Annotated in this window: 54 protein-coding genes and 4 pseudogenes (2 of these 58 only partly in view); 26 read left to right on the forward strand and 32 right to left on the reverse strand. The window is 57.3% G+C overall.

The annotated features are described in order from the left end of the window. From PHA01_RS21270 to PHA01_RS21295, 6 genes are all read right to left on the reverse strand, one after another. On the reverse strand, nt 1-723 hold the 5' portion of the coding sequence (locus PHA01_RS21270; RefSeq protein ID WP_271898351.1) for an ABC transporter ATP-binding protein. 387 nt of this gene lie to the left of the window's left edge; the window shows 723 of its 1,110 coding nt (coding positions 1-723); its start codon is at nt 721-723; the stop codon falls past the left edge of the window. Next, nucleotides 720-923, reverse strand: a complete 204-nt coding sequence (locus tag PHA01_RS21275; RefSeq protein WP_271898352.1) for a hypothetical protein — start codon at nt 921-923, stop codon at nt 720-722. The genes PHA01_RS21270 and PHA01_RS21275 overlap by 4 nt, the downstream gene beginning before the upstream one ends. Beyond that, nucleotides 920-1,879: a carbohydrate ABC transporter permease gene (locus PHA01_RS21280; protein WP_271898353.1), complete on the reverse strand. Its 960-nt coding sequence runs from the start codon at nt 1,877-1,879 to the stop codon at nt 920-922. The genes PHA01_RS21275 and PHA01_RS21280 overlap by 4 nt, the downstream gene beginning before the upstream one ends. Nucleotide 1,880: 1 nt before the next feature. Beyond that, a complete protein-coding gene (locus PHA01_RS21285) occupies nt 1,881-2,786 on the reverse strand; it encodes a carbohydrate ABC transporter permease (RefSeq protein WP_271898354.1) in 906 nt (301 codons plus the stop codon). Nucleotides 2,787-2,940: 154 nt separating this feature from the next. Beyond that, nucleotides 2,941-4,251, reverse strand: coding sequence for an ABC transporter substrate-binding protein (locus PHA01_RS21290; RefSeq protein WP_271898355.1), 1,311 nt, complete (start codon nt 4,249-4,251; stop codon nt 2,941-2,943). Nucleotides 4,252-4,617: 366 nt separating this feature from the next. Beyond that, complete coding sequence (locus PHA01_RS21295; protein WP_271898356.1) at nt 4,618-5,259, reverse strand: TetR/AcrR family transcriptional regulator; 642 nt, start codon at nt 5,257-5,259, stop codon at nt 4,618-4,620. 101 nt (nt 5,260-5,360) lie between these two features. Here PHA01_RS21295 and PHA01_RS21300 point away from each other — a divergent pair, with 101 nt between their 5' ends. Genes PHA01_RS21300 through PHA01_RS21315 form a run of 4 tightly spaced genes read left to right on the forward strand, consistent with a single transcriptional unit; the run spans nt 5,361 to nt 9,074 of the window. Then, the gene (locus PHA01_RS21300; RefSeq protein WP_271898357.1) at nt 5,361-6,557 is read left to right on the forward strand and encodes a Tm-1-like ATP-binding domain-containing protein; all 1,197 of its coding nucleotides are present in this window, start codon (nt 5,361-5,363) and stop codon (nt 6,555-6,557) included. Between the two features lie 12 nt (nt 6,558-6,569). Then, the gene (locus PHA01_RS21305) at nt 6,570-7,412 is read left to right on the forward strand and encodes a phosphoenolpyruvate hydrolase family protein (protein ID WP_271898358.1); all 843 of its coding nucleotides are present in this window, start codon (nt 6,570-6,572) and stop codon (nt 7,410-7,412) included. A 26-nt stretch (nt 7,413-7,438) separates the two neighbouring features. Beyond that, nucleotides 7,439-7,852 (forward strand): cupin domain-containing protein, encoded by a 414-nt coding sequence (locus PHA01_RS21310; RefSeq protein WP_271898359.1) that lies wholly within the window; start codon nt 7,439-7,441, stop codon nt 7,850-7,852. A gap of 34 nt (nt 7,853-7,886) precedes the next feature. Then, complete coding sequence (locus tag PHA01_RS21315) at nt 7,887-9,074, forward strand: M24 family metallopeptidase (RefSeq protein ID WP_271898360.1); 1,188 nt, start codon at nt 7,887-7,889, stop codon at nt 9,072-9,074. Between the two features lie 71 nt (nt 9,075-9,145). Here the strand turns inward: PHA01_RS21315 and PHA01_RS21320 are convergent. From PHA01_RS21320 to PHA01_RS21365, 10 genes and pseudogenes are all read right to left on the reverse strand, one after another. Beyond that, nucleotides 9,146-9,739 (reverse strand): annotated as a pseudogene (locus PHA01_RS21320) (DJ-1/PfpI family protein). A gap of 54 nt (nt 9,740-9,793) precedes the next feature. Continuing rightward, a pseudogene (locus PHA01_RS21325) lies at nt 9,794-9,934 on the reverse strand (FCD domain-containing protein); the annotation flags it as partial. A 747-nt stretch (nt 9,935-10,681) separates the two neighbouring features. Further along, nucleotides 10,682-11,716: an SIS domain-containing protein gene (locus PHA01_RS21330; RefSeq protein WP_334312046.1), complete on the reverse strand. Its 1,035-nt coding sequence runs from the start codon at nt 11,714-11,716 to the stop codon at nt 10,682-10,684. Continuing rightward, nucleotides 11,716-12,681 (reverse strand): eIF2B alpha/beta/delta subunit family protein, encoded by a 966-nt coding sequence (locus tag PHA01_RS21335; protein ID WP_271898361.1) that lies wholly within the window; start codon nt 12,679-12,681, stop codon nt 11,716-11,718. The genes PHA01_RS21330 and PHA01_RS21335 overlap by 1 nt, the downstream gene beginning before the upstream one ends. Next, nucleotides 12,674-13,627, reverse strand: coding sequence for a carbohydrate kinase family protein (locus PHA01_RS21340; protein ID WP_271898362.1), 954 nt, complete (start codon nt 13,625-13,627; stop codon nt 12,674-12,676). Before PHA01_RS21340 ends, PHA01_RS21335 begins: the two co-directional genes overlap by 8 nt. Next, on the reverse strand, nt 13,624-14,601 hold the full coding sequence (locus PHA01_RS21345; protein ID WP_271898364.1) for an ABC transporter permease: 978 nt from the start codon (nt 14,599-14,601) through the stop codon (nt 13,624-13,626). The genes PHA01_RS21340 and PHA01_RS21345 overlap by 4 nt, the downstream gene beginning before the upstream one ends. A gap of 1 nt (nt 14,602) precedes the next feature. Then, the gene (locus PHA01_RS21350; RefSeq protein WP_271898365.1) at nt 14,603-15,580 is read right to left on the reverse strand and encodes an ABC transporter permease; all 978 of its coding nucleotides are present in this window, start codon (nt 15,578-15,580) and stop codon (nt 14,603-14,605) included. A 64-nt stretch (nt 15,581-15,644) separates the two neighbouring features. Then, on the reverse strand, nt 15,645-16,628 hold the full coding sequence (locus tag PHA01_RS21355) for an autoinducer 2 ABC transporter substrate-binding protein (RefSeq protein ID WP_271898366.1): 984 nt from the start codon (nt 16,626-16,628) through the stop codon (nt 15,645-15,647). Nucleotides 16,629-16,683: 55 nt separating this feature from the next. Further along, complete coding sequence (locus tag PHA01_RS21360; protein WP_271898367.1) at nt 16,684-17,433, reverse strand: ATP-binding cassette domain-containing protein; 750 nt, start codon at nt 17,431-17,433, stop codon at nt 16,684-16,686. Between the two features lie 45 nt (nt 17,434-17,478). Beyond that, nucleotides 17,479-18,669, reverse strand: a complete 1,191-nt coding sequence (locus PHA01_RS21365) for a carbohydrate kinase family protein (RefSeq protein WP_271898368.1) — start codon at nt 18,667-18,669, stop codon at nt 17,479-17,481. A gap of 1,044 nt (nt 18,670-19,713) precedes the next feature. On the opposite strand from PHA01_RS21365, the gene PHA01_RS21370 reads away from it, so the two are divergent. The 3 genes from PHA01_RS21370 to PHA01_RS21380 all read left to right on the forward strand — a co-directional run bounded on the left by PHA01_RS21370 (nt 19,714) and on the right by PHA01_RS21380 (nt 22,661). Further along, nucleotides 19,714-20,118 (forward strand): hypothetical protein, encoded by a 405-nt coding sequence (locus PHA01_RS21370; protein ID WP_271898369.1) that lies wholly within the window; start codon nt 19,714-19,716, stop codon nt 20,116-20,118. Beyond that, nucleotides 20,076-20,390 carry a hypothetical protein gene (locus PHA01_RS21375; RefSeq protein ID WP_271898370.1) on the forward strand — a complete coding sequence of 105 codons (315 nt, stop codon included), beginning with the start codon at nt 20,076-20,078 and terminating at the stop codon, nt 20,388-20,390. The genes PHA01_RS21370 and PHA01_RS21375 overlap by 43 nt, the downstream gene beginning before the upstream one ends. A gap of 513 nt (nt 20,391-20,903) precedes the next feature. Then, nucleotides 20,904-22,661, forward strand: coding sequence for a thiamine pyrophosphate-dependent enzyme (locus PHA01_RS21380; RefSeq protein WP_271898371.1), 1,758 nt, complete (start codon nt 20,904-20,906; stop codon nt 22,659-22,661). Nucleotides 22,662-22,991: 330 nt separating this feature from the next. Here the strand turns inward: PHA01_RS21380 and PHA01_RS21385 are convergent. Then, nucleotides 22,992-23,249, reverse strand: a pseudogene (locus PHA01_RS21385) (DUF4142 domain-containing protein); the annotation flags it as partial. Between the two features lie 194 nt (nt 23,250-23,443). Here PHA01_RS21385 and PHA01_RS21390 point away from each other — a divergent pair. Together PHA01_RS21390 and PHA01_RS21395 are read left to right on the forward strand one after the other, a co-directional pair. Continuing rightward, nucleotides 23,444-24,064 carry a hypothetical protein gene (locus tag PHA01_RS21390; protein ID WP_271898372.1) on the forward strand — a complete coding sequence of 207 codons (621 nt, stop codon included), beginning with the start codon at nt 23,444-23,446 and terminating at the stop codon, nt 24,062-24,064. Between the two features lie 792 nt (nt 24,065-24,856). Further along, nucleotides 24,857-25,663 (forward strand): MBL fold metallo-hydrolase, encoded by an 807-nt coding sequence (locus tag PHA01_RS21395; protein ID WP_271898373.1) that lies wholly within the window; start codon nt 24,857-24,859, stop codon nt 25,661-25,663. Nucleotides 25,664-25,973: 310 nt separating this feature from the next. Here PHA01_RS21395 and PHA01_RS21400 read toward each other — a convergent pair whose 3' ends face one another. Then, entirely contained in the window at nt 25,974-26,870 is an 897-nt protein-coding gene (locus PHA01_RS21400; RefSeq protein ID WP_271898374.1) for a LysR family transcriptional regulator, read from the reverse strand. A gap of 116 nt (nt 26,871-26,986) precedes the next feature. Here PHA01_RS21400 and PHA01_RS21405 point away from each other — a divergent pair, with 116 nt between their 5' ends. Next, a complete protein-coding gene (locus PHA01_RS21405) occupies nt 26,987-27,820 on the forward strand; it encodes an alpha/beta fold hydrolase (protein ID WP_417021004.1) in 834 nt (277 codons plus the stop codon). 174 nt (nt 27,821-27,994) lie between these two features. Then, nucleotides 27,995-28,666, forward strand: coding sequence for an FMN-dependent NADH-azoreductase (locus PHA01_RS21410; protein ID WP_271898376.1), 672 nt, complete (start codon nt 27,995-27,997; stop codon nt 28,664-28,666). Nucleotides 28,667-28,777: 111 nt separating this feature from the next. On the opposite strand, the gene PHA01_RS21415 is transcribed toward PHA01_RS21410, so the two are convergent. From PHA01_RS21415 to PHA01_RS21425, 3 genes are all read right to left on the reverse strand, one after another. Then, nucleotides 28,778-29,239 (reverse strand): carboxymuconolactone decarboxylase family protein, encoded by a 462-nt coding sequence (locus PHA01_RS21415; RefSeq protein ID WP_271898377.1) that lies wholly within the window; start codon nt 29,237-29,239, stop codon nt 28,778-28,780. A 28-nt stretch (nt 29,240-29,267) separates the two neighbouring features. Then, nucleotides 29,268-29,765 (reverse strand): RrF2 family transcriptional regulator, encoded by a 498-nt coding sequence (locus PHA01_RS21420; protein WP_271898378.1) that lies wholly within the window; start codon nt 29,763-29,765, stop codon nt 29,268-29,270. A 248-nt stretch (nt 29,766-30,013) separates the two neighbouring features. Beyond that, nucleotides 30,014-30,730 (reverse strand): GntR family transcriptional regulator, encoded by a 717-nt coding sequence (locus PHA01_RS21425; RefSeq protein ID WP_271898379.1) that lies wholly within the window; start codon nt 30,728-30,730, stop codon nt 30,014-30,016. Between the two features lie 181 nt (nt 30,731-30,911). Here PHA01_RS21425 and PHA01_RS21430 point away from each other — a divergent pair, with 181 nt between their 5' ends. The 7 genes from PHA01_RS21430 to PHA01_RS21460 all read left to right on the forward strand — a co-directional run bounded on the left by PHA01_RS21430 (nt 30,912) and on the right by PHA01_RS21460 (nt 39,662). Then, nucleotides 30,912-32,030, forward strand: coding sequence for an aminotransferase class V-fold PLP-dependent enzyme (locus PHA01_RS21430; protein ID WP_271898380.1), 1,119 nt, complete (start codon nt 30,912-30,914; stop codon nt 32,028-32,030). Nucleotides 32,031-32,114: 84 nt separating this feature from the next. Further along, nucleotides 32,115-32,909, forward strand: coding sequence for an ABC transporter substrate-binding protein (locus PHA01_RS21435; protein WP_271898381.1), 795 nt, complete (start codon nt 32,115-32,117; stop codon nt 32,907-32,909). Between the two features lie 83 nt (nt 32,910-32,992). Further along, complete coding sequence (locus PHA01_RS21440) at nt 32,993-33,667, forward strand: amino acid ABC transporter permease (RefSeq protein WP_271898382.1); 675 nt, start codon at nt 32,993-32,995, stop codon at nt 33,665-33,667. 63 nt (nt 33,668-33,730) lie between these two features. Further along, on the forward strand, nt 33,731-35,011 hold the full coding sequence (locus tag PHA01_RS21445) for a cysteine desulfurase-like protein (RefSeq protein ID WP_271898383.1): 1,281 nt from the start codon (nt 33,731-33,733) through the stop codon (nt 35,009-35,011). Between the two features lie 126 nt (nt 35,012-35,137). Next, the gene (locus PHA01_RS21450; RefSeq protein ID WP_271898384.1) at nt 35,138-35,929 is read left to right on the forward strand and encodes a cyclase family protein; all 792 of its coding nucleotides are present in this window, start codon (nt 35,138-35,140) and stop codon (nt 35,927-35,929) included. A 45-nt stretch (nt 35,930-35,974) separates the two neighbouring features. After that, nucleotides 35,975-38,128 carry an indolepyruvate ferredoxin oxidoreductase subunit alpha gene (locus tag PHA01_RS21455; protein ID WP_271898385.1) on the forward strand — a complete coding sequence of 718 codons (2,154 nt, stop codon included), beginning with the start codon at nt 35,975-35,977 and terminating at the stop codon, nt 38,126-38,128. A 1-nt stretch (nt 38,129) separates the two neighbouring features. After that, complete coding sequence (locus tag PHA01_RS21460) at nt 38,130-39,662, forward strand: indolepyruvate oxidoreductase subunit beta family protein (protein WP_271898386.1); 1,533 nt, start codon at nt 38,130-38,132, stop codon at nt 39,660-39,662. On the opposite strand, the gene PHA01_RS21465 is transcribed toward PHA01_RS21460, so the two are convergent. The 7 genes from PHA01_RS21465 to PHA01_RS21495 are packed head-to-tail and all read right to left on the reverse strand — an operon-like array spanning nt 39,659 to nt 47,238. Further along, nucleotides 39,659-40,054, reverse strand: a complete 396-nt coding sequence (locus PHA01_RS21465; RefSeq protein WP_271898387.1) for a RidA family protein — start codon at nt 40,052-40,054, stop codon at nt 39,659-39,661. The two genes, PHA01_RS21460 and PHA01_RS21465, sit on opposite strands and share 4 nt — an antisense overlap. A gap of 23 nt (nt 40,055-40,077) precedes the next feature. Then, on the reverse strand, nt 40,078-41,703 hold the full coding sequence (locus tag PHA01_RS21470) for an AMP-binding protein (protein ID WP_271898388.1): 1,626 nt from the start codon (nt 41,701-41,703) through the stop codon (nt 40,078-40,080). A gap of 17 nt (nt 41,704-41,720) precedes the next feature. Further along, nucleotides 41,721-42,878 (reverse strand): acyl-CoA dehydrogenase family protein, encoded by a 1,158-nt coding sequence (locus PHA01_RS21475; protein ID WP_271898389.1) that lies wholly within the window; start codon nt 42,876-42,878, stop codon nt 41,721-41,723. Between the two features lies 1 nt (nt 42,879). After that, nucleotides 42,880-43,692 carry an enoyl-CoA hydratase family protein gene (locus PHA01_RS21480; RefSeq protein WP_271898390.1) on the reverse strand — a complete coding sequence of 271 codons (813 nt, stop codon included), beginning with the start codon at nt 43,690-43,692 and terminating at the stop codon, nt 42,880-42,882. Further along, on the reverse strand, nt 43,685-44,188 hold the full coding sequence (locus tag PHA01_RS21485; RefSeq protein WP_271898391.1) for a MarR family winged helix-turn-helix transcriptional regulator: 504 nt from the start codon (nt 44,186-44,188) through the stop codon (nt 43,685-43,687). The genes PHA01_RS21480 and PHA01_RS21485 overlap by 8 nt, the downstream gene beginning before the upstream one ends. After that, nucleotides 44,185-44,940 carry an SDR family NAD(P)-dependent oxidoreductase gene (locus tag PHA01_RS21490; protein WP_271898392.1) on the reverse strand — a complete coding sequence of 252 codons (756 nt, stop codon included), beginning with the start codon at nt 44,938-44,940 and terminating at the stop codon, nt 44,185-44,187. Before PHA01_RS21490 ends, PHA01_RS21485 begins: the two co-directional genes overlap by 4 nt. Then, nucleotides 44,941-47,238, reverse strand: a complete 2,298-nt coding sequence (locus PHA01_RS21495; protein ID WP_271898394.1) for a bifunctional salicylyl-CoA 5-hydroxylase/oxidoreductase — start codon at nt 47,236-47,238, stop codon at nt 44,941-44,943. It lies immediately after the preceding gene. A 137-nt stretch (nt 47,239-47,375) separates the two neighbouring features. On the opposite strand from PHA01_RS21495, the gene PHA01_RS21500 reads away from it, so the two are divergent. From PHA01_RS21500 to PHA01_RS21515, 4 genes and pseudogenes are all read left to right on the forward strand, one after another. Further along, nucleotides 47,376-48,140, forward strand: coding sequence for an enoyl-CoA hydratase-related protein (locus tag PHA01_RS21500; protein ID WP_271898395.1), 765 nt, complete (start codon nt 47,376-47,378; stop codon nt 48,138-48,140). Nucleotide 48,141: 1 nt separating this feature from the next. Continuing rightward, nucleotides 48,142-49,290 carry a 3-hydroxyacyl-CoA dehydrogenase NAD-binding domain-containing protein gene (locus PHA01_RS21505; RefSeq protein WP_271898396.1) on the forward strand — a complete coding sequence of 383 codons (1,149 nt, stop codon included), beginning with the start codon at nt 48,142-48,144 and terminating at the stop codon, nt 49,288-49,290. A 46-nt stretch (nt 49,291-49,336) separates the two neighbouring features. Continuing rightward, a pseudogene (locus PHA01_RS21510) lies at nt 49,337-49,554 on the forward strand (ribosome small subunit-dependent GTPase A); the annotation flags it as partial. 339 nt (nt 49,555-49,893) lie between these two features. Continuing rightward, nucleotides 49,894-50,328 carry a GlcG/HbpS family heme-binding protein gene (locus PHA01_RS21515; protein WP_271898397.1) on the forward strand — a complete coding sequence of 145 codons (435 nt, stop codon included), beginning with the start codon at nt 49,894-49,896 and terminating at the stop codon, nt 50,326-50,328. 577 nt (nt 50,329-50,905) lie between these two features. On the opposite strand, the gene PHA01_RS21520 is transcribed toward PHA01_RS21515, so the two are convergent. From PHA01_RS21520 to PHA01_RS21530, 3 genes are all read right to left on the reverse strand, one after another. Continuing rightward, entirely contained in the window at nt 50,906-52,450 is a 1,545-nt protein-coding gene (locus PHA01_RS21520; RefSeq protein ID WP_271898398.1) for a Fic family protein, read from the reverse strand. Between the two features lie 415 nt (nt 52,451-52,865). After that, nucleotides 52,866-53,099, reverse strand: a complete 234-nt coding sequence (locus PHA01_RS21525; RefSeq protein ID WP_271898399.1) for a hypothetical protein — start codon at nt 53,097-53,099, stop codon at nt 52,866-52,868. Nucleotides 53,100-53,258: 159 nt separating this feature from the next. Further along, nucleotides 53,259-53,588 (reverse strand): zinc-binding dehydrogenase, encoded by a 330-nt coding sequence (locus tag PHA01_RS21530; RefSeq protein ID WP_465248741.1) that lies wholly within the window; start codon nt 53,586-53,588, stop codon nt 53,259-53,261. Between PHA01_RS21530 and PHA01_RS29590 the strand changes: the two genes are divergently transcribed. Together PHA01_RS29590 and PHA01_RS29450 are read left to right on the forward strand one after the other, a co-directional pair. Beyond that, entirely contained in the window at nt 53,521-53,769 is a 249-nt protein-coding gene (locus PHA01_RS29590; RefSeq protein ID WP_465248742.1) for a hypothetical protein, read from the forward strand. The two genes, PHA01_RS21530 and PHA01_RS29590, sit on opposite strands and share 68 nt — an antisense overlap. A 26-nt stretch (nt 53,770-53,795) precedes the next feature. Next, nucleotides 53,796-53,960: a hypothetical protein gene (locus PHA01_RS29450; RefSeq protein ID WP_417021005.1), complete on the forward strand. Its 165-nt coding sequence runs from the start codon at nt 53,796-53,798 to the stop codon at nt 53,958-53,960. Here the strand turns inward: PHA01_RS29450 and PHA01_RS21535 are convergent. Further along, a complete protein-coding gene (locus tag PHA01_RS21535; RefSeq protein WP_271898400.1) occupies nt 53,918-54,601 on the reverse strand; it encodes a GntR family transcriptional regulator in 684 nt (227 codons plus the stop codon). The two genes, PHA01_RS29450 and PHA01_RS21535, sit on opposite strands and share 43 nt — an antisense overlap. Nucleotides 54,602-54,782: 181 nt before the next feature. Here PHA01_RS21535 and PHA01_RS21540 point away from each other — a divergent pair, with 181 nt between their 5' ends. Then, on the forward strand, nt 54,783-55,844 hold the full coding sequence (locus PHA01_RS21540) for a 4-hydroxythreonine-4-phosphate dehydrogenase PdxA (RefSeq protein WP_271898401.1): 1,062 nt from the start codon (nt 54,783-54,785) through the stop codon (nt 55,842-55,844). Between the two features lie 68 nt (nt 55,845-55,912). After that, on the forward strand, nt 55,913-56,818 hold the 5' portion of the coding sequence (locus PHA01_RS21545; protein ID WP_271898402.1) for a Bug family tripartite tricarboxylate transporter substrate binding protein. It continues 78 nt past the right edge of the window; only the first 906 of its 984 coding nucleotides appear in the window; it begins with the start codon at nt 55,913-55,915; the stop codon falls past the right edge of the window.

Here is a 56,818-nt window from a genome sequence, read left to right on the forward strand (position 1 = left end):
CATGTTCATCACCGGGCTTCCGACGAACTGGGCGACGAACATGTTGGCGGGGTGCGAGTAGACCTCGTCCGGCGAGCCGACCTGCTGGAGAATGCCCTCATGCATGATGACGATGCGGTCTGCGAGCGACATGGCCTCCACCTGGTCGTGGGTCACGTAGATGGTGGTCGAGCCCTGCTTGATATGCAAACGCTTGATTTCCGCCCGCATCTCTTCGCGTAACTTCGCGTCCAGCGCACCTATTGGCTCGTCCATCAGCATGGCCTTTGGCCGTCGCACGAGCGCACGGCCGATCGCAACACGCTGCATATCGCCGCCCGATAGAGCCGAAGGCTTGCGTGCCAGCAGACCGGTGATGCGCAGCACGCCGGCGATCTCGCGCACCGACGTATCGACATCGTTCCGGCCCATCCGGGTGGCGCGGAGCGGAAAGGCGATATTCTCGTAGACTGTCATATGCGGATAGAGCGAGAAAGATTGGAACACCATGGCTATGTCCCGGTCGGATGCCTTGATATGCTGCACCGGCTGACCGTCGATCAGGATGTCGCCTTCATCGATGGTCTCGAGGCCTGCGACGGCACGCAATGTCGTCGTCTTGCCGCAGCCGGATTGACCAAGCAGCACGATGAATTCGTTGTCGGCGATGGCGAGATTAAGGTCCTTGATGACCTGGACGGCACCGAAATATTTCTGGATGCCGCGAAGTTCGATCTGCGTCATGAATGGCTGCCTTCGTCTGGTTGATCGTCCCGCGGGATCTTGGTCGTCACCATGAAGGCGATCAGTCCGACGAGCGTCATCGTCATGCCGTAGCGGTGGAGAAACAGGTTCCAGGGTTGGCAGAGCGCGATGATGCCGAAGATCATCAGGTACTGCGAACCGGGTTCGAGATATTTCTGATTGAGGGCGCGGAAGCTCATTTGCGGATCGCTCCGAAGCTCATGCCACGCAGGAGGTGGTTCCTGAGCAGGAAGGTGAAGATGGCGACCGGCAAAAGGAACAGGAACGTGCCGGCGGCTATCACCGTCCAGTCCGGCAGGCCGGAGCCGACCTGGCTCGGGATGAAGGGCGGCGCGGTCTGCGCGCGCCGGTTGGTCATGATCAGCGCAAATGCAAATTCGTTCCAGGCCGTGATGAAGCAGAAGACGGCGGTGGCGGCGATGCCGGTGGCGGCTTCCGGGATGACGATCTTGAAGAAGGCCTGCATGCGAGTGTAGCCATCGACGAGTGCCGCCTCTTCATATTCCTTGGGGATTTCGTCGATGAAGCCCTTCATCAGCCAAACTGAAAAGGACAGATTGAAGGCGGTATAGAGGATGATGAGACCCCAATGTGTGTCGTTGAGGCCGACGACGCGATACATGAGGAACATCGGGATCGCCACGACGACGGGCGGCAGCATGCGTGTCGACAGGATGAAGAAGAGAAGGTCCGCCTCTCCCTTCACCCTGAAACGCGAGAAGCCGTAAGCCGTGAAGGTTCCCATGCCAACGGCCAGCACCGTCGACGTGATGGCGACGATCAGCGAGTTCATGAAGCGATTTGGATAGCCGGACGGCTGCACCTCGCCCCGGCCGGAGCGGACGATCTTCTCGCCGCCGTCGAAAACCATGCGCTCCCACCAGGGGGCGGCGGCATATTCTTCCGGGGTCGGCGCTTCGCGCAGTTGCGAGCGCTTGGTGAAGAGCTTCACGAAGGGCGAAATTTCCGGTTCGAAGAGCACGGTCGGCGGAATGGTGGTGGCGAGGTTGCGCGGCTTGAAAGCTGTCGCGGTGATCCAGTAGACTGGCGCCAAGAAGATCAGCGTGATGACCAGCACGGCGGCGATCGCTATCCGGTTTAGCGCGCGTTCAGAGCGGGTTTGGACGGCAGCCATCTCAGCGCTCCTTCACCTTGTTGAGGTATTTGACGTAGATGTTGGTGATGGCGAGCACCATGATGAGCACGATGTAGGCGAGTGCGCAGGAGCGACCCGTCTGCCATTCCTGGAAGGCCATCTTGTAGAGCCGGATCGAGATCACCTCGGTCGTCGGTTGGCTGGTCAGGATGTAGGCGAGGTCGAAGGTCTTGAAGGCTTCCATGGTACGGAAGATGACCGCGATCATCAGGATCGGCGCCACCAGCGGCAGCGTAATGCGGAAGAAGGTGTAGAACGGCCCCGCCCGGTCGATCGCCGCTGCCTCGTAGAGATGCTTTGGCACGGCCGAGAGGCCGGCAAGCGATAGCAGCATCACGAAGGGCGACCACATCCAGATGTCAGTGATTGCGACCGCATAGAGCGCCATGTCCGGATTCGACAGCCACTCGAAGGAGCCGAGACCGAATGTGTAGTTGATGATGCCGAAGGACGGATCGTAGAGCAGCTTCCAGAAGAGGCCGACCACGGCCATCGAGAGCATCATCGGCAGCAGCAGCAGGGTCGTAAGCAGACCCTTCAGCGGAATGTCGCGGTTGAGCAGCATCGCGGTGCCGAAGCCAACGATCACCTGCCCCGTCACAGAGATGATCACATATTTCGCGGTTATGGCGAAGTTCAACCAGATGAAGGGGTCGTTCAGCAGCGCGCGATAGTTCTGCAGGCCGACGAAACTGGCCGGCGCGTTCGACGAGGCACGGAAGTCGGTAAAGGAATAGCCGAGCGAATAGATCAGCGGAAAGATGTTGAAGACGATCAGGAACAGGATCGTCGGAATGATGAACAGATTGCGGATCCGGATGTCGCTCATGCCGCGGGGTGCGGACCGCGATTTCGTATCCAGCGATGTCATGACTGCGGTGGCCAATACTTCTCCTCCTCCGAAAGTTCGGCGCCGGATGCCGCAAGAGCATCACCATGCGCGAAGTTAATGTCGGCGCGCCACGCCCGCTCGAACCGCGCACTTCGGCGCAGAGGTGCAGGATGAAAAGGAAGGGGGCAGGGGCCCCCTCCGCGGGGCGCTACTTGTTGCGTCCGTATTTATCGAAGGTGGCTTTCCAGTCCGCGGCCAGCGAGTCGAGCGCTTCCTTCGCCGTGCCTTGGCCGGCAGTGACGAAGGGATAGATGCGCTGATTCATTTGGATCAGCAGTTCGGCATATTCCGGGGTCGCCCAGAAGTCCTTCACCTTAAACATGGTTTCGTAGAAGGCCTTGTTATAGGGCGTCGCATTCTGGAATTCCGGCGATTCAAGCACCTTGGCGCTTGCCGTGTAGCCCCCGAGTTCGGCCCAGCGCTTCTGGGTCTCGTCCTTGATAAACCATTCGAGGAATTTCATCGCCTCTTCCTGGTTGTCCGAGTAGGAGATGACCGATATGCCCTGGCCGCCAAGCGCTGCGAACTGCTCGCCGCCGGGACCTGCCGGATTGGCAAAGAAGCCGGTAACCTTGGCGTTTGGGTTAGACGCCTCGTTTACCAGTGCCGGGAAGAAGGCGAAGTAGTTCATGCTCATCGCTGCCAGGTTCTCGGTGATGGCCTGGTTGTTCTCGACGAAAAAAGTCTTGGCCCAACCCGGAGGCGTGAAGCCATAAAGCTCGCGATACATCTCGAGCGCCTTGACGTTCTTCTCGGAATTGATGATGCCGTCGACCTTGTAACTCTGATAGTCGCCGAGTTCGCCGCCATAGGAGAACATCGCGTTCTCAACGCCCATGACGAGGCCGTCATAAGAGTTGTCGGTGTATATCGCTATGCCGTAGCGCTTCTCGCCCGGGCGGTGGAAAAACTCGGCGATGTCACGCATCTCGGCCCATGTCTTCGGCGGGGCGAGGTCGTAACCGTATTTGGCCTTGAACGCTGCCATCTCCTTGGGGTCTTCGAACCAGTCCTTGCGGTAGGACCAGCCGACGGCGTCACCTTCGGCCGGGATCGACCAGTACTTTTTCGAGTTCGACGGATACTCCGAGTAGTATTTCACCGTTGCCGGCGCCATGACCTCGTTCAGTTTGTGCTTGTTGAAGAAGTCGGTGAGATCGACGTAATGTCCGGCTTCCGAGGCTGCACCGATCCACTGGCTGTCGCCCACGACCATGTCATAGGCCGAACCTTTGGCATTGAACTCAGTGAAAGCCTTGGTCTGGAAGTCGGCCCACGGCGTGGTCTCGACAGTGACCTTCACGCCGGTTTGAGCCTCATATTCATTCGCGAGCTCCTGAAGGTAATTTGCCGGGTCCCACTCGGCCCAGAAGATCGTCAGTTCCTGGGCCTGTGCGGACGTTCCGCAGGCCCACATCAAGCCGATCCCGGCCAAGAGACCGGTCATAGTTTTGCGCATAACGTTTCCTCCCATTTATGCACGTTTCCCGCTGCATCGCGGGCCTTCCGATCCGGCTTTCCGATCCTCCTGGGTGGTGTTCGTGTGGGGGTTCGCCCCGACCGTTAGCTCCGTTTCAGATCTCAAGCCTGAATTATTTTCCCTGATCTGGTAGTACCAAATTTCCCCATCGTCAAGAGTAACTTCGGCCGGACTTGCGCCAAAACCCGGCTCAATCTTTTCTATATCGCCCAATATAGAGCGTTCCTCGACGCGTTCTTGCCGGATAAGTCTGATCCACCATCCCCGGTCCGGTCGATGAGGCAAAAAGGATATCGGTTAAACTGGTAAAACCAGATATCGCTTCAACATGAGCGGTCGCCGATCTCATGCCTCGCTCTCCGCCTGCCGTATCGCGGCGTCAACGAGCGCCGTCGCCGCCCATTCAGCAACAGACTGCGCGCGGGCTGAGGTCAGTCCCCAGATATCTTTCAACACGATCAGCACCTCGACGCCGAAGACAAGCGAGAGCGCCTGTGCGAGGCGTTCGCGGGATTCGGGCGTCACCGTCCCCTGCAGAGGCGCAGTCGCGCACTTCAGCAGATCGACGCGGTGGCCGCGTGTGAACAGCGGCTCATTGCCGAGCGTGCCGGCCTGGCGCAGCACCCACTGGTCCAGCGAAAGCTTCAGCGCCGCCTTGAAGGTCGCCTCGAACTCGTCGATGCGCGGCATCGCGGTCGCCAGCAGATCGGCAACACGGGTGCGTGCATCGGGGCTGTCGGACGACCAGTCGAGTATAGGCCCCAGGGCCTCTCCCACCACGGCATGCACGAGCGCGGCCTGGCTTGGAAAGTAACGGTAGGCCGTTGCGCGCGAAACTTCGGCAGCCTCGGCAACTTCACTTACCGAGGGAGTAATGCCGGATTGCATGAGCCGTGTTGCGGTATCGAGCATCAGTTTGCGCGTGCGGGCACGCGGGCCCCGCTCGGCGCGACTGGCGGTTTCGTTCTGTTGACGTGAGACAGACATATCTTTATGATACGCTCGTCTCATTAATTTGCAAGGGTCGATGGCCTGGCCCAAACCTTGAGATATCGCTGCGAGGGAATTCACCCGGTCGCGGAGGAGAAATGAAGCGGATTTACGTCGTCGGCACGGCCGATACAAAGGGCGAGGAGCTTGCCTATCTGGCCGCTTGCATCGAGACGGCGGGCGGGAGCGTTGCGCGCGTCGATGTCGGCACACGCGAGCCTGCGACCGAGGTCGATATAAATGCCGAGACGGTTGCGGCCTGCCATCCGGAGGGCGTCGGAGCGGTACTTGCCTGCGACGACCGCGGCGAAGCGGTCGAGGCGATGGGCATTGCGTTCTCTAGCTTCCTCGTTGAGCGCGAGGATATTGCCGGCATCATCGGGATCGGTGGCGGCGGGGGCACTTCGATCATCACCGCGGGCATGCGGCAATTGCGGCTCGGCCTGCCAAAGATCATGGTCTCGACGCTCGCGTCCGGCGACGTCGCTCCCTATGTGGACGTTTCCGACATCGTGATGATGCCGTCCGTGACTGACATGGCGGGTCTGAACCGGCTCAGCCGGGTCATCCTGCACAACGCGGCCCAGGCGATCACGGCCATGACCAGCCGGCCTGCTGAGCTGACGGCATCAAAACCGGCCCTCGGGCTTACCATGTTCGGGGTAACGACGCCTGCCGTAACCGCCATGGTCGAGCGCCTCAGGGCGGACTACGACTGCCTGGTTTTCCACGCCACCGGCACGGGCGGGCGTACAATGGAGAAGCTTGCCGACAGCGGGCTTGTCTCGGGCGTGCTCGACATCACGACGACCGAGGTCTGCGACCTGCTTTTCGGCGGCGTCCTGCCTGCCACCCCGGACCGTCTCGGCGCGATTGCCCGCTCGGGCTTGCCCTATGTCGGCTCCGTCGGCGCGCTCGACATGGTGAACTTCTGGGCGCCGGAGACGATCCCGGAGCGCTATGCTGGCCGGCTATTCTACCGCCACAACCCGAACATCACGCTGATGCGCACGACGTCGGCCGAATGTGCGCAGATTGGGCGCTGGCTTGGCGAGAAGCTCAATCTTTGCCACGGCCCTGTACGCTTCCTCATTCCCGAGAAAGGTGTCTCGGCCCTCGACGTCGAAGGCGGTGCATTCTTCGATCCGCAAGCCGATGTCGCGCTCTTTGCCGCGCTCGAGGCGACGGTGAAGCCGACGGCGGCTCGACGTATCGTCCGCCTGCCGCTCCATATCAACGAGCCGCAATTCGCAGAGGCCGCCGTTGCAGCCTACCGCGACATCGCCAAGCCCTGAAAGACAGAATCGATGCCAGCCATACCTCGCAAAGCCATTCTCGAAAAATTCCACGGCATGATCGCAGCCGGCGTGCCAATTGTCGGCGGCGGCGCCGGCACGGGCATCTCCGCCAAGGCGGAGGAGGCTGGCGGCATCGACCTCATCATTATCTACAATTCGGGGCGCTACCGCATGGCGGGGCGCGGTTCGGCGGCCGGCCTGCTTGCCTATGGCAATGCCAACGAGATCGTCAAGGATATGGCGCTCGAAGTACTGCCCGTTGTGAAAAAGACGCCGGTGCTTGCCGGCGTCAACGGCACGGATCCCTTCGTGCTGATGCCGCATTTCCTCGCAGAACTGAAGGCAATGGGCTTTTCCGGCGTCCAGAACTTTCCCACAATCGGCCTGTTCGACGGCCGGATACGGCAGAGTTTCGAGGAGACCGGCATGGGCTACGCTCTGGAGGTCGAGATGATCGCCATGGCCCACGGGCTGGATCTGCTGACGACGCCCTATGTCTTCAATGACAGCGAGGCGGCCGCCATGACGGGTGCCGGCGCCGACATCGTCGTGGCGCATATGGGGGTGACGACCGGCGGCACGATAGGCGCAACCTCCGGCAAATCGCTTGATGACTGCGTCGATGAGATCACGGCAATCGCCAAGGCGGCGCGCTCTTTGCGCGACGACGTCATCGTCCTTTGCCACGGCGGCCCGATATCCATGCCGGAGGACGCGCGCTACATCCTGGAGCGTTGCCCTGGCTGTCACGGCTTTTACGGCGCAAGCTCGATGGAGCGCCTGCCGGCCGAGGCGGCGATCCGCAAGCAGACGGAAGATTTCAAGGCGCTCGCCATCGGCCCGGCCGGCTGACGAGAGGCACGGGAGGAGACCATCTCATGGCAAAGACCAACTACTTCAACTATCCGCAGGATGTGAGCGCCTTCGGTTTCGACTGGGGCAAACTATCGCTGACGGTGGCGCCGGAGGTCAACGGCGCCGGGCGTTTTTCTGGTGGTGTCGTCGACCTGCCGAGTGGCGAGGGCCATGCCCGCCACAATCACCCGGGTGCGGAGGAAATCATCTTCGTCATCTCCGGCGAGGGCGAACAGATGGTTGAGGACGAGAACGGCAACCCGATCACCACGAAAGTGGGCCCCGGCTGCACCATTTATGTTCCGGAAAGCCGCTTTCATTCGACGAAGAATACTGGCCATGATCCGATGCAGCTCTTCGTCGTCTATTCGCCGGCGGGGCCGGAGCTTGCGCTTCGCGAGTTGCCGGACTTCCGCCTGCTGCCGCCGGGCTCCTGAAGCCGGGGCCACACATTTTCTGGGAGGAAAACCGTTGAACATCAATCCAGGGGAAACAAGGTCCACCGTGCCGCCGTTCGATACGGCCAAGCTCGACGGGCTCATGGAGGGGGCAGGCATTGATGTCATCGTCGCCACCTCCAAGCACAACACGCAATATCTGATGGGCGGCTACAAGTTCATCTTCTTCACCGTCATGGATGCGATCAGCCATAGCCGATACCTGCCAATGGTGATCTACCAGAAGGGCGCGCCGGACCACTCGGCCTATGTGGGCAACCGCATGGAGGGCGCAGAGCACCAGAACAATCCGTTCTGGACGCCCGCCGTGCATACGGCAACCTGGGGCACACTGGATGCCGCCGGGCTCGCCGTCGAGCACCTGAAGAGGATCGGCAAGGCCGGCGGGTGCATCGGCATCGAGCCGGCCTTCCTGCCTTCCGACGCCCGCGATCTTCTTGCCTCGCGGCTGGAGGGCGCGCGGTTCGCCGATGCCACGCATGCTTTGGAGCGGCTGAGGGCCGTCAAGACGCCGGATGAACTGGCAAAGCTGAGGAGCGCCTCCGAACTGATCACCGGCGCGATGCTGGCTACGATCTCGGCGGTCCGCGCGGGCTCGACGAAGAAGCAGATCATCGAGCAACTGCGGCGCGAGGAAACGAACCGCGGCTTGCATTTCGAGTACTGCCTGCTTACGCTGGGATCCAGCCACAACCGCGCAGCCTCGCCTCAGGCCTGGGCCGAGGGCGAGGTGCTTTCGATCGATTCCGGCGGTAACTATCACGGCTATATCGGTGACCTCTGCCGCATGGCTGTGCTCGGTGAGCCGGATGCGGAGCTTGAGGACCTTCTGGCCGAGGTTGCGTCCATCCAGCAGGCGGCTTTCGCCAAGGTGGGGGCAGGGCCTGCGGGCGGTGAAATGATCGAGGCAGCGGAAGCCATGCTCAAGGCCTCGCCGTCGGCGGCTTTCACCGACTTCTTCTGCCACGGCATGGGCCTCATCAGCCACGAAGCGCCGTTTCTAATGACGAACCACCCCGTCGCCTATGAGGGCATCGATGCCCACCGGCCGCTGGAAGCCGGCATGGTGATCTCGGTCGAGACGACGATGCTTCACCCCAAGCGCGGCTTCATCAAGCTGGAGGATACGCTCGCCATCACCGATACCGGCTATGAGATGTTCGGCGACCGCGGCCGCGGCTGGAATCGCGGCGGCCTTTAGTCGATCGACTTTCGGCATATCGAGGACTCGGCGACCTTCGGGGATCGGGTCGCTTGCGCTCATGGCTCGGCTCAGGTGTGGCGGATTTCCGTTCCCAGCACCTTCAAGCATTCGCGGATGAAGGCGGCGAGCGCCGTCCAGCCCTTTGCGGAAACCATCCTGCCATCGACATAGGCCTCGGTCGGAGTGAGGTCGATGTAAGTGCCGCCCGCCAATGTGACTTCGGGTTCGCAGGCCCCAAGTGCACCCACCTTCTTGCCGCGAACGACGCCATCGACCGCGATCAGGATCTGGACCCCGTGACAGATGGTAAAGATCGGCTTCTTCTCGTCGTGGAAATGGCGCACCATCGCCTACACCCGCTTGTCGGTGCGGATATATTCCGGCCCGCGCCCGCCGGCGCAGTAGACGGCATGATATTGATCGAGCTGTATCTCGGCTTCGGAAAATGTCTTGTTGATGGTGACGTTGTGCCCCAGTTTTTCGCTGTAAGTCTGGTCACCCTCGAAATCGTGCAGCGACGTCCTGAGGATGTCGCCGGCCTTTTTGTCGGGGCAGACGACGTGCACCGTATGGCCGACGGCCTCCATGGCCTGCTGGTAGACGAAGATTTCGTACTCCTCGGTGAAATCGCCGGTGAGCATAAGGATGTTCTTGCCTGGCATGGGTTCTCCTCCTCGTTGGCAGGTTGGACAGGCACTCCCTTGCCTGCCGGGTTCTCAGATTTCGTCGAATGCTGACAGCAGCCGGTCGCGCGAAAGTTCGATATGGATGCGCATTGCGTTCGCCGCGGCGTCGGGGTCGCGGGTCGCGAAGGCATCGGGCAGCGTCTGGTGTTCGCCGAGTGCCTCCTCGGTCACGTCACCCAGAAGTGGTGCCGTCTCTTTGTTGCTCCTCCATACTGCTCCGAATCGGCGAGGGTGATGCAGGGCTTCCTTCCGCTGAGTAGCTTGCGTTGCCTCGGTACCTCGACCGAGCGGAAAACCAAACGGTCCCTGATGCTCTCAATTTGTGCTTCGAAAGTCGTATAACGTCTCAACGGGAACTGCACCTTCAGAATGCCGCATGAGTGGCTCTACGGTTCGATTCTGCTAAAGGCGGCATTTTGAACTGAGCTTTCCATGAGCCATGGATAGCACATCTAACCGTCATTGCGGCAACTAAACTGATGGGGCCGGAAGCGGACTGTCCGGTTGTCCGGCGAGAGACTAAGTAAGCCGTCGGTCCGGAGCCAGAACAGCCGTTGATCGAAAGCAGCGCTCCGCCAGCGAGCACGGTGGGCGATCGAGATCGAGGACATAGACCAAGTAGCTCAGTGCTCGCCCAAGCAGTATCCAGAGGAGCTGCTTACAACATCCGTTCGAGATGGCTGAATTCTCCGGCATGAACTGGAGGACGTCCCAGTCCTCAATAAGCTTACCGTTGTCATCGAGCCGGAAAATGTCGATTCCAGCAAAGGCGTGGTTGTTGGGCCATTGCTGGAAACAATGCAAAACGACTAGATCACTCTCTGCAATGGCCTACTTAATTCATTACCCGCTTACCCGGCCACTCTTCGCGGAGCGCCGCACGATCGTCGCCAACTGAGGCGAGTTTCTGTTTAAAAACTAGCAAAGTTCTGCCATGATTTTCGATTGGATAGCGATGTGTCTCTCGCCGTTTGCCCTCCCAGACCGCGGACGATCGAGGTCAAGACCCGAACCATTTGCAAAATTCAAACATAAATACTGAAGAACGAAAGTCACAAGAAGTGTATTCGCGAACGCGCTCGGCGTTATGTCTGAATTTCTTGTCGGGATTATCTGACAATTTGCGAATCCAGCGAAAGCCGCAGCAATTTGTTCACTACGGCGAAAAACAGGTTCCGCGCCCGCAAGCAGTAAAATAGAATCTTCGGGCTCAACCATAAAATTCATTCCGTGAATAAAATTCTCTGTTTCGGCGGCAATCGCGAGGATACCACCAGCTTCGTGGAATTTCGCCGCTGCATAATTTGCGTTGGCCAGGCCGGGACCTGCGCCGAGAAAGAAAAGTTTTCCATCGGGATCAATCTTTCCGCCCACTGCCATCGCGGTTTCGGACGCGTTTCTTAACAAGGCTGGAACAGTCTCAATCAGTGTCAGCATGTTGTTGGCGGGACGGCCCGCCCATGCGGATACAAGCTGGACGAGTGCCAGCAGCGTGACTGTATAATCGAGCGTGTGGGGTGTCTTTCGGGACAGCGGAGAAAAGGGCAGCACAATCGTTTCATCCGCGGCATTGGCGAGGTTGCTTTGCCCGTTGCAAGTCAGCGCAATGACCCGTGCACCGGCCTTGCGCGTAACATTTGCGGCCTCGACTGTTCTTTTGGTGCCACCGGAAATGGAGCTCAAAATGACGGTGTCCGTTGAAACAAATTTCGTGAAGACCGACAATTCCATTGAGGTCCGTGGCTGGACGTTAATTCCAAGCTCGCAGAAAACCGTGCCGAGCGCTGCGGGGGCAAAAGCGGAATCGCCGCAGCCGCCGGCAAAAACCCTGCCAATGGGTGCAGCAATCCGGGCGGCGCGCTCGGTCAGGGGAGCAACGCAGGCCAAAAGGATTTCGCTCTGAGCAGCGATCTCGCGTGCCATCATCTCGTTCATGCTTATAGACTCCGTCATCACGCGTTGAATAAAGTCTGTCCCAGCGCCCAGATCGCCTGCGGGGGCACTGGCCCATACTCGGTCAGTAACGCCGTCGTGAGTTCTGCCGGTATGACTTCAAGCTCGGGGGCCTGTGTATGGGCCCGTTCGAGTCCCTTGATCGATAGCCCTTCATGCAGGGGACTGTCATAATTTCGCAGAGCCGGATCGGGACGGTGACCCTCATAACTGCGCATGTCGAGCTTCAGTAGGTCGGTGCAGCCAAACACCTCTTTGCCCTGCTCCTTGGCAAGCCGGGCGATCATACGGCTGCCGATGGTATTGAGGAAGCTGCCATCGGCACGCAGGGTCTCCACGCCGAAAAGGGCAACATCACACAGTGAGAGTCCATATTCGATCGCAGCGTCGGGGATGTACCGCACAGAAAGACCAGCTGGCAAAAACTCTTCAAGGTATCGCGCGCCGCCCGAGATGCTGCGGCTCTCCGGCACCACGATGATTAACTCGGAGTTGGCCCGAGCAAGCGCAACCACGATTGCAGCAACGGTACTCGAATAGTCGAACGCGATAACGCCGCGCCGCGATGAAAGATGTTTGGCCGCAATCGTCACTAGCTTGCTCTTTCTATCCGTAGCAGCCTTACTCCAGTTTTCGATCCTTTGGCTCAAGGCAGAGGCCTGTTCAGGTTCGTCATCCAGGCCGGCAAGCAGCAGCGCAAGACTATTGCCGATGACGGGTGTATCCAGACCGCGCGTGCGAGCTATGAAATTAGCCACGCGCCGCGCCCGCTCGAGTGCTTCGCGCTTATCGGAATAGGCACCGAGTATGTGCAGCAGTAGTTCGTTGCCCAAGCCCACATGTTTGCTGGCGCCAAGCACGCCTTCGTCGACAATCTGCCAAAGATAGTGCAAAGTTGTGTCATCCGGCACCGAAAAACCGGCCTTGGCAAGCTCTTCTACATGGTCAAAACGTCGATCAGGCATTGATGGTTTCCGTTCTGCTGTCGGAGAGGGATTGAAGGTTGTTGCGCAAGAAAGTCTCAACCGCTTGCCGATGAGGCAGCGCCGCCTGCGCACCGAAATCCAGCGTAGCAAGCGCGGCGGCTGCATTGGCAAACGTGAGAGCGTCCCGTGGGTTGTCATTGGCCCAACGGCTTGCAAGGTAGGCTCCGGCAAAGCAGTCGCCCGCGCCTGTTGTATCAACGGGATCGACCTTGAAGCCCGAGACCTCAATCAGGTCTTTGCCCGAAACTCTGCGACATCCTGCAGCCCCCATGGTTACGATAATCTCTCCGTTTGGTCGTAGCAAATCGGTATTGAGCGTGCTGCCCAGGACTTCGGACGCCACATCAAAAGCCTCGCTGTTCAGGAATAGGGTATCGACGAGGCCAAGCATCCCGGCGAGATGTTCGGGTGCACGACGAATGTCCGGCGGCTCCAGATCGAGTGAGGTCCGGAGTTTATGCTGATTTGCCATTTCCAGCGCATGAAGGGTCAGGTTCGCATTGCCATAGGTCATGTGCACGTGCCGGATGCCCCTGAGTGCGGCAGGCACAATATCGCTCGCCCGCGGCAGATAGGCATCGGTTTCAAGTCGGATCAGAGACTTCTCTCCTGATGGAGACAGCAGGATTACACACATGAATGTCTTGCTACCGGGCCTTATAGCGATAAAACCTGTGTCGACGCCTTCAGCCGCAAGCTGCTTCAAAGCATCTTCGCCGGGGTGATCGTCGCCAACTGCGGCAAGCAGGCGAACCGGCCGCCCAAGTCTGGTCATTGCGACGGCAGCATTTGCGGCCATGCCTCCCGGCTTCTGGCCAAGATGCTTGCCTGCTACTTTCTGGTCGAAGCCCGGAATGACAGGAAGCGCGATGAATAAATCGACGTCGAGATCGCCGATGCACAATATATCCGGGGTATTTGTCAACGCTTAGCGCTCCAGATTTGGCGCCATCCACCGAATGATGCGACAGACGCGATCAGGAGTACACCGATTATACCGAGCTGCCATGCCGCAGAAATATTGGCGAGTTGCAGCCCGATCTGCAGCGTGGTGATGATGAGGATCGCCACCAGCGTACCGGGTATGCCGCCGGTTCCGCCGAAGATATGGGTTCCGCCGAGGACTGCGATCGTCACCGCGGCCAGCTCCATGCCCTTTCCGGCATCGGGCCTTGCGGCAAGAAACCAAGAAAGTGAAATAACGCTGCCGATCGCCGCCAAAACGCCGGAAAGGACGTAAAGTCCGATGCGGAGGCGAACGACATTCAAACCTGAGAGGTGGGCGGCGCGGTCATCATTGCCGCAGGCAACGATATGCCGGCCTATCGTGGTCCGCGTCAGCATGATATGCAAGACTAACGCAACCGGTATCAGAACGAACAGAAATGAATTAGGTATGGACAGCGTGTCGCCCTGTCCGAGCCAGCCAAACGTTTCCGGAAAATTACCGATGGGACGTCCCTCGGTGGTTGCGAGCGCAAGTCCGCCATAGGCGAACATCGTTGCGAGCGTCGCCATTAGCGAGGGAATGCGCAGGACGTTGATAAGCACGCCATTGATCAGGCCGAGCACGCCGCCTAGAAGGATGCCGATAGCGCAAGCTGGCCATACGCCAAGACCAGTCGTCATAATCGCCCCAATACTGACCCCAACCAGCGAGACGATCGAACCGACGGAAAGATCAATACCAGGACCACCGGCAAGAATCACCAGCGTTTGACCAAGACCGAGCAGGCCGAGGATCGGCACGTATTGCAAAAGATAGGGAATGGTACTCGCTTGCAGAAAATAAGGTGAAAGCAGGCTCACAGCAAGAATGGCAATAATCCATAAGCCAATCAGCAGGAGAAGCCGAGCTCTGAGTGGGTCGCTTTGCAGGCGCATCAACAGTACGGACATGTCAGACTCTTGGACTATTACGATTGCGGAGGGCGTCGGCTGTCAATACGACGATCAGAAGACTGCCAATAATCACCGTCTCCCACAGGGAAGAAACGCCGATAAGCACGAGGCCGTTCTGGATGATGCGAATGAAGATGACGCCGAGGAGTGTGCCGAGCAGGCTGCCTACACCGCCACGGATGCTGGTACCGCCCAGTATGGTCGCGGCGATGGCTTCTAGTGCTACCGTGGTTCCGATATTGATTTCGACGTTGCGCAGCCGCGCCACGTAAAGCAGCGCTGCAAATCCGGCAAGAAAACCCAGCAGAGCATAGGTTGCAATTTTCGTGCGACCGACATTGATGCCGACAAGCTTGGCGGACGTTTCATTGCAGCCTATCGCGTAGACGTGACGCCCATAGGGCACTTTGCGCAGCAGAACCCAGCATGCGGTATAGACAACCAGGATGACCAGAGCCGAAGCCGGAATGATCAGGACAGTTCCATTGACGAGCGGTGACAACGTGCCAGGCAGGCCTGAAATCCAGGCGCCGCCGATAACGATGAACATGATCGCCGAAAAAATGTACATCGAACCAAGCGTGGCGATGATTGGCGGCACTTTGAGCTTCGTTGTCAGGAAACCGTTCCACATTCCAAGCAGCGTACCGGTCGTAAGTCCGATCGGTGCAACGATGAAAGAGGAGAGACCGGCCTGATATGATTTACCGATGACGATGGCGGTAACGGCAAGAATTCCGCCGACACTGACATCGATGCCGCCCATGATGATCACTAACGTCATGCCAGCGCTTACAATGGCAAGTTCCAAGGCTGCGCGCAGAGTCTGGATCAGATTGATCGGGGTAAGAAAATACGGCGACGCGAAGCTAAAGCCTGCGCCGACAATCAAAATGGCAATGAAAAGATATAGCTCTCGCGTGGCCGTAGGCGAACTCAGGCGTAAAGTTGGACGTGTGTCGGCGGCGATGGACATCAGTTACACTTTCAATGCGAGGGAAGCCGCCGATCGCGGCTTCCCTCGTTAACGAGAATACTGGTCAGAAATTGAACTGGCCAATATTGTCCTTGGTGAAGACCATTGGAGCGCCCAATAGGAGGATGCTCTGGTCCGGCAGCCATTGAATTTTGGCATCAAGCCCGTCAACTTTCGGTGCCGCCTCGAATTTCTTGCCTTCCGCAACTTCCTTACCAGCCCAGACCGTGAGGTAACCAAGGTCTGACGGGTTCCAAAGGACCGAATACGTCATCGCACCGCTCATGACATAATCCTTGACGGTATTCGGCGAGCAGAAGCCTGTCGTGACGATCGATCCGATCCGACCTGCAGCTTCGACGGCCTGACCGATGCCTGGACAGGTCGTCGACGCGATGCCGATAATCCCCTTCAGATCGGGATTGCGTGTCATTGCGTCAGTTGCGAATTGGAACGCACGGGCAGCCGTCCCGTCGGTATGGTCGACGGAGACGATTTTCAGGTCTGGATAGGTCGACTTGGCCCGCTCTTGAATGGCAGCAATCCAGTTGTTGAGGCTGGCAATTGTCGGAGCGTCGGAGATAACAGCAATCTTACCCTCCTTGCCAACGCGCGCCACCATTTCATCAAGGATCTTATAGCCCAGATCCTTGTCCATGGCCTGCGCCACATAGAAAGCCCGCTTGCTGCCAGCCGCATCGGCGTCGGACGTGATCACATGCACACCCTTTTCGGTGGCGCGTGCAATTGCCGGCTTCAAAGTTTCAACATCGACCGGCGAGACCGCGACGACGTCAAAACCCTGATTGACGAAGCTTTCGAAGATGCGCAGTTGATCGGCGGCGTTGGTCGCCGTCGGTCCCTGCTGCACATAGGTGACGCCGAACTTGTCGGCTGCAGCCTTGGCTCCGGTCTCCATAGCAACATAATAGGGGATGCCCTGGATTTGTGGAACGAAGGCAACCCGGACATCCTTGGCGTACGCCGCGCCATTAAGTGCAGTTGTAGCCAACAAGCCGATTGCTGCGAATTTCAGAAGAGTTCTCATTGAAGTTGTTCCCTTTTGCTTTTGGTTTTAAACAGACTGGTGTTTGAACTGCGCACTAGGAGGCAGCGCGAACCTCATGAGCCCCAGTTATAAGGCCGATGATTTCTTGGGGTGTGGTCCTGCGTGTCTCGCGTACCGCGATGCAGCGGCCATGCCGCATGACGGAAATTCTGTCGGACACTTCAAAAACATCTTGGATATTGTGGGAGATGAGCACCACAGATTTGCCCTGTTCGCGCAGACGGATAACGAAATCCAGCACCTTGCGCACCTCGGCAACTGCCAGCGCGGCCGTTGGCTCATCCATGATTATCATGCGTGCGTCCATATTGAGGGCCCTGGCAATGGCCACACCCTGACGCTGGCCACCCGACATAGATTCCACCCAACTGTCGATACTCGGAACATGCACGTCCAGCTGCTTGAGCAATTCCTCAGTACGCTTGCGCATCGCAGGCAAATCAAGAAAGGGTATGCCTAAGCGCGGGCGCTTTATCTCGCGTCCAAGGAAAATATTGTCGACGACGGTCATTTTCCCGGCGAGGGCCAATTCTTGGTAGATGGTGGCAATTCCGTTTTGCCAGGCATCTTGCGGCGAGCGGAAATGCATTACTTTGCCGAGCATGGTGATCTCACCCTCGTCGGGGAAATGCGCTCCCGACATGGTTTTGATCAATGTCGACTTGCCGGCGCCATTGTCTCCAACTAGGGCCATGACTTCCGAATCGGCGACATGGAAATCAACATGGTCGAGAGCGACGAGCCCTCCAAATCGTTTGACGATGCCGGACAGCTTGAAAACCATATCAACTTTCCTTTTGCGCCTTTAGGAAATCGCTTGGACTGTAAATCATGCAGAGACCTTGAGATTTGACTCCGACAATGCAGACTGAAGCTCCCCGTACGTTGAAACGAGCCCCTGAGCTCCTTCCGCGGTCGTTGTCAAACTTGCCGCAATCGCAGCGTATTGGGCCGACCTTACAAGTGAAGCGCCGTGTAGCCATTGACTGAGGAACACCCCGGCGAAGCTGTCTCCAGCGCCAGTCGCATCCACCATGTTGACCGAAAGCGCGGGGACTTCAATCACTTGGGACGAGCCCTTTGCGAATACGGCCGCGCCAAGCTCACCGAGCGTCAGCACGACCGTGCCCCGCTTATCTAAATTCGCCAGTATTTCCCTCGTTTGTTGCAGCATGGATGCAAGCGGCGTTCTGATCTCGAAGATTTCACGCAACATCACATCATTGATGAAGGTCAGATCGATGCGGGATACAAGCTCTTTGAAGGATGCAGGCGTGCGAACGTTTTGCGGAAGGCCGGTCGAATGGAGACTGACATACCATCCAGCTTCGTGAAAACGATCAATGGAACCGATCATCCGCTCGTAATGATAACCCTCGACGTGGAGGCAAGCGGTGCGCGGTTCTGGCTTCACAGGCAGATTGGCCGTGAGATCGATTTCGCTGAGTTCAAACGGTTCATTAATGATTGTGCGGCTGCCATTCGCCTCGATAATGACAATCGCGCGTGAAAGCCGATTGTTAAACGGTCGGCGAATTGGCAAGGCATGTACTCCGCGACGCGAAAGCTCGGCCAATGCCCAGTCACTGTCCGGGTCATCTCCAACCGCAGTCGCTAATTGGACATCGAGACCATATGGGTTGCCCACTCCAGCGGCCGCTACGGCAACATTTGCAGCAGGACCGCCCAAGGCCTTCTCTATATGTTGCGCGGTAATACGATCGTCGCGATGCGGCAGCACATCGACGCGGCAGAGATAGTCCACACTGATGTAACCCGTTACCAGAAGACGGGGCAAAGACGAGACATTTTCCAAATTTGGGTCGGACGCCAATCCGGGCAGTGATCTGGCGATTGCGCTGGGGCGATAAGTCAGTTCCGCAATTGCTTTGGCTATGCGCGCTTCAGTATCGCTACGGACAACGGCTGTTCGATTGATATAATTTGATACTGTGCCGATCGAAACCCCGGCACACTTGGCAACATCAGCAATTGTTGGGCGTCTGCGGGGGGCCATCATTCCCTACTCGATTGAAGCGCTTCAAAAACTTGAGACGAAACCGCACGAATGTCAATCTTTTTGTAAGATTTTCTAGGAAATGTTGATCCGGGTTTACGCAAAACGGCTCCTCAAACTTGGAGTATTGAAATTCTTTCAATTCCGGGGTCGATAGAAATATGGGATTGCGGAGCCAATAGATGGTGGAGGACCAGTGCCGGAACTTGCGTTCGGCTGATGATCCGACTGAGACCTAAGTTTCGCTACATACGGATGCGGAGACGGAAATGTCGAGAAGAGATCGATTCGCGCTCATGACGCAGGCCTTTACGGATATCGATGACGACGAGTAACCACCAAAAGCTCTGTCAGATCCCGACGCATTAGCCGCCTACACCTTCAGCTAAGGCGACCGACCGCTTTTTAGGATATCGCCAGGGCGGCCCGAGCGGCAGTAATGAAGGCGCAAAGCAGCTGTCGGACCTTCGGCCTTTTTCATTCCTTTTTTGCCAAATCAAGTATTCATTCAACGAGAGAGGGATAGCTAACGGGTCTGCAGTCCACACTCTGTTCGAGAAGTACTTTAGAATAGACGAGACAAAACAGGCTTTTAATCGGGATGTAGACCTTTACGCTACAACCGAAAACGCCTGAAATTCGCCTATTATCGGCATTTTCAAAGGAACTGTTACTGATAACCTCCGATGTTGTGGCGTATGGATCGCGCCAACGCTTGTCAAACGCTATTGATGGTCTGCTTCCATATCGTTGCGAAACCAATCGCCTGAAGGGGGGAACTCTTGGAGCATAGGTCCGTTTCTCATTGGCGCCGCAGTGGACAGTAGCTCGCGGCCCGCATATCTTCCAAAGGGAGGCCGCGATCCAGGTGACCGAATGACGAGCGCCCAGTTCCGAAGAAACGCTTGAGCAGGCAGCCCAGCTGATGGCGGGCTCGACACCGGTGTATTCGCCGGTGGGGCAAGACTTCATCGGAATGATTACCGACCAGTATATCGCGGTACGCGCCCTGGCCGAGGGCAAAGGGCCCGGAAGGTGAGCGATAGCATGTCCTATGACGTCAGATATTGCTTCTCAGATCAGCGATCGACACTGCCCATCGTCGGCGGCGCGGACACGCAGGTGATCGGGCTCGGGCGATCGGCGCGGCACATCTCTTCCAGGAACACGGCGCGCTCGACAAGTTCGCCGACCTCGCGATCCGATGGTTCCTGCAGCACTTCGCTTCACGGAACTGACGCGGCAGCAGTGATGAAAGGAGAGACCGTGGCTGTCAAGATCATTCAATTCCTCGCCATCGTCATCTCGGCGCTTGCGCTCATACCGGCGGGGGCACATCTCGCCGCCTTGCCCAACAAGATCGCGTTGCCACAGGCCGATTACTTCACCGTCCAAGGCATCTATTATGGATGGCCATTCTTAGACTGCTGTGGCCTGCCGGGCTTATCTTAAACGGTTTGCTGGCGATCCTGGCACGCTCGCAAAGTGCGCCATTCTGGTTCGTATTTCTCGCCGCACTCTGTTTCGCGCTCATGCTCGCGATCTTCTATCTTTGGACGCAACCCGCCAACCGGGTCACGCAGAACTGGACGACGGTTCCCGCGAATAGGGAGGCGCTCAGGCAGCAATGGGAATGCTCCCGCGCAGCCAATACGGCGATTGCATTTGCAGCGCTTTGTCTTGCGACGATGTCTGCGCTCTCATGGCGGCCGAACGGTTCGTAGATTCTCAGGATATCGCGCGCAAAAGCCGAGTTCCGGATGTGATCATATGGGTCATCGACTCGTTATATCGCCGGTGAACGCGGTAGCATATACTGTCGGCGCGGCCGTACAGCGCACGACGAGGCGCCAGAGGCCTTCCTCGACATGCTGAAGTTGTGGCGACCAGGCGATGGCAGACGAACCGCGGGTGCCCTCTTTGTTGCTTTGCTCTTAAATAGGGTCTTCTCTATTCGGCGTGTTGAAGTCAAGCGTTGTCACGCTTCCGGCTTCTTCTTTGGCGGCTGACGTCGTTCACGGGGCGTCGCTTCTCTTCGGGATCGGCTCTTGGCCGTCCCAGCATGGATCATAAGAAGGAAGGGGCTCAATCTTCTTCGCGTCCTGGTCGCAATGCGCGATCGGCACAAGACCCCAAAGCGAACTCACCTCATCCAGGAATCCGCGGACAATTCGATAGGGAACCAATTGGCCGCGCAACGGTTTGCGCCATGAGGAGGCTCACCAAAGGAACAGCTCATGGCCAATACAGCAGATATCCTGATCGAAACGCTCCTGAAATGGGATGTCGAGGTCATGTTCGGATTGCCCGGTGACGGTATCAACGGAATAATGGAGTCGCTGCGAAAACGTCAGAAGGAGATTCGTTTCGTACAGGTCAGGCATGAGGCAACTGCCGCATTCATGGCTACAGCATACGGAAAGTGGACGGGGAAGCTCGGTGTATGCCTTGCTACCTCCGGCCCTGGCGGAACAAATCTACTGACCGGGCTCTACGACGCAAAACTCGACCAGGTTGCGGTTCTGGCGATCACGGGAATGCAGTTTCATGACCTGAACGAGACATTCACCCAGCAAGACGTCAATTTGATCAGGGTATTTGATGACGTATCGGTCTATAATGCGCAGGTTTCCGACGCGGCCCATGTTGAAAATGTAACGAGTCTTGCCTGCCGATCCGCGTACTCCAAAAGAGGTGTATCCCATATTTCCATCGCGAACGACGTGCAGGAGCAGAGCGCAGAGGAATCGGCACGCTCGAAACGTAACAAGCCAGGCCATGTCTCGAATGACTGGTTCAGGTCCAATCCTGTGCCAACGGATGATGAAATTGCAAGTGCCAGCGCGATTTTGAATTCTAGTTCGAAGATTGCCATCCTCATCGGCAATGGTGCACGCGGCGCCGCCACAGAGGTAACGAAGATTGCGGAAAAGCTTGGTGCTCCAATCATCAAGGCATTGCTGGGGAAGGATGTCTTGCCTGACGATCATCCCTACACCACCGGAGGTATTGGGATACTGGGGACTGCGGCATCACAAGAGGTTATGGAATCCTGCGATGCCCTTTTGATAGTGGGGTCGAGCTTTCCTTATGTCGAGTACTACCCCAGGCCCGGACAAGCGCGCTGTCTTCAAATCGATGTTGATGGGCAACGGATTGGTCTTCGCTGTCCTGTCGAGGTGGGCTTGGTGGGTGATGCCGCTTCGACCATCCGGTTATTGTTGGAACATCTGAAAGACAGAATTGATATGAGGTTTCTTGATGAGTCCAAGCGTAAAATGCACCGTTGGCGGCAAATGATAGCCGAACTCGAGGCTGATACGTCGCTGCCCATGAAACCTCAAACCGTCGTTGGGGCTCTGGGAAAAATGCTCCCTGAGGATGCCGTTGTGGTTGCCGATTCGGGACAAAACACGGAGTTGGCAGCTCGCCACGTGACGATAAGGGGCGGCCAACGCTTTTCGGTGTCGGGTTCCCTCGCTTCAATGGCTTGCGGTTTGCCCTATGCACTGGCGGCAGGCATTGCATTTCCCGGTCGTCCGGTTTTCGCCATTGTGGGAGATGGCGGCCTGGCAATGCAATTAGGCGAATTTTCTACTGCCGTAAGTTTCGATATCCCATTGAAGGTTCTCGTCATCAAAAATGGTATGCTGAATCAAATCGCGTGGGAACAGATGATGTTCCTCGGAAATCCCCAGTTTGCCTGTGAACTGGCCGAAATCGACTTCGCCAAGGCTGCCGAAGCAATGGGGGGCAAAGGCTATACGATCAAAGACCCGGCGAGGATTCAGGATATCTTATCAGACGCGATGTCTCATTCGCAGCCAACCATAATAGAGGCGGTCGTCGACAAATATGAACCCTTGATGCCCCCGAAGATGCCGAAGGATTATCGCAGAAACTTTGAAAAGGCGCTTGCTGACACGCCCGGAGCCGAGTGCATCAGAAGAAATATCTCACGAAAACCTGTTAAAGGCATGTACAATGGCGGCTAGTAGCCGGTTGTTCGCCTATATTGGCGAGTTTTTCAAACGCCGCTGTTTAAGTGACGAAGAGCGCAGCTTTCTTGAGGCGGTGCAGCCGAACGCGAAAAATCCTTTGCGACTACCGAGAAATCACTTGCACTGCCCGCTGTATCGAAGATGTTATCTGTAGGCACCTTGTGAGGCCTAGGTGACAATGAGTAATGCCCTTGGGCGGCAGTTATGCTGGCACTAGAAGACCATGTTAAAGCGCCAGATCCTAACCGTCATCGACCGCAAAGAATTGGTTATCCGTTGCCAACGGTATGGATTGGCCGAATGGATTGAAGGACGTTCGGCAAGTTATATGTCGAACCCTTCCGCCATTTGCAGATGATGCTCCAGGGCTGGCCGCGTTTTCGCCGCCCAAGCCTTTAACTCAGCGTTTTCGCCTTTGTCGCCATAGCGTTTGAACAGATCGACAGCGTCCTTGTGAGCTGAGACTTGGTCCGAATGATACTGTTCGGTGAAATCGGTGCCTTGCAGGCCGTTCAGCTTGTTAAGCATTTCCTTTTGCGCGTCCGACATCGACGTCGGCGGCATCACCTTGACTTGCCCGCTCAATGAGTTGCTGAGGCGTTGCTGATTAAAGAGAAATCTGCTGGCCTGTCACACCGGTAGTCCTAGCGGTACCATCAAAATGCAAAGAGGCTCCTGCTGCGGATTGATCAGTTCATTCCATAGTCCTTCGAGTTCCAGTCCGTCAAATGCTCGCTAGGACTTTTGCGATAAGCACCGCTATCGCCACGCCGCCAATGAAAATACAAACTTTCATCCAGGCTGGCGTTTTGTACTTAAGCCGTTCTAATTCGCTATTCATGGCAGCGCCTTCCATTTGCCGACTTTACATCAGGGCGGTGCCTGAGGATCCGGTCACCGCCCCGTTTTCGGAGCAACCCTATTTGCTTAAAATTGTTCCTGGAAAAATGGCCATTACCCGCGCGGCGGCAGGCATTTTGCAATGTGCCGGGAACTTTCAAAGATCGCAGCAGTTCGCAAGTCCACGGGGAAAAACACAATCCTTGGAGGAAACAATGTTAGTGAAGTCTCTCGCAGTTGCATTTATCTCGTTGGCGCTGGTTGGCGGGGCGGTCGCACAAACATCAGGCGACGGTTCAAACAGCTCTGGTGCGAGCAACGGCACCGGAAACAACAACAATAATGGCGGCACCAATACCAGTAATGGTACTGGATCGATCTCAAACGATGGAACTGCCAAATCGGGTACTAATAACTCAAGCAGCAATAACACCGGAACCAACGCACAGGGCAAGACAACCACCGGCGGATCAACGGATTGCCCTGACTCGTCCGGCTCGACGAGTGGCAATACCACGTCAACTTCGGGCACGCAGCCCAAAGACTGCCCAAAGTAATAATCAGACTTTAGAAGGCGGGCGCGTTCCGCCTTCTATGTTCGCTCGGATGCTCGCGAGATCCTTGTCCTGTGCGATAAGAACCGCAACACCAACTGAGATCGGAGAAGGGAGGCCTCGGAGGGATTTTTGGCCTTGTAGTAGTGGAAAATGCGCAGCGCGAACGCCGGAGGCTCCACAAGATGATCTGGCAAGGCAAACCGGCGATGATCCAGGCATAGGCTTTGTTGATCGTTGCGAGATCAATCGAGTCGCGTTCCTGTGCTATCGGTACGGCAGAGAATATCCTGCAACCGGTCAATAATGTGCTGTTCGACCTTTGGCCATGCGCCGAGGGCACCGAGAGTAAGCTTTAATGCCAGCGACAATGCCAAGCAAAACTGGATACCGCGATACCATTCTCTTCGACGACGATTCCATCTTTGTCGACGGTTTTGTCCCCTGAGCCAGAATCTCGTTCCTCGTCCTCTCCAAAAGCCTGTACCAGCTCATCCGTCGCGCGCTCCAGGGAAATTGATCCAAGGCCGATCTGATGATTAGCTCTCTTAAAAGGTATGGGCCTCAGTCTGCGCGCTCCGGTGGTCAGCATCTTTGATGCTTTTAATAACGAGCCATCACCTCGGACTCAACAGCAGATAGGGTCGGGACATCGCGCCGGGAGGTGTTACCCACTTCGGCGTCAGCTCCACCATCGCTCTTTACGTCACGACTGTGACAACCGCCGGCGCACCAGTGCGATCTCGACTTTAAGCTGAGGACAGGTATTCTTGTGAGAAGTCGAGGACTTAGAAAATGCCTTTTTTTATTTGCACCGCCTGCGGCCTGCAGTTCGGCAAGACTTCAACACCGCCACAAATATGCCCTGTCTGCGAGGACGAGCGGCAGTTCGTTCCACAATCTGGGCAAGCGTGGACAGACATGGCGGCAATCAGCCGGTCGCACAGCATCGCTTGGAATGAAGAGGCTGAAGAGATACACAGCCTGCGCATCTCGCCAGACTTCGCGATTGGCCAGCGGGCCTTGCTGATCGAAGGCCCGGATGGCAACATTCTTTGGGATTGCCTCAGCCTCGTTGATGAGGCCAGCACAGCCCGCATTGCCGCTTTAGGCGGTCTTATGGCGATTGTCATTTCACACCCGCACTTTTATTCCTCAATGAATGAGTGGAGCAGCGCCTGTGGCAATGTGCCGATCTATGTGCACGCCGATGACGGCGAATGGGTGCAGAGATCCAGTTCTTCGTTGCGCCTATGGTCGGGTGAAAGCCTGCAACTAGGTCGGGCAACCGTAATCCGGTGCGGTGGCCATTTCGCCGGCAGCTCTGTGCTTTACTGTCCCTGGCTGGAAGGTGGCCGAGGCGCTCTTTTCGTGGGCGACACGATGCAAGTTACTCTCGACCGTCGGTATGTAAGTTTCATGCGAAGCTATCCAAACCTGATCCCACTCAATGCCAGAGCCGTGAAGCGGATTTCCAATGCCGTGCGGCCCTTTGAATTCGAAGCTATCTATGGCGGGTTTACCGGCAGAACGATCAAAACGAACGGCTCACGCGTCGTTGCCAGATCAGTCGAAAGATATTTGAGGGCCATCAAAAGCTAGCGAAGGTTCGCGAATTGCTCCCAAACAACCCGGTTTTCTTTTAGGTTAATTGTGAGCTGCCGATATCAGTGGGTCGCGCGTTCTCAACGATTGAGATGTGTCGAATGCTGACTGTGCGCCGCTAAATTACCACAGAAGAAAGTGTACATCGGTGTGCTTCACTGCGAAGGTCTGCAGAACCCTTATGGCCCTCTCCCTGACGGATAATGCTAATCTTCCAACTCCCAAGCGTCGCAGCCCAGCAAGATCCAAGCTGGAAAACGCTTGGATCGCACGCGTGCCTGCAGTTGTCCTCAAATTGCATCTCAACCTAGGTCGAATTTGAGGCATGCGCTGCAATGTACTGCCAAAGCCGGCTAGCCACCGGCCCGTGCGGGCGATCACACCTTCTGGCAACGACGATCTCATTTGTTATTCCAGGAAAGTGGTTGCCTTTGATCGATATCAGTCTTCCTTCGCGAAGGTCCTCTTGGATCATAAAGGCGGGCAGATGACCCCATGCCATTCCGCGCAAGATCACTTCCCGCTTCATGACGTGATCAGCAACTGTGCAACTTGGTGCGCCTTCTACAAGATAATAGCTCGTTTTCGGTATTGCCCGGGCGGTGTCGCGAATGATGCATTGGGTAAGTCCACGCATCTGCTCCGAAGATAGGGAATTTGTCACAGCGAAGGGAAGAAATCCGGCGGCGACCACAGGCAGGAAGTTCACCGTGCCAAGGTCGACCCACTCGATCCTGGTGTCAGTTTTGTCAACCCAGTTTAGGATGAGATCAGCCTCCTCGTTCAGAAGTCTTTCCTGCGGTCCTCCGATTGTTTCAAAATGGAGATCCAACCGCGTCTTTGGATGTTGCGCAAAAAAACCGCTCAGCAAAGCAAGGCCTTGATGCAGCGGAAAAGCGTCTCCCAGCACGACACTGAGGTGTGTTTCCTCGCCAGTCGCAAGCTGGAGCGCATGAAGCCTCAGCGCTTCAGTCTCCGATAGAAGTGACTCGGCCTTTTGATAAAATGAACGCCCGGCCTCCGTCAGTGTCACGCGATAGCCGCTCCGATCAAGCAGCGCCACGCCGATGTTGTCCTCAAGCTTGGATATTGCCGCGAAAACCGCCGCGTGTGACTTGTTTAAAAGTGCCGCGCCGGCCTGAAAGCCACCCTGACGCACGACGGCGGCGAAACACTGAACCTCTTGTAGCGTGAACATGTTCATTGTTGATTGTCATTACAAAGTTTTGCAGATCTTTGCAATTTTTATTGAACATAGCATACCGTATGTTCAAAGCAGTTCGCCAAGCAACGCGGCGGAAGTTAAAGGTGGAGAGCATTATGAACAATGCTGCCGGTCAGTTGGCCGCACACAAACAGCAGACCGCCTCGTTTTTTGCCACAGGCGACGGGGTCCGCACATCCTATAGGGTTGACGGCGAGCCCACCCTACCATCACTCGTTCTGGCGAATTCTATCGGAACCACACTCCATATGTGGGACGGCCAGATCGAAAAACTCGAGAGGCACTTTCGTGTCGTTCGATACGATTTTCGTGGCCACGGTAGCTCTGACGTCCCCGCTGGCGCCTACTCAGATGCCCGTCTAGGCCGCGACGTCATTGAGTTAATGGACCACCTCGGTATCGAGCGGACGCATTTCCTTGGCTTATCGCTTGGTGGTTATGTTGGCCAGTGGCTCGCCATTCATGCGCCGGACCGCATTGATCGGCTCATACTTTCCAACACGTCTGCTCATCTTGGACCAGCCGAATATTGGGATGACGCAATCCGAGCGATTCTCACAGCAGAAGACATGAAGCAAACTGCTGAGAATTTTCTCCGCAATTGGTTTCCTGATGGCATGTTTAAGACCGATCTTCCTACAATTCGGACGTTCCGGGAGATGCTCTTGAAGACTTCCCGGCAAGGCATCGCCGGCAATTGGGCAGCTGTCAGAGATAGCGATATGCGACGAACCATCGCGCTGATCAATGCCCCTACTTTGGCAATCGCCGGGGAATTCGACACCATAACCACGAGAAAGATGGGCGAAGATATCGCTCGGTCGATCCCTGGGGCGCGGTTGAAGATCCTGCCTGCAGTACATCAGCCCAATATCGAGCTTCCGGCAGAGTTCCTCAGGGAAGTGCTCGACTTTCTTTTGAAAACTTGACCCGAGCCACCGGAAACCGTGAGCACTTCTCTTGGCGGCGTAGCCAAACAAAGGGCTGCGTAAGATCTCGGGCCCCACGAGCATTTCGAGAAGAGACCTCCGACATCTGGCCAAGCCGAATCCGCAAAAACCCTTGCGCGACACAGGACGCGCTGACATCACTGGAGAAGCCAAATGACGACTTTACTCCACATCAACGCGAGCGCCCGCACCAGCCGATCGCTAACCCGGCACTTGTCGCAGGCCTTCGTTGACACTTGGCTCTTGTTTCGGCCAAGCGACGAAGTCATCGATCGTGACGTTGGACGCTTTCCACCCCCTCCCATTTCGGAAAATTGGATTAGCGCAGCATTCACCAAGCCAGAAATGCGCACGCCAGAACAAAATCAGATTCTTGCGCTATCAGATGCCCTTGTGAGTGAACTGACAAGGGCGGACATAATCGTCTTTGCAACGCCGATGTACAACTACGGGATGCCATCGGCCTTGAAAGCTTGGGTCGATCAGGTAATTCGTATCGATAAGACTTTCACCTTTGATCTCGCGCGTGGTGATTTTCCGCTAGAACCGATCCTCACTGGAAAGACGCTGGTGCTGCTCTCGGCGAGTGGCGAATTCGGTTTCGAGCCAGGCGGCATTCGGGAGCACATGAACCATCTCGACTCCCATATCCGGGCAATTAAGCATTATCTCGGAGCAGTCGAACTGCACCATGTTGCTATTGAATATCAAGAGTTTGGCGGCGAACTCCATACCGACTCGATTAAAACAGCCCACAAGGCAGCAACACTCCTTGCCAGAAAGCTGGCCGAAGCCGCCAGGTCGTTCCAGAGGCGCTCCGGGTGAGAGCAGCCGATCGTGTGAACGGGTGAGTTGGTTTGATTCCGCACCACGCAGGTAATAGGCTGTTTCATCCGCCGTCTTAAGCCGGCGGATGACATGAACTGATCAATACCCTCATGCTGCCTGAGCTGGCTCATCGATCGGATGCTGGGATCGGAAACCCACACAGAGGCGGTTCCAGATATTGATGACTCCAATTGCGACGGTGAGCTTGGTCATCTCTTCTTCGCTGAAGTGCGCCTTTAGAGCTTGAAATGCATCGTCGGGCGCGCCGGTTTGGGCGAGGTTGGTCACCGCGTCGACCCAGGCAAGCAGAGCGCGTTCCTTATCGTCATAAATCGGCGATTCCTGCCATGCGGATATCAGGTTGATCCACTGTTGCGGCAGCCCGCCGCTGAGAGCTTCCTTACTGTGCATATCGACGCAATAGGAGCAGCCGTTGATAATGGACGCGCGAAGCTTGATGAGATGGATATGGCGCTTTTCAATACCCGAATTCCGGACATAGTTCTCAAGTGCGGCCACAGCCTGGTAGGCGTCGGGAGCGGCTGTATAGAAATTTAATCTCTGTCGCATGTTCAGCCCTTTCTATTTCCATGGAGGGTCAGGTGGGTTTACGTTCGTTGATCTCGAGGAAGGCGCAACTGCGGGCGGCGATTGCGCCGCTCGTGTCGGCCTCCTGGAGGCCATTAATAATCGCGGCGATCGAAACGCGCGCGAGTTCGGCGCGGTAGGCGCGCTCAGCCTTCAGCATCGCTACCGCGATGCCGCAGGGTTTCGTGGGATTTCCCGGTAACGGGTTGGGGCCGCGTTGGCGAATTTCATTGCAGCGAAAGGCAGTTTCGCGGCCCTCGACGGCAAGCACGATGTCCAGAAGCGAAATATCTGCTGTTGACTTTCCAAGGCGATACCCGCCCTTCGGACCAGGCATGGTTTCGACGATGCCGGCACTCGAGAGAGCCTGGAGATGCTTAAGCAAATAGCTGGGCGACACACCGTGGAATTGAGCGAGAGCTGCGGCCGAAAGCATGCCCCTTGGCGTCAAATGCGCCAACATCGTCACGCTGTGGATTGCCTGTTCCACTCCGTCACTGAGTTTCATCGACATCGCTCCTTAGTCGTAGATATTTATTATCCATGATTGGAAATAAGTCAACTTTAGCACTCGCGGGCCGTCGTGCCCTGCCTCCGGCGACTCGACCTGCTTGAATGGGATTGACGACCACTTGTGCTCCTCGAAACGGTTGCTACGGGCCACCGCATCAATCCGAAAGAACCGTAAAATGGTGCATGCCGGGTCAGTTCCCAGTGGAAATCAACAGTTCGCGCTAGCTGTGCTTTCAGTTTACGTCATTCAGGACAAAGTGGCCGCAACACTTCCTGCGTGGCGCTGATATCAGCGATTATTTCTTCACGCACCCGGGCAAAATCCTTGCTTTCAAGCGCTTCGACAATAGCGATATGTCTCCCGGAGGGCTCGGATTCGCCAGCGCGGATCAACGGAGCAACATGCGTGGACAGCATCCGCATATAGGGTCCAAACCGCAGCCATAATGTTTCGATGAGCTGGATCAGAACATCCGATCCCGACGCGCGATAAATGGTGAAGTGGAACTGCTGGTTCTTGGTAATCAGCGTGTAGATATTCTTGTCACGCCCAATTTCCTTCTGTTCCGAGACTATCCCCTTGAGGATTTCGAGGTCCTTCGGCGTCAGTCGCGGCGCTCCCAGCTCTGTCGCCAGCGCTTCGACCACAATCCGGGCTCGGCAAAGATCGTCCAGCCTCGCTGCCGTGACCACGGGCACGCGCGCTGAACCGTTTGAGGCGATCTCAAGCGCATTTTCCGCTGCAAGCCGGCGTAATGCTTCGCGCACGGGCATATTGCTGGTCCCGAATGTTTCGGCGAGACCTGCGATCGTCAAGCTTTGGGCCGGATTGAACTGACCGTTCATCAAGGCCTGGCGCAGCTGTTGATAAACGCCATCCTGAATCGTCGTGCGCGAAGAGACGGGTCCAAAACTCATATCCACCGAGGCATTTTCCTTTTTTGTATCGCTTGCGATCATCTGCCGGCCCTGAGAAAAGCGGAATTCGACTTTCGATGTTAAGTCCAAATAGCCCGAAATTCCTCGAGATTACAATCTCACCTGACGCATAGCTGCAGCTAGACAAATATCCGCACTTTGCTCAATTGACGCATTATAGCATTTGTGATCAAATGATCACAAATATATTCTGAGGCATCGTATGTCGGGCTATTACCTCTACCATTCCATAGGCACTTTTCCCGGAAAGGCCGTGGCTATGAGCGCGGCATTGACTGGTTTTTCTGAAATATGGTCTGCAGAGGATGATGGTCAGTGGCCTGCCGCGATGGCGGCGCGAAAACGCTTCATTGATCTCTGGAGCACGTTGATCGATGCGCCTGCGGGATCATTGACGACAGCCCAAAATGTCACCACCGCGCTTTACAGTCTGGTCGGCAGCCTGCCAGAAGCGAGCCTTGCCGGACGCCGCGTTCTCGTCGCGGCGGACTGCTTTCCAAGTCTGCATTTCATGCTCGCCAAGATCGCGCCCCGCTTCAGCTTCGTGCTTGACACAGTCCCCATGAGGCCCGGTGAGAGATGGGTGCGCGAGGAAGACATGATCGCGCGCTGGCAGGACGATGTCGGCGTCGCGCTGCTGACGTTTGTCACCTCGACTGCCTCACATCGTTCCGATATGGCCAGGCTTGTCGAGCATGGCCATCGTATGGGAACCATCGTTGGTGCCGACATTACTCAGGGCGTAGGCGTCGCGCCGTTCTCGGTTGAACACTCCAACGTGGATTTCGTTGTTTCGACATCGCTGAAATGGCTTTGCGGCACGTCCGGCGCCGGCATTCTTCAGCTGAGGCCGGATCTTCTTTCCAGATGTGAACCGGAACTGCGCGGCTGGTTCAGCCAGGAGAACCCTTTCTCGTGGGATCTCGATCGCTTTGCCTACGCACCCGACGCACGTCGTTTCGATCACGGAACGCCCGCTATTCTTGCTTCCGTCGCCTCCTTGCCAGGCCTCGAATGGGTGATCAGCACCGGCGTAGATGCCATTCGTGCACAAAATTTTGCCTTGACCAGCCGTATCATTGAACGATCGCTGGAAAATGGCTGGGTGCTCGGTTCCCCCTTGGATGAACACGAACGCGGCGGCAGCGTCATGCTTTCGCTACCCGAAAATCTCGATGCCGCGACCGTCGTTTCGGCACTGCGCGAGCAGAAACTCTACTGCGACGCGCGCGGATCGACATTGCGTCTTTCGCCGGGCAGCGTGACGAGCCTTGACGACGTCGATGCACTTTGCGACGCGCTCAAGCAAATGATGGAGTAACTGGCAGGTGCATCTCCTGAGAGGAAGCATGAGATGCGAATATCAAAAATGCCACCGTGAGTGGCTAAAACAGAGGGAAACAGAATGCTGAAACGTTTGAGTTTAATGGGAATTCTGGTCACGTCGGGCCTACTTTTCGCCGCACCGGTCTTTGGCGCCGATACCCTCGTCATCGGGACGTATCCGGCCAATCCCCCTTGGGAATATAAGACTGCCTCGGGCGATTTCGAAGGCTTCGAAGTCGATGTCGTGCGCGAAGTCGCCAAGCGCCTCAAACTGACCCCGGATTTCCAGGACATGGGCTTTCAGGCCTTGTTTGCGGCAACAAGTTCCGGGCGTATCGACTTCGCCATTTCGTCGATCTCGATCACCAATGACCGCCTGAAGAACCAGTCCTTCACCCAGCCCTATTATGACAGCGATGGCACGGTTGTCGGCAAGACTGACTCGTCCATCAAATCGCTGGAAGAGCTCAAGGGCAAGACCATCGGCGTGATCGCCGGTTCGACAGGCGATGCATGGGCCAAGGCAAATTCTGAAAAGCTCGGTGTTGCCGAAGTGAAGAGCTATGCCGCCCAGCAAGATCTGCTGATGGAAGTGCAGAACGGCCGTATCGATGGCGGTGCGGGCGAGTTGGCGGGCTTCCAATATGCCATGACCAAGATGCCTGGTCTCAAGCTTCTGGTTCGCATCCCGACCGGCGAGCGCTTCGCTCTGATGGCCAAGAAGGACAGTCCGCTGGTTGAAAAAGTCAGCGAAACCATTGCTGCAATGAAGACCGATGGCACGATGGCGGCGATCCACAAGAAGTGGTTCAATGTCGATCCGGAGCCGGGCACCAGCACGGTCAAGGTTCTGCCGCTGCCGAAGGCCGAATAAACTCGAACATCGGGGCCGGTGTTTCGCACCGGCCAACCCGGCCCGTCTGAGGGCTGTTGAGCAGTTTACCCGCAGGTAAGTTTATGGAATTGATCCACACTTTCTTCAACTGGGAAATTCTGGTCGAATCCTTTCCGATCCTGCTACGCGGGCTTGGCAACACGATCATGCTCGGCTGCGCAGCCATATTCTTCGGCTGCATTGGCGGGTTGACCCTGTGCTTGATGAGGCTTTATGCGCCAAGCTGGCTGAGATACCTGGCGATCTTCTACATTGACATTTTTCGCGCCTTACCGATTCTTGTCGTTTTGATCCTGATCTATTACGCGCTGCCCCTGGCAGGCATTCGCTTTACCTCGTTTACCTCCGCCACGATCGCGCTGTCGATGGTGCTTGCGGCATTCACTGCCGAAGTGTGCCGCGCCGGTATCGAAAATATTTCCAAGGGCCAGTTCGAAGCGGCATCGGCTCTTGGCCTTTCCTTTTGGATCACCATGCGCAAGGTCATTCTTCCGCAGGCCTTGAAGGTGGTCATTCCGCCGCTCACCAGCAATTGCGTGTCAATCTACAAGGACACGTCGCTCGCCTCGGTTGTTGCAATGCCGGACCTGCTGAAACAGGCAACCGACGCGCAGGCATTGATGGCCAACCCGACGCCGTTGATCGGTGCAGCCATCATTTATCTGGCGTTCCTCTGGCCGCTCGTTCGACTTGTCAGTTATCTCGAGGAGCGTGGCAAGCAGCAGCATTCGAGATGAACAAATTTCCACGGTCCATACAAGCATAGGCGCCCAGCGCGCCATTCATTCCAGGGAGCAGTCATGAACCAGCACCACACGACCCAAGCCAATTCGAACGAAGCCGCGTTTCCGGTCGAGACCATTCGCCCGATGTTTCCGGCGTTGCAGAAGGCTGGCGATTTCGTCTTTTTCGACAATGCCGCCGGTGCGCAGATTCCGCAGAGCGTGCTCGACGCGGTGACGAACCATTTGGTCAATTTCAACGTTCAGCGCGGCGCGCGCTACGGTCGCGGCGTCCAGATGGACAAGGTCATTGCCGATGCCCGCGACAGCGTGGCATTGCTCATCAACGCCCGCGATCCGCAGGAAATCTGCTTCGGCATGAATGCGACCTCGTTCATCCGTCTCGTCAGCCTCGGCATCGGCCAGATGCTGCAGGAGCGCGACGAGATCATCATCACCGACATGGATCACGACGCCAATATCGCGACATGGCTGGCGCTCGAATCGGCCGGTGCAAAATTCGTCTGGTGGCGCATGCGCGACGACGGCAATCTGCATGTCGACGATCTGCGGCCGCTGGTAAACGACAAGACACGTCTTGTTGCCTGCACGGTCACTGCACATTCCATCGGCTCGATTGTGGATGTCACCTCCGTCGCCAAAATCGCCCATGATGCCGGTGCCGAGGTGTTCCTCGACTGCGTGCATTACGGTCCGCACGGTCTGATCGACGTTCAGGCCTGGGATTGCGATTATCTTGTCTGCTCCGGCTACAAGAACTTCTCGCCGCATATGGGCTTCCTGTGGGGCCGCTTCGAGACATTGGAACGCCTGCCGACCTTCCGCGAAGACTTCATTCCCAACATACCGCCACACAAGGTCGAGGCTGGCACGTTCATCTACGAAAACGTCTCGGGCATGGACGCTGCGGTCAAGTATCTGGAATCGATCGGCCGCAATTTCGCTGCGGCCAACAACCGGCCCCGCCGCGAGAATATCGTTGCGGGCATGGGCAAGATCCGCGCCTATGAGCTGCAGCTCGCCACCGAAATGCTGCGTGTTCTCAAGGATTGTGGCGCGACGGTCTATGGTATCGACGATGTCGAGCGGATCAATCAGCGCGTTCCGACCTTCTGCTTCAATGTCGGCAAATTGTCGCCGCAGCTTGTCACGGAAGAGATGGCTGAGATGCAGATCGGTATCCGCGACGGCCACATGTATGCGCCGCGCCTGATGAAACGGCTCAACCTCAGCATGGATAGCGGCGCGGTTCGCCTTTCGCTGGTGCATTATAACACGATTGCGGAAATTCACCGCTTCGAAGAGGCGCTGAAGACGATCATCGCGCGACACGCGTAACGACAGCCAAATGCAATCCGCGCTGTTTCGAATGTGCGGATTGCATGCAAATGCCTGCATTGTGCAGTAGATTGGAATCAAGGGAACGCCGCTCTCAAGGGCGCGAAAAGGAAGAGAAGGTTACCGATGCAAACCAATGAAGTTCTTGGCCAGTTGGCTGAATTGCTCCTGTCCGGTGGTGTCGAGGTGGTGGATCTTGCCGCCGTGCTCGGTCCCGATACCCCCTTGCTGAAGTTGCCGCCGGAACTTGCCGTCGACACGCCGAAAATCGAAATCCATGAGATTTCCGCTTATGACAAGAACGGTCCGTGGTGGGCATGGAACTGGCTGAAGGTCGGCGAGCATTCCGGGACACATTTCGATGCGCCTAAACATTGGATCACCGGCAAGGACTATCCGGATGGCGCGACCGATACCATCCCCGCGAAGAATTTCGTTGCGCCGGTCAATGTCATCGATTGCTCGAAGGAGGCAGCCAAGGATCATGACTTCCTCCTGACCGTCGAACACATCAAGGCATGGGAAGCTGAGCATGGCGCTATTCACCCCGGCGAATGGGTCGTGATGCGCACCGATTGGTACAGGCGCAACGGCTCCGAGGCGGAATTTCTCAATGCCGATAATACCGGACCACACACCCCCGGGCCCACAGCCGAGGCGATTGAATACATCATTTCCACCGGCGCTATCGGCTGGGGCAGCGAGACCATTGGCACCGATGCCGGTCAGGCTGGTGGCATGACACCGCCATTCCCGGCGCACAGCCTGATGCATAAGTCCAATCGTTATGGTCTTGCCAGCCTGTGCAATCTGGACCGGCTACCGCCCAAGGGGGCAATCCTGATCGCCGCTCCGTTGAAGATCCAGAACGGTACGGGCAGCCCGACGCGGGTTCTGGCGCTTATTCCAAAAGCCTGAGCGCGGCCCAGTGCCTATGCGATACAGAAATGAGGAGACTTTCACATGGCTGAACGGTCATTCGCAAAGGAAGTCGAAAAGCTGAGACTGGGTGCCGGGGAAGAATTCTCCGGCGAAGGTATCTTGGCCATCACCAAGGCGCTGCTGCAATGCGGCGTCGGTTATGTTGGTGGTTATCAGGGTGCTCCCATCAGCCACCTCATGGATGTGCTTGCCGATGCTCAGGATATTCTCGGCGAACTCGGCGTGCATTACGAGGCAAGCGCCTCCGAAGCGACGGCGACGGCAATGCTCGCCGCCTCAGTGCATTATCCCATTCGCGGCGCGGCGACATTCAAATCCACGGTTGGCACCAACGTCGCCTCCGATGCGCTTGCCAACCTGGCATCGGGCGGCGTTACCGGCGGCGCGCTGATCATCGTCGGTGAGGATTACGGTGAAGGCTCATCCATTATGCAGGAGCGCAGCCATGCCTTTGCGATGAAGAGTCAGGTCTGGCTGCTCGATCCGCGTCCGAACCTGCCCTCCATTGTCAAATCGGTCGAAGACAGCTTCGAGCTTTCGGAAGCTTCGAACACGCCGGTCATGCTGCTCGTGCGTATCCGCTGCTGCCATGTCCATGGCCAGTTTATCGCCAAGGACAACAAGCGCCCGGCAATGACCGTCGCCGAGGCACTGGATTCGCCCCGGCGCGATACGAAACGCATCGTCCTGCCGCCGGCCTCTTTTCTGCACGAGAAGGAAAAGATCGAAAAGCGCTGGCCCGCCGCGGTCGATTTCATCCGCTCGCGCAAAATCAACGAGTTCTTCGGCCCTGAGATCGCTGAGGTTGGTATTGTCCTGCAGGGCGGGATGTACAATGGCGTCATCCGCGCGTTGCAGCGCATAGGCCTTGCCGATCTTTACGGCGAGACCCAGGTGCCACTCTATGTGCTCAATGCGGTTTATCCGTTGGTGGAAGACGAATTTCTTGGCTTTTGCCAAGGCAAAGACGCGGTGCTCGTCGTTGAGGAAGGCCAGCCGAACTATATCGAGCAGGCGATGGCGTCGATGCTGCATAAGGCGGATTACACAACGCGTATCATCGGCAAGGAAGTCATGCCGATGGCTGGTGAATACACTGGCCAGGTCATGTTCGACGGGGTCAGCACCTTCCTGCGTGAGCGCGCACCGCGCCTGCTTCCAGCTCAGATACGTGCGCCCAACACCACCGATATGAGCCAAGATGTTTCCGATCTTACGGCACTCGTTCCCGGGCGACCGCCCGGGTTCTGCACCGGCTGCCCGGAGCGGCCGATCTTCGCCGCCACCAAACTGATCGAGCAGGAACTGGGGCACCACCACATTGCGTCCGACATCGGCTGCCATCTGTTTTCGATCATGCCGCCCTTTGAGCTCGGCGCAACGACCATGGGTTACGGCCTCGGTCCGGCATCGGCTTCCGCGTTCAATTCTCCTGACGCCAAGCGCCGGTCGATCTCCTTCGTCGGCGATGGCGGCTTCTGGCACAATGGCCTGACCTCTTCCATCGGCAACGCGGTATTCAACCGCAATGACGGCGTGATCGTCATCGTCGACAATTTCTATTCGGCCGCCACCGGCGGGCAGGACATTCTGTCGTCACGCGCCACCAATCGCTCGAAATCGACCAAGCATCCTATCACTGAAGCGGTCAAAGGCATGGGAGTCAAATGGGTTCGCCATATCGAGCGAACCTATGACGTCAATAAAATGCGCGACACGCTGCGCGAGGCGCTGACCACGCCGGAGACAGGCCCGAAGGTCATTGTCGCTTCGTCGGAATGCATGCTGAACCGGCAGCGCCGCGAGAAGCCGCTGATCGACAAGGCGATCAAGGGCGGTGAACGCATGGTCAAGCCGAAGTTCGGCGTCGATGAGGATATTTGCACTGGCGATCATGCCTGTATGCGCTTGTCGGGCTGTCCGTCACTTTCGGTCAAGACGCTCGACGATCCGCTGCGTGACGATCCCGTTGCCCATATCGACCAGAGCTGCGTCGGCTGCGGCAATTGTGGCGAAGTTGCCGATGCTGCCGTGCTTTGCCCGTCCTTCTACCGTGCCGATGTCGTGCACAATCCTGGGACATGGGACCGTTTTGCCGACAACATACGGCGCAAGCTCATCGGCATGATGCAGAACTGGCGCGAGCGCCGCCGCCTGGAATTCGTGGACGCATAACATGGCAGATCAGGCGCCTTCCACAGTTCCCGAAGCGGACAGGATCATCAAGCTTGCGGTACTGGCCGTTGGCGGGCAGGGCGGCGGTGTTCTCACCGACTGGATCACTGCCGTTGCCGAGGTCAATGGTTACCGCGCGCAATCGACATCGGTTGCAGGCGTGGCACAGCGCACCGGCGCGACGATCTATTACGTCGAGCTATGCCGCGATAATGGCCGCCAGCCGGTGTTCGCCTTGTCCCCGGCGCAGGGTGATGTCGATATCCTGATCGCATCCGAACTCATGGAAGCCGGACGCGCCATCATTCGTGGCTTCGTCACGCCCAACCGCACGACACTGATCGCGTCCTCGCACCGTATCGCCGCCATCTCGGAGAAGATCGAGCCCGGCGATGGGCGTGCCCCTTCCGATCAGGTTATGGCCGCGGCCAAGGGTTCGGCGAAGCGCTTCATAAGTTTCGACATGGAGCAGATGGCGCTCGATGCCGGGTCGATGATTTCAGCCAGCCTGCTCGGCGCGCTGGCGGGTTCCGGCGCGCTGCCTTTTCCCCGCGAGACCTATGAAGAAATCATCAGGGGCTCAGGTCGGGGCGCGACTGCCAGTCTGAAGGCCTTCGCGGCGGCTCATGATCGCGCCAAAGATGTGGAGGCAGCCCCCGATGCATTCCCACCTCAACCCATCCCTTCAACGCCGAACGTAAAGGGCCCGCAGCAGCTCCTGTCGCAGTGGCAGTCGCTCAACGCCCGCGTCAATGCCTATCCCGAGCTCGTGCGCGATATGGCCCTGCGCGGTCTGTGCAAGGTCACCGATTACCAGGACGTCGCCTACGGCACCGAATATCTCGACCGACTCGATCAGGCGGTGAAGCTGGACAGCCCCGGCTACGCGCTGTCGCTGAGCGCGGCGAAACATCTCGCCAATGCCATGTGTTATGACGACATGATCCGGGTTTCCGATCTCAAGACCCGTTCGAAGCGCGACACGCGCGTACGGTCCGAAGTTGGCGTCAAGGATGGAACCGTCCTGCGACTGACCGAGTATTTTCATCCCCGCATCGAGGAATTCTGCGGCACGCTCCCGACTGGACTTGGCCGCTACATCGAAAGCCGCCCGAAAGTTTCGGCTTGGCTTGACAGGCGCATCAATCGTGGACGCCGCATCCGCACCGACAGCATGTCGGGTTTTGCCATGCTGTGGTTCATCGGCGGTCTGCGCCGCTGGCGCCGCTCGCTGCTGCGGCATCAGGTGGAAACCGCGCATCTGCAGCACTGGTACAAACTGGCGCTCGATCACGTTTCGCAGGATTATGCGCTTGCAGTTGAAATCCTCAACTGCCGCCGCCTGATCAAGGGCTACAGCGATACGCATGTCCGCGCCTTCTCCAAGTTTGACCGTGTGCTCTCGGGCCTCGATCTGGTCAAAGGCCGACCCGATGCCGCCGATTGGATTCGCCGCCTGCGCGAAGCTGCCCTGAAAGATGAAGAAGGCACCATGCTCGATGGTGCCCTGAAGACCATCGCCTCACTGAACTAACCTGGGATCACTGCCGTGGCTTCGATCTCCACCAGAGCGCGATCTTCCAGCAACGCCACAACCTGCACTAGCGTCATTGCCGGATAGTGGCGGCCGAACACCCGGCGATAGGCTTCGCCCAACCTTCGCTGTTGGGTGACATAGGCCTTCTTGTCGGTAATGTACCAGGTCAGCCGCACGATATTGGCGGGCGAGGCGCCCGCGCTTGCCAGCACATCGGCGATATTGCGCATGGTCTGTTCCGCCTGTTCGACGAAGTCATCCGTTTCGAACTGCTGATCCTTGGTCCAGCCGATCTGCCCGCCGACAAACAGCGTTTTGCCTTCGCCGATGACGCCGTTCGAATAACCTTTTGCCGGCGGCCATCCCTGCGGATGAACAATCTCTACCATACTGATTTCCTGCCTTCGTGTTTCTAATGCTGGTTGGCCTTGCGCAACTGGAAACGTTGGATCTTGCCCGTCGCCGTCTTCGGTAGGGCCTCGACGAATTTGATGGAACGCGGATATTTGTACGCTGCGATCACCTGCTTGACATGATCCTGCAGCCGCTTGACCGTCAGCTCGTCGGCGGCAACGCCCGCGCACAACATGATGTGTGCCTGCACGATCTGACCGCGAGCTTCATCGGGCGCGCCGATGACCGCACATTCGCTGACGTCCGGATGCAACAGCAGCGCCGCTTCGACTTCGGGACCGGCAATATTGTATCCGGCAGAGATAATCATGTCGTCGGAACGCGCTGCGAAATGAAAATAGCCGTGCTCGTCCTGGAAAAAGGTATCGCCGGTGAGGTTCCAGGCGTCACGCACATATGTTTTCTGGCGCTCATCCGCCATATAGCGGCAGCCCGTCGGCCCACGCACGGCAAGCTTGCCGGTTTCGCCGCGCGGCAGTTCGCGCATGTCGTCATCGACAATGATGGCTTCATAGCCGCTAACCGGCTTACCGGTGCGGCCCGGACCTGAATCGTCCAGCCGGTTGCTGATGAAGATATGCAGCATTTCGGTCGAGCCGATACCATCGAGTAGCGGCTTGCCAGTCTTGGCCATCCAGGCCTCGTATATGGGGGCGGGAAGCGTCTCGCCAGCGGAAACGGCAACGCGCAGTGAAGAAAGGTCGGCGCCTTCGTTCATAGCCTGCAGCATGGTGCGGTAGGCGGTGGGCGCGGTAAAGCTGATTGTCGCCTTATAGGTCTCGATGATTTCGACCATCTTTGTCGGCGTTGCCTGCTCCAGTAGGGCCGCTGCCGCCCCGAAGCGCAAGGGGAAGATCGCTAGACCGCCCAGCCCGAAGGTGAAGGCGAGCGGCGGCGACCCCACGAAAATATCGTCGGGCTGCACGTCCAGCACTTCCTTGGCATAGGCATCCGCGATCATCAGCAGATCGCGGTGAAAATGCATGGTCGCCTTGGGCTCGCCCGTCGTGCCAGAGGTGAAGCCGAGGAGGGCAACATCATCGCGGCCGGTCTTCACCGGCTCGAAGCGCACGGATTTGTTGAGCGCAATACGGTCGAGTTCAGCATCGTGGTTGGCAGTGCCGTCAAAGCCAACGACGTGCTTTAGGAAAAGGCTCTCTTTGGCGCAGGCCACCATGTCTTCCATCAGCCGCGTATCGCAAAGGGCGAAACTGATTTCCGCCTTGTCGATGATCTGCGCGAGTTCCCCGGCGCGCAGCATGGGCATGGTGTTGACCACCACGGCCCCGACCTTGGTTGCCGCCAACCAGCACGCGACCATGGCCGGATTATTCGCCGAGCGGATGAGAATGCGGTTGCCGGGCTCAACGCCGTAATTTTCGATCAGCGCATGGGCGATGCGATTGGTCCAATCCGTCAGCTCCTTGTAGGTGCGGCGGCGGCCATTGCCGATTAACGCGGTATTGTCGCCAAACCCGCGATTGACCATGACATCGGTCAGTTCGACCGCCGCGTTGAGCCATTCGGGATACTGGAACTTTTGCATCGGCATTTCCGGCCAGTCTTCGGCTCGGGGCAGATTATTCCGGGTGAAGTGATCCGTATGTGAAGTCGGTCCCAGCATGGTTTATCCCCTCGCAATTAATTCCGGGCAAGCTCGTGCCTTGCGATGATTATTTTCTGCACGTCCGATGCGCCCTCATAGATGCGTAATGCCCGGATTTCCCGGTAGAGCCGCTCGACCACGCTTCCCTTGCGCACGCCGTCACCGCCGTGGATCTGCACCGCCTTGTCGATGACGCTCTGGGCATGATCGGTTGCATAGAGCTTGGCCATGGCCGCCTCGCGGCTGACGCGTTCGGCGCCGTTGTCCTTCAGCCATGCCGCGCGGTAGACAAGAAGGGCGGCGGCGTCGATATCGAGCGCCATGTCGGCGATGTGCCCCTGTACCATCTGCAGGTCGGACATGGGCGCGCCAAAGAGATGGCGTCCATTGGCGCGGGATACGGTCTCGTCCAGCGCCCGCCGGGCAAAGCCGAGCGCAGCTGCTGCAACCGTGGAACGAAATACATCCAGCACCGACATGGCGATGCGGAAACCTTGGCCCGGTGCGCCGACAAGCGTCGACGCTGCAACGCGGCAATTGTCGAAAACCAACCGCGCCAGCGGATGCGGGGCGATGACTTCAAGCCGCTCGGCGATCACCAGCCCCGGAGTGTCGGCGGGTACGATGAAAGCCGAAATGCCCTTGGCTCCGGCCGCTTCGCCGGTGCGGGCGAACAGTGTATAGACATCGGCAATGCCACCATTGGATATCCAGGTCTTCTCGCCGCTCAATATGTAATCATCTCCGTCACGCGTCGCCGATAGTTCCATATGGGCGACGTCGGAACCTGATTGCGGTTCGCTGAGGGCAAAGGCGGATATCGCATTGCCGGTGCGCGTCCTGTTCAGCCATGCCTGCTTTTGCGCATCTGTTCCGAACAGCGACAAAGCACCGGTGCCGAGGCCCTGCATAGCAAAGGCGAAATCGGCAAGGCCATCATGCCGCGCCAATGTCTCGCGGATCAGGCAGAGGCTGCGCACTTCAAGCTTGCTGGAGGCATCGGCGGGATCGATGGCCGTGTGCAGCAGGTGACCCGCTTCACCGAGTTTGCGCACGAGATCGCGGCAGGCTGCATCGGTGTCGTCATGATCGATATGGCCGAGACTGGTGCCCGCCCATGTTTCGACGTCATCAGCCAGTTGCCGGTGCCGGTCTTCGAAAAATGGCCAGGCGAGAAACGATCGGTCGGCCATATTAGTTGCCCCCGAAGACGGGCTTTTCATGCGCAACGAAAGCATCGAAGGCGCGCTGGAAATCCTTCGTTTGCATGCAGATCGCCTGCGCCTGCGCTTCCGCCTCGATAGCCTGATCGATGGACATTGACCATTCCTGATTAAGCATCGTCTTGGTCATCATGTGACCGAAGGTGGGCCCGTCGGCCAGCCGCTTTGCCAGTTTGATCGCTTCCGCGTCGAGCTCTGCGGCCGGGACAATGCGGTTATAGAAACCCCAACGTTCGCCTTCCTCAGCCGCCATGGACCGGCCGGTGTAGAGCAGTTCGGCGGCGCGGCCCTGGCCGATGATTCTCGGCAGTATGGCACAGGCGCCCATGTCGCAGCCAGCAAGGCCGACGCGCGTAAACAGGAACGCCGTCCTGGCTTCCGGAGCGGCAAGCCGCAGGTCCGACGCCATGGCGATGATCGCGCCCGCGCCGACACAGACGCCATCGACGGCGGCGATGACGGGCTTGCCACAGTGCATGATCGCCTTAACCAGATCGCCGGTCATGCGGGTGAAGTCGAGCAGACGCTTCATGTCCATCTTCAACAGTGGACCGATAATGTCGTGCACATCGCCGCCTGAGCAGAAATTGCCCCCATTGGAGCCAAAGACCACGGCTTTGATGTCCTCGGCGTAGGTGAGGTCGCGAAAGCAGTCCCGCAGCTCCGCGTAGCTCTCGAAGGTCAGCGGATTCTTGCGCTCCGGCCGGTCGAGCGAGATGATGGCTATACCGCCCTCGACGTGCCATTTGAAAAAGGTGGCCTTGTAGTTTGCCATCTCACGCATGATCACCTCCCGTAATCAGTCCCCGCGAATGCTCGATTGTGTCCAAGATGGAACTCAGCCGTGCCGTCGTATCCGGCGGAAGGGTGCTGAAGATGTCATTGATCCACAATTCGTGCGCAGCGGCCATGCGCGAGAACTCGTCCCGACCCTTGTGTGTCAGGCGTACCAGCATGGCGCGCTTGTCACCCACGACAGGCACACGCAGCACGGCACCGTCCGAAACCAGCCGCTCGATGATCCCGGTGACGTTGCCATTGGAAACGCGCAGCGCCGAGGACAGTTCGCTCATCTTGAGCCCTTCTTCGAAGCGGTAGAGCGCCGCCATCACGTCGAAACGCGGTAGCGTGGTATCGAACTCCATCCGCAGCTTTTCGCGTATTGTCGCTTCGATATGCTTGGTCGCCTTCAGCATCTTCAGCCAGACCCGCAGGTTCTGCTTGACGAAAGCAGGGGATGCGCCCTCATCGAGGGACGGTTGCTGTGTCGGGTTGCTCATATTTCCCCTCCTGAAATGGCAATCGCCTGGCCGGTGATGGAATGAGAATTCGGGCCACACAACCACAAAACGGTCTGTGCAACTTCGTTTGGCTGGATCAGCCGTTTTTGCGGATTGGATGCAGCGAGCGCGGTGACTGCTTCGGCGTGGCTCTTGCCGGTCTTCTGCATGATAGTCTCTATGGAATGGTCCAGCATGGGTGTATCGACAAAGCCGGGACAGATCGCATTGACGGTAATACCCGTCTTGGCGAGCTCCAGTGCCAGCGCCCGCGTCAGACCGACAACCCCATGCTTGGCCGCGGTATAAGCCGAAACATAGGCATAGCCCTTCAACCCCGCAGTCGAGGCAATGGCGATGAGCCTGCCGCTGTTGACTTGCATCATGGCCGGAAGCGCGTGGTGAAATGTGGTGAACACGCCAGTAAGATTAAGATCGATCTGGTTCTTCCACGTCTTGAGATCGAGGCGGTGGAATGGCGCGCTTTCGGCGGCACCCGCATTGGCGATGACGATATCGAGCTGGCTGCCGATCTGTTCGAACAGGTGCTTAGAGGAAGCCTCGTCAGTTACATCGGCGGCAATCGGAACAATCAATACCGATTTTGCCGCTGTCTTCGCCAACACATCGGCCCGTCGCCCGGAGATAATCACCCGGGCCCCCTGTCCTGCGAGTTGCAGCGCGATCGCAGCGCCAACCCCGGTGCCGCCGCCGGTGACCAGCGCGACCTTACCTTCGAGCGAGCCCGCCACCTATGCGCCCTCGACCGGAGTGATGGTCTCGGCCCGCTCTGCCAGTCGAACCATCTGGTCGCGGCCGGGATAATAGGGCTTTGGCCAAGATTCGGTCTTGTCGCCCAAGGCGACGGCCGCGTGCAATGTCCAGTACGGATCGCTGAGATGCGGACGCGCAAGGCAGACGAGATCGGCACGCCCGGCAAGCAGGATCGAGTTCACATGGTCCGGCTCGTAGATATTGCCGACAGCCATCGTCGCCATGCCTGTCTCGTTGCGGATGCGGTCCGAAAATGGCGTCTGGAACATGCGGCCATAGACCGGACGCGCATCGACCGAGGTCTGTCCGGCAGAAACATCGCAGATATCAACGCCCGCTGTTTGCAGCATCCGCGCAATCTCCACCGCGTCCTGTGGCGTAACGCCTTGCTTGCCGACCCAGTCATTGGCCGAGATTCGCATGGAGATCGGCTTTTCATCGGGCCAGGCTAGCCGCACGGTGCGGAAAATCTCCAGCGGATAGCGCACGCGGTTCTCCAGTGAACCGCCATATTCGTCGGTACGGTTGTTCATCATCGGCGTGATGAATGAGGACAGCAGATAGCCATGCGCCGCGTGCAGTTCCAGCATGTCGAATCCGGCGCGATTTGCCATCAGCGCCGCCGTGACGAATTGATCGCGTATGCGGTCCATGTCAGTGCGCGTCATGGCGTGCGGGGTCTGGTTCTGTTTCGACCATGCGAGCTCGGATGCGGAAAGCACTGGCCAATTGCCGTCGGTGAGCGGCTCGTCCATGCCTTCCCAGCCGACCCGCGTCGAGCCCTTGGCGCCGGAATGGCCGAGTTGGCAGCAGATCTTGGCGTCAGTCTCTGCATGGACAAAATCGACGATCCGCTTCCATCCGTCTTCATGCTCGGGCGCATACATGCCGGTGCATCCGGGTGTGATCCTCCCTTCGTCACTGACGCAGGTCATCTCGATGGTTACCATGCCCGCACCGCCCTTGGCACGCTCGCCATAATGCACCAGATGCCAGTCGTTCGGTGTCCCATCGATGGCTTTGTATTGCGCCATGGGCGAAACGACGATTCGGTTCTTCAGCGCCATACCGCGTAGTTGGAACGGCGCGAACATCGGAGCGCGGTGCGTGCCTTGCCCGGCGCCAGCTTTTTCCTGAAACCACGCTTCCGCATTGGCCAGCCAGTTGCGGTCGCGCAGGCGCAAATTTTCATGGCTGATACGCTGCGAGCGGGTCAGCAGTGAATAATTGAATTGGACGGGATCAAGATCGAAATAGCGCTCCACATCCTCGAACCATTCGAGCGAATTGCGCGCGGCAGATTGCAGCCGCAGCACCTGCAAACGGCGCTCGTCCTCATATTTATCGAAGGCTGCACCAATCGACTTTTCCGTATGCAGGTACTCTGCCAGCGCGATAGCACTTTCGAGCGCCAGCTTGGTGCCGGAGCCGATGGAGAAATGCGCCGTTGCCGCGGCATCGCCGAGGAGCACGACGTTTTGATACGACCATTTCTCGCACAGCACGCGGGGAAAGCTGATCCATGCCGAGCCGCGAATATGATTGGCATTGGTCATCAGCGCATGACCGCCGAGATATCTCGCGAAAATCCGTTCGCACACAGCGATGGACTCCTGCTGGCTCATTGCGCCGAAGCCGAACTTGTCCCAGGTCGCCTGCGTGCATTCGACGATGAACGTCGCCGTGTCGTCATCGAACTGGTAGGCGTGCGCCCAGATCCAGCCATGCTCGGTCTCTTCGAAGATGAAGGTGAAGGCATTGTCGAACTTCTGGTGTGTGCCGAGCCAAACGAACTTGCATTTGCGTACGTCGATCTCAGGCTTGAAATGCTCGGCGAATGCGGCGCGGGTGCGCGAGTTCAACCCATCGGCTCCGATGACCAGATCATAAGTCTTGCCCAAGGCCACCACGTCGTCGATCGGCGTTTCGAAGCGCAGGTGAACGCCGAGTTCTCTCGCGCGGTTTTGCAACACAAGCAGCAGCTTTTTGCGGCCAATGCCGCAAAAGCCGTGTCCGGTCGATACAGTTTCGGTGTTTTTGAAGTGAACGGCTATATCGTCCCAATAGGCGAATTGCGTGCGGATGGCCTCGGCGCTGATCGCATCATTGGCAGCGAGATTGCCGAGCGTTTCGTTGGAAAGCACCACGCCCCAGCCGAATGTATCATCGGCTTTGTTACGCTCGATGATGGTGATGTCGTGAGCAGGATCGCGCAGCTTCATGCTGATCGCGAAATAGAGACCGGCAGGTCCTCCTCCGAGACAGGCGATCTTCATCAGACATGCACTCCGGTTTGAACCTCGTCGTGCCATCATCGTGTCACTGCCTGAAAATAATTTCAAGTATGAAATTTCAAGCTTGAATTATTTATTTGATTGTGCGGATATTGAGCATGGAAAATGGGAGGCTCGCGTTGGAAAACACTATCCGAACCGAAATACAGGATGGCTATGCGATCCTGACCCTTGACCGCCCAAATGCATGCAATGCGCTCAACACCGGTATGCTGAAGCAACTGGCGGAAGCGTTGGCTCATTTCGACCGCGATCCCGAAATACGCCTCGTCATCCTGACGGGCGCGGATGGCAATTTCGCCTCTGGCGCGGATATCGGCGAGATTGCCGACAGGACTGCCCTGGACGGCGTGCATGATCTGCGGCTGCATTCCTGGGAGACGATTGCCAAGGTGCGCAAGCCGCTCATCGCCGCGGTGGAAGGTTACTGCCTCGGCGGCGGTTTCGAACTTGCGCAGCGCTGCGATCTCATCGTGGCTGCCGAAAATGCCACGTTCAGCCAGCCGGAGGTACGGCTTGGTCTCATACCCGGCGCAGGTGGTGTCCAGCGCCTTGCAACCAGCATCGGCAAATGGCGAGCGATGCGGATGGTCCTGAGCGGCGAAACCATCACTGGACGGGAAGCGTTCGAATGGGGCCTTGCTTCCCATACAAGCGCTGCTGGCGAAGCACTGCCAACGGCCAAAGAAATCGCTGCCAAGCTGGCCCAGGGCGCTCCTTTGGCGCAGCAGTTCGCCAAGCAGGCGGTGCTGACAGCATTGGACAAACCGGAGGGCCTCGATCTGGAGCGCCGCTCGTTCGAACTGCTGCTCTCCACCGAGGACAAGGCTGAAGGCATCGCCGCCTTTCGTGCCAAGCGCAAGCCGGACTTCAAGGGGCGCTGACATGAGTGAAACAATCGATGTAATCGGCGTCGTTGGCGCGGGCGTGATGGGTCGCGGCATTGCCCAACTCATGGCGCGTGGCAGCAAACGGACGATCTTGTATGATGCCGTTCCGGGCATGGCGGCGACAGCCAAGGCGACCATTCTTATCGGCATCGAGGAGCGCATCGCTCGTGGCAAGGCCGGTGAGGATGAATTGGCTGTAGCGGCCAGGAACATCGTGATCGCAGATGATCTGGCTGGTCTCGCGCCTTGCGAGCTTATTATCGAAGCCATCATTGAAACCATTGACGCCAAGGTTGGATTGTTTCGCGCGCTGGAAACCGTGTGCGATGATAGCTGCATCCTTGCAACCAACACGTCATCGCTGTCAGTCACCGCGATAGCGGAAGGCTTGCAGAACCCCCGTCGATGCGCGGGGTTGCATTTCTTCAACCCTGCAACCGTGATGAAATTGGTCGAAGTGGTTGCAGCGCCCGCGACAGATCCGGCCATCATGAAGCAGCTTGCAGCGGTCGTTGAAGGGCTTGGCAAGATAGCTGTCGAGGTGCGAGACAGTCCGGGCTTTCTGGTCAATCGTTGTGCCCGGCCATTCTATGGTGAAGCATTGAAACTGCTGGAGCAGGGCGCTGCCGATGCGGCTACCATTGATGCCTGTCTAAAATCGTCGGGAGGCTTTCCGCTTGGACCGTTCGAACTCATCGATCTCGTTGGCGTCGATATAAACCTTCATGCGACACGGGCGGTCTGGAACGCTTTTGGACAAGCGCCGCGCTTCACGCCTTCGTCGATCCTTGAAAATATGGTGCGTAAGGGGAAATTGGGCCGGAAAACCGGCTCGGGCTTTTTCACCTATCCACGTGAGAAAACCAGCGCATTAGCGGAAATCCACTGTGATCCGGATATTTTCCTGCGCGTTGCTTCAATGCTCGCCAATGAGGCAGCCTTCGCCTTTCAGGAAGAACTCGCCTCGGCGGAAGCTATCAACACGGCTGTCAGGCTTGGCCTCAATTTCAAGTATGGGCCGCGCGACCTTGCGCAGATCATAGGCGTTCCAAAGATCATCAAGACGCTGCAGCGCTGCGCGCAAACCGATACCTCCGGACGCTATGAAATCTGTGCATCACTCGCGCAATTTGCAGGTCAATAGCTCCCCCTTGAACCACTTGAAAATAGAACCCAGCGGCTAGGCGACCGCCGAAATTACAGAACTTGCCTCGCATTGCAGGTTTCGCGATTGTACCCACGCTCATGAACGGGCTGCGCTGTGCAAATAGCAATGGCATTAGGCAAGATAGACCCTCAGCGATTGGCCCGCTGGCAAAAGCTGCAGGACGAAAACCGGGGTAATACCGTTGAAGGAGTCAGATCGCGTGGCACCCGTTCCGTCCTTGGCCCTAAAACTAGACGTTAAAACCCCTTGGGTGAGCCGGCCAGATGCCTGCTTTTGGCCCAACCCAACCCGAATGACGCCAATTGGGGCTCGCTCGAGCTTGATCTCCGCGCGGGCATCAAGCACGCTCCAGGGTCAAACGACAGCCAGAGACGCGTTGCAGACCGTCGCGGACAGTTGGAGGCGCAAATTCGATCGCTTGAACCCTTGATGGAAGCTGATCTTCAGGAACCACGGCTTCCACGGCGGTCATCACTTCGACGGCCTTCACGGCCACCCGCAAGCAGTCCCGCCCGTTGACGCCGACGGCTAATCGCGGCACGCTGGCGTCGGGCACGTTGAAGTCGAGGAGATACTCCGATGCATGTAACGATAGCACAAGCACAGAAAATCGTCGAAGCCTCTCGTGCAAAGGCCGAGGCCTTGAATACGCAAATGTGTATAGCCGTGGTCGACTCCGGGGGAAACCTGAAGGCCTTTTATCGAATGGACGATGCGTGGGTCGGGTCTATCGACATCTCCCATAAGAAGGCTAAGACGGCGCTTTTTTTTGGTATGATGACCGGGCAAATCGGCCAATTATCTCAGCCGAACGGCCCCCTGTATGGTATCGAGCACTCCAATGACGGTCTCATCACCTTCCCAGGTGGAATTCCAATCGTCGATGACGACGGTGTGATGAGCGGTGCTGTTGGAGTAAGCGGGTCGACGGTCGAGAATGATCACGCCGTTGCTGAGGCCGGCGTACGCGCTGTCGGCCAGATTGAATTGCCAGAGCACCCTTGGCGAACGTAGGTAAGAACACTCCGTACGATTGGAAACTCCATAGGCGCGAATGGGTTGCGCGAGTTCAACGCCCGGTTCGATCTCGAGAGTGGAGACCACCACTTCTGCGTTTTCTGAGGAAGGACGATCGGATAAGGCGCGAAGCCGTCGGCGTTCTCTGGTGGGTTTGCCAAATCATATAGTTATTCGGAACGAGAGGGGACGACTAGCGCGGGTTTGCAGTCCCGATCTTTTTCAAGGTGACCATTGAATAGGGCACTACACAACAGGCTTGTAGACATTCAAGCTACAATCCAAAATGCTCGATATTCGCCTATTATCGGCATTTACAAACGAACGGTTTCTCGCCCAGTTCCTGATTGAACAAAACTTGGATCCGAGACGGATCAATCGTTTATATAGTTGAGGAACTCGCAGTTGCAGTGCGATACATTTCCAAGTGTCGGAAGCGCTCAGGCCGAGCTGTCGACGCGATCGACGTCAGCACCACGGTCAAAGCGTTAGCGGAACGAGGATTTGCGCTTCGCATTTCTGGTTCAGGCATGGCCGGGTTGGATGGGCACATGCCTAGCCCTACGCAACACCGTTACCGTACGCCGCTACTTGTTTGTTCAAACGACCACTTCACCTGCTCTGCCAGGAACGCGGCAAACGGCTTCACATTCATATTGCCGCTCGCTTCCTCCAGCCCTGCCAGATAGGCCCTGCGGTCTTCCACCCTGACGACTGTCCAGGGATAACCGCCGGAGGCCAGCATGGCATTCATGAGAAACCGCGCTATCCGGCCATTGCCGTCCGGATAGGGATGCACATAGCCCAAGAGCCAGTGTCCGAGCACGGCGCGCACGGATGCTTCTTTCTCCGCCTCCAGTAAATCGAATAGCGCGATCATCCCATCGGCCACCGCCTCTGCTCGCGGCGGTACATGTTGTGAGCCCCGCAGGTACACAGATTGATTGCGATATCCGGCAAGCGCACTCGCCCTGAGTATACCAGCGGTCACGGAGGGCGCGAACAGTTCCCGGTACCATTCTCGATGTGTTTCCCGCGTCAACGCTCCTGCCGGCTTGCCGTTTATGATAGCGGCGACCGACTCTTTGACCTTCTGAAAGGCGAGGTAGTAACCGCGCGCGGCAAGCGCATCCCGGTTCTTGCGGTCGTCTTCATCGATCTCCGGGTTCCAGCTTCCCTCTCTCACACGGTCGATGAGCTCGGGTGTGACGCTGTACCCTTCGATCGACAGCGAATGATAGGCGTCGCTCTCGTAGATATCCTCGAGGAACTTCATATAGGCGTCCTTGTCGACCGGCAGGCCAGTTGCCTTTGGGAATATTTCAATGACGGCTTCGCGCTGTGATTCCCAGATCGCGCGCAGGCGGGCGACAAGCGGCGGTACCCCCGCCGGGATAACGGTCACACCAGCTTGACCCGCGAACGGATCGGACTCGCGCACGTCATACCCGGCCGCTTTAAAGGCCGCCACGATTTCATCCGCGAAGGCGTCGCGCCCTACGCGGCGGAAAGCGCCGGCAAGTCGTCCCGCCACGGAGGAATGGCCGCCATCAAGCAATAAGGCCAGAACAGTTGAGACGTCGCGCACGGACGCCATTGCGATCTGTATCTCGATCGGCGCGCGCTGGAAAAATGCTTCCGGTACACGAATAAGCGCGGCCTCAACCGTGAATATGCGCTGACGGTTCTTTTCCGTCAGCTGTTCTGGCATTTCCTTGACTTGGAGGTCATAGATGGAAGTGCCAAACAACAGGTCGATTTTGTTGTTCTTGCCCTTGGGTGTGTTAACCACCACCTGCGGCGGAATGGTGGGCGCTTCCGCATGCAGCAAAAGCGACTGCTCTGGTGACAAGAACCAGTCCTTGCCGAACCGCTCATTGCAGTACAGAGAACAGAATTCCCAGAAGCTTGCGTACCAGGGGGTGGTGTCCTGTTGCTGCGCCTGCGGGCCGGTCGACATGACCCAGCCTCTAATCACATTGCGCAGAAAGCCATTCTGCAGCAGTCGCTCTCGGTGAACGCGGGATAGTTCGTCCGACTTGAATATGCGCCGCCCGCCTTCCTGCAGCTTTTTGAGGATGGCTAGGGATTCAGAGAGTTTTTCATGGGGCTTGGCCATTACCTGCCCTTGCAAGTTTTTGGTGTTGTGCAATTACAAGTATATAATGATGATCTATCACAAGTCAATCATGCCGTGAAATCACAAGTTTTTAGCGGTGAGCAATTGCAAGTTCTTAATGTTGCGGCAGAAATATGAAATATCTCAATGGGATAATGGGGTAACTATGTGATTTAAGCGGTTAGCGCGGCCTCCGCCAAATTTCCTGGCGGTTAAGGGTATGTTTTGTTTGTTCAGCAGCTGCGTCAGTGAGTACTAAATATCGCTGTTGTGAGTTCATTGCGACACGCGAGTCACCCGGGTAAATCTCTTTGAAGTCCCAATCTGCATAAGTCTTTCCTTCACCGACTGACAGCGGGATTTGCGTGCCGGAAATGAGTGGCAGTCAAAACGAGCTAACAACCACCCAATACTTTTAAAGCCGCAAATTCCTAGGCGTACCGGCGTTGTCCATACTAACGGCACTATTCAGATCATCATGTTCGCTTGCGGCAAAAGCTCCGCCTTCGAGATGATAGACATGCGGTTCTTCCGAAAAATATTCCTGTAAGCCCATCATGAACATCCGATGGTCTTCACTCGCTTCGAAGCCCAACGTGTGATCCTCGATTGAGCGCCCTCGAGCAATCAGGTGGAATAGTTCGGGCATTTCGATCTCTTGCGCCAGTGACCGGGGTAACCTTCTGCGCGGGTAGGTAGCGGAACGACTTCGGCGAATGCTTGTCTGAACGTTTCAGATGCTCCTTGTAAATGGGCAGCACAGCGATCTCATAAATCATGGTTGAACCTTTAAAGTGAGTTGGAGCGTTTATGAGCGTGCACGCGCAGTGTCAGCCGACGGGTCAACTGCCATCGCGATTTTTCCCTGGATACTGTTGTTCGGGCTCTCAAGCCGGGTATGAGCGAGGGGGATGTCAGCGAGCGCATAGACAGCCCCAACGTGCGGCCGCAGCTGACCACGCTCTATTAATGTGCTCAGTTCATCAAGCTTTCCGCGGTTTTGCCTTGTGAAAACGAAGTGATAACTTGCGTTCTTGCCCCATGCTTCAATGAGGTTCTGTGGCTGTGCGATGTCCACGATCGAGACCACGCGGCCAAGTTGCGCGAGCACGTCCGGGCTACGGGCCAATGTCGCCACCAATGGTGTCAAACACGACGTCGACTCCGCGGCCTTCCGTTTCCCGCATGATAGCGCTGATGTAGTCTTCCTTCTTGTAGTCGATGACGACGTCCGCGCCGACCTCGACCGAGACAACGGAAAAGTCGTCACGATGGGCGCGGACATGACACCGCTATTTCCGGCCAAGTCGACGCGGTGACCGGATTTCTCACGAACACCAAGGCGGTGTCCGTGCTTGGTCCCGAGATCGTAACGCTTATTCCGGCAAACACCGGGGTTCCGAACTATGCAAATTCATACTTCGTGGCGGCAGATGCGTATGACAGCCAGAAAGAAAATCTCGTAAATCACACGACGGACTTCACCCGCTCCCAGCCATTGGCGAGGTGAGTGTCTAGCTCGCGAGCTAAAGTCTCGGCGTCGCGTGCTTCGAGCGCTGCAATGATCCTCTCATGCTCGGCCACTGCTCCTGCCCATCGTTCAGCTCCCTCGTGTCCGATGAAACGGATGCGCTTCACACGCGATTGTAGCAATCCGTGCACTTCGGCCAGGGGGGCATTGTTTGCCAGGGCTACAATCCCCGTATGGATCTGTTGATTCACCTTGTAATATTCGAGCCGTTCAGCAGCCTTATAGTGTTTTACCATTGCATCATGAAGTGAACGCAACCGCGCGATGCCTTCGTCGCTCGCCACCGCGCATGCGATACGTCCGGCGAGCATTTCCAATGACCGCAGGACAATGAGCATATCCTCCACATCCTTGGCGGAGAAACGCTTGACCACGGCCCCCCGGCTTGGCACGAGCTCAACCAACCCTTCGCTGGCCAGGAATTTCAAGGCTTCGCGCAGCGGCGTGCGCGATACGCCCAGTTCCTCTCCGAGCTGGGTTTCGTAAATGCGCTCGCCCGGCTGCAGATCTCCTTCGATGATCATGTCCCGCAAACGCGTGACGATTTCTCCATGGAGCGACTGACGCGAGATAGTGGCAACTGTCCGTCGTCCGTTAGCCTCGACCATTTCAGATGCCATGGTGTTTCTCTCCTCGTTCCGCCGCCCAACTGGCGAGTCGGTCCCTCCGGTCATTTTCGCATTGGTAGAACAAAAATGATACCGACTTCATACGTTATTTTTTATACTGTATACAAAATGCTTGCATACAGGAAAATTTGTTTGTAGTCCTTTAAGCCTCATCGGAGAGGAGGAGTTTTTTATGGCGAATGCCAAACCAGCAGCCACCGCGGAAGTGGTGCGGCCCGTTCTGGCGCTTGCCATGGGCGATCCGGCCGGAATTAGTCCGGAACTCACCGCACGAATGCTTGCCCTGCCTGAACTCCAAAATGCTGCTCATTTCATCGTCATCGGCGATCGCCGCATCCTGGAGGAGGGTGCAGGAACCGCAAACATCGAACTCGATCTCGACTATCGGTCTGCGAGCGACTTCTCGACGGAACTTTCGGAGCGGCCAGTCTTTGTGGATCTTTGCAACCTCGATTCCAAGGATGTGGTGCGAGGCGAGGCAACGCTTGCAGGTGGTACGTTTGCGACCGAAAATTTTCGCTTCGCTCTCCATCTGGCCGACAAGGGGAGCGTTGATGGAATCTGCTTCACACCTTTCAACAAGAAAGCGATGCGTTACGCCTATCCCGGCTACGATGACGAGATTCGATTTGTTTCCGATGTTCTGTCCTTCAACGGCAAGATGCGCGAGTTCAACGTTCTCGAACGCGTCTGGAATGCGCGTGTAACCTCGCATATCCCGCTTTCTGCCGTTTCCGCCCACATCAGCATCGACGCCATCCTGGCGGAGGTCGAGCTGACCGCTGCCTGTCTGCGCCTCGCTGGCATCGACAATCCCAAAATCGCAGTCGCAGGGCTCAATCCGCATGCTGGCGATGGCGGCAGTTTCGGGATGGAGGAAATCGAAGTCATCGAGCCTGCCGTCGCCCGTGCGAAGGCTGCGGGCTATGCCGTGGATGGGCCATTTCCCGCAGACACGGTGTTCCTGCGGGCATTGAAGGAAGGCTTCCACGCAGTTTTAACCATGTACCACGACCAGGGCCAGATCGCGATGAAGATGATGGGCTTTGACAAGGGAGTCACGATGATGGGTGGGTTGCCATTCCCGCTCTGTACGCCGGCACACGGCACAGCCTACGACATTGCCGGGCGCGGCATCGCGGACGTCGGCGCGTCGCGCGAGGCTGGGCTGTTGGCGGCGAAAATGGCCAGGCAGCAAATCGTCTCGAGAGAAGCGGCGCGCAACAGGAGTTAACGAGGACAGGACCGTGCCGTCGGGGTTGGAGCATGCGGCGGGCGGTATAGCAACAGGGAGGATTCAATATGCTGAAACAAATCGCAGGGATGCTGCTCGCAATGACGGCCATCACCCCGGCAGTGGCCTTCGAACCGACAAAACCAGTCGAGTTCGTTGTCACCTCTGGTCCAGGTGGCGGCACGGATAACTTCGCGCGAACGGTACAATCTATCATCGCCAAGCATAAGTTGATGGATGCGCCAATCGTTGTGACCAACAAGGGCGGCGGTAGTGGCGCCGAGGGTTTCGTCTACGCCGCCGGTTACAAGGGCGATCCTTACAAACTGACATTCGGTACGAACAACGAATATCTGCTGCCAAGTGTTGCGGCTGTTCCCTACAAGCCTGAAGACCTGACGCCGGTCGCTGCACTCGCGCTCGATGAATTCCTGGTCTGGGTGAATGGCAAATCCGAAGTCAATGACATCAAGACCTTTGTAACCGCAGCAAAGGCCGAGCCGAAAGCGATCCAGTTCGGCGGTAGCCAGTCCAAGGACACGGACCAGATTCTCGTCTCGACAATAGCCGAGACGACAGGGGCCGAGTTCCGGTACATTCCGTTCAAGAGCGGCGGCGAGGCCGCGGTGCAGCTGGCTGGCGGCCACATCGATGCAAATGTAAACAATCCCAATGAGAACCGCGGCCAATGGCAGGCGGGAATGGTGAAGCCACTATGTGTCTTCCGGCCCGACCGTTTTCCCAAAAGCGAGCCTGTGCATGACGGCAAGGGCTGGAGCGACATACCGACATGCGCCGAGGCCGGTTTGGCGATTGACAGCTATCGCATGCCACGCACGGTCTGGTTGCCCGCCGGGGTCGATGAGGATGCCGTGAAATTCTATCGCGACGTTTTGAAGAAGGTCTCCGAGACATCGGAATGGGCCGACTATGTGGCCAAGACTTCGCAAACGTCGCAGTTCCTCGCTGGTGGC

Origin of the sequence: Candidatus Phyllobacterium onerii (assembly GCF_028331445.1) — a bacterium.
Classification (GTDB): Bacteria; Pseudomonadota; Alphaproteobacteria; order Rhizobiales; family Rhizobiaceae; genus Phyllobacterium; species Phyllobacterium onerii.

Coding starts and splice junctions, on each gene's coding strand:
- PHA01_RS21275 (WP_271898352.1), bottom strand. CDS start 923: ATGAGCTTCCGCGCCCTCAATCAGAAATATCTCGAACCCGGTTCGCAG.
- PHA01_RS21280 (WP_271898353.1), bottom strand. CDS start 1,879: ATGGCTGCCGTCCAAACCCGCTCTGAACGCGCGCTAAACCGGATAGCG.
- PHA01_RS21290 (WP_271898355.1), bottom strand. CDS start 4,251: ATGCGCAAAACTATGACCGGTCTCTTGGCCGGGATCGGCTTGATGTGG.
- PHA01_RS21295 (WP_271898356.1), bottom strand. CDS start 5,259: ATGTCTGTCTCACGTCAACAGAACGAAACCGCCAGTCGCGCCGAGCGG.
- PHA01_RS21300 (WP_271898357.1), top strand. CDS start 5,361: ATGAAGCGGATTTACGTCGTCGGCACGGCCGATACAAAGGGCGAGGAG.
- PHA01_RS21305 (WP_271898358.1), top strand. CDS start 6,570: ATGCCAGCCATACCTCGCAAAGCCATTCTCGAAAAATTCCACGGCATG.
- PHA01_RS21310 (WP_271898359.1), top strand. CDS start 7,439: ATGGCAAAGACCAACTACTTCAACTATCCGCAGGATGTGAGCGCCTTC.
- PHA01_RS21330 (WP_334312046.1), bottom strand. CDS start 11,716: ATGACGGAGTCTATAAGCATGAACGAGATGATGGCACGCGAGATCGCT.
- PHA01_RS21335 (WP_271898361.1), bottom strand. CDS start 12,681: ATGCCTGATCGACGTTTTGACCATGTAGAAGAGCTTGCCAAGGCCGGT.
- PHA01_RS21345 (WP_271898364.1), bottom strand. CDS start 14,601: ATGTCCGTACTGTTGATGCGCCTGCAAAGCGACCCACTCAGAGCTCGG.
- PHA01_RS21350 (WP_271898365.1), bottom strand. CDS start 15,580: ATGTCCATCGCCGCCGACACACGTCCAACTTTACGCCTGAGTTCGCCT.
- PHA01_RS21355 (WP_271898366.1), bottom strand. CDS start 16,628: ATGAGAACTCTTCTGAAATTCGCAGCAATCGGCTTGTTGGCTACAACT.
- PHA01_RS21360 (WP_271898367.1), bottom strand. CDS start 17,433: ATGGTTTTCAAGCTGTCCGGCATCGTCAAACGATTTGGAGGGCTCGTC.
- PHA01_RS21365 (WP_271898368.1), bottom strand. CDS start 18,669: ATGATGGCCCCCCGCAGACGCCCAACAATTGCTGATGTTGCCAAGTGT.
- PHA01_RS21370 (WP_271898369.1), top strand. CDS start 19,714: ATGTCCTATGACGTCAGATATTGCTTCTCAGATCAGCGATCGACACTG.
- PHA01_RS21375 (WP_271898370.1), top strand. CDS start 20,076: ATGGCCATTCTTAGACTGCTGTGGCCTGCCGGGCTTATCTTAAACGGT.
- PHA01_RS21380 (WP_271898371.1), top strand. CDS start 20,904: ATGGCCAATACAGCAGATATCCTGATCGAAACGCTCCTGAAATGGGAT.
- PHA01_RS21390 (WP_271898372.1), top strand. CDS start 23,444: ATGAAAATACAAACTTTCATCCAGGCTGGCGTTTTGTACTTAAGCCGT.
- PHA01_RS21395 (WP_271898373.1), top strand. CDS start 24,857: ATGCCTTTTTTTATTTGCACCGCCTGCGGCCTGCAGTTCGGCAAGACT.
- PHA01_RS21400 (WP_271898374.1), bottom strand. CDS start 26,870: ATGAACATGTTCACGCTACAAGAGGTTCAGTGTTTCGCCGCCGTCGTG.
- PHA01_RS21405 (WP_417021004.1), top strand. CDS start 26,987: ATGAACAATGCTGCCGGTCAGTTGGCCGCACACAAACAGCAGACCGCC.
- PHA01_RS21410 (WP_271898376.1), top strand. CDS start 27,995: ATGACGACTTTACTCCACATCAACGCGAGCGCCCGCACCAGCCGATCG.
- PHA01_RS21415 (WP_271898377.1), bottom strand. CDS start 29,239: ATGCGACAGAGATTAAATTTCTATACAGCCGCTCCCGACGCCTACCAG.
- PHA01_RS21420 (WP_271898378.1), bottom strand. CDS start 29,765: ATGAAACTCAGTGACGGAGTGGAACAGGCAATCCACAGCGTGACGATG.
- PHA01_RS21425 (WP_271898379.1), bottom strand. CDS start 30,730: ATGATCGCAAGCGATACAAAAAAGGAAAATGCCTCGGTGGATATGAGT.
- PHA01_RS21430 (WP_271898380.1), top strand. CDS start 30,912: ATGTCGGGCTATTACCTCTACCATTCCATAGGCACTTTTCCCGGAAAG.
- PHA01_RS21435 (WP_271898381.1), top strand. CDS start 32,115: ATGCTGAAACGTTTGAGTTTAATGGGAATTCTGGTCACGTCGGGCCTA.
- PHA01_RS21440 (WP_271898382.1), top strand. CDS start 32,993: ATGGAATTGATCCACACTTTCTTCAACTGGGAAATTCTGGTCGAATCC.
- PHA01_RS21445 (WP_271898383.1), top strand. CDS start 33,731: ATGAACCAGCACCACACGACCCAAGCCAATTCGAACGAAGCCGCGTTT.
- PHA01_RS21450 (WP_271898384.1), top strand. CDS start 35,138: ATGCAAACCAATGAAGTTCTTGGCCAGTTGGCTGAATTGCTCCTGTCC.
- PHA01_RS21455 (WP_271898385.1), top strand. CDS start 35,975: ATGGCTGAACGGTCATTCGCAAAGGAAGTCGAAAAGCTGAGACTGGGT.
- PHA01_RS21460 (WP_271898386.1), top strand. CDS start 38,130: ATGGCAGATCAGGCGCCTTCCACAGTTCCCGAAGCGGACAGGATCATC.
- PHA01_RS21465 (WP_271898387.1), bottom strand. CDS start 40,054: ATGGTAGAGATTGTTCATCCGCAGGGATGGCCGCCGGCAAAAGGTTAT.
- PHA01_RS21470 (WP_271898388.1), bottom strand. CDS start 41,703: ATGCTGGGACCGACTTCACATACGGATCACTTCACCCGGAATAATCTG.
- PHA01_RS21475 (WP_271898389.1), bottom strand. CDS start 42,878: ATGGCCGACCGATCGTTTCTCGCCTGGCCATTTTTCGAAGACCGGCAC.
- PHA01_RS21480 (WP_271898390.1), bottom strand. CDS start 43,692: ATGCGTGAGATGGCAAACTACAAGGCCACCTTTTTCAAATGGCACGTC.
- PHA01_RS21485 (WP_271898391.1), bottom strand. CDS start 44,188: ATGAGCAACCCGACACAGCAACCGTCCCTCGATGAGGGCGCATCCCCT.
- PHA01_RS21495 (WP_271898394.1), bottom strand. CDS start 47,238: ATGAAGATCGCCTGTCTCGGAGGAGGACCTGCCGGTCTCTATTTCGCG.
- PHA01_RS21505 (WP_271898396.1), top strand. CDS start 48,142: ATGAGTGAAACAATCGATGTAATCGGCGTCGTTGGCGCGGGCGTGATG.
- PHA01_RS21515 (WP_271898397.1), top strand. CDS start 49,894: ATGCATGTAACGATAGCACAAGCACAGAAAATCGTCGAAGCCTCTCGT.
- PHA01_RS21520 (WP_271898398.1), bottom strand. CDS start 52,450: ATGGCCAAGCCCCATGAAAAACTCTCTGAATCCCTAGCCATCCTCAAA.
- PHA01_RS21525 (WP_271898399.1), bottom strand. CDS start 53,099: ATGCCCGAACTATTCCACCTGATTGCTCGAGGGCGCTCAATCGAGGAT.
- PHA01_RS29590 (WP_465248742.1), top strand. CDS start 53,521: ATGTCCACGATCGAGACCACGCGGCCAAGTTGCGCGAGCACGTCCGGG.
- PHA01_RS21535 (WP_271898400.1), bottom strand. CDS start 54,601: ATGGCATCTGAAATGGTCGAGGCTAACGGACGACGGACAGTTGCCACT.
- PHA01_RS21540 (WP_271898401.1), top strand. CDS start 54,783: ATGGCGAATGCCAAACCAGCAGCCACCGCGGAAGTGGTGCGGCCCGTT.